We start from the raw sequence: 44,034 nt of genomic DNA, 5'->3' as shown, positions 1-44,034 counted from the left end.
CGGCACGGCGGCGGCCGCGCTGCTCGCCGAGGAACCGCCCTGCCTGCTGGTGGTGGAGCGCGGGCTGACGGAGATGGACGGCTTCGACGTCGTCGAGCAGATGTACGAGACGGCGGGTGCGGAGCAGCCCGTCATCCCGGTGCTCGTGCTGAGCGACCGCGGCTTCACGCCCGACGACGTACGCCGCGCGGAACCGCACCCCGGTCTGCTGCTGCTGGGCCGGGACATCCTCACCGACGAGGAGCTGACCGGGCTGCTGACCACCATGACGCAGCGCGCCGAACCGGCCTCCCACCGCTCGTACGCCCAGGTCAGAGCCGCTCTCGTACACATCGAGCAGCACTACCGCACGCCACTCACCCGCTGGCAGATCGCGCAGGCCGCCGGGGTCAGCGAGAACCACCTCGGCCGGCTCTTCCACCGCGAGCTGGGCCTGACCCTCTGGGACTACCTCACCCGGCTGCGGGTACAGCGCGCCAAGGAACGGCTGCGGCAGAGCGACGACAGCGTGCAGGCGGTCGCCCGGGCGGTCGGGTTCCACGACCGGGCCTACTTCAGCCGGGTGTTCCGCAAGGTCACGGGCGTGGCGCCGCACATCTACCGGGAGGCCTCCTGACGCCGCCCCGGGGGCTGCTGTCGGGGAGCGGCGGCAGGAGATATCTTGATGTCGAGACGATGTAGACGTGAAGCGGAGTAGCGGTGACTGACTCGACCATCATCTATACGCACACCGACGAGGCCCCGGCCCTGGCGACGTACTCCTTCCTGCCCGTGGTCCAGGCGTACGCCGCCACCGCGGGGGTCGGCGTCGAGCGCCGCGACATCTCCCTGGCCGGGCGGATCATCGCGAGCTTCCCGGAACGCCTGGAGGAGAGCCGGCGCATCGACGACGAGCTGGCCAAGCTCGGCGAGCTGGCCAAGCGGCCCGAGGCGAACATCATCAAGCTGCCCAACATCTCGGCCTCCGTGCCGCAGCTGAAGGCCGCGATCGCCGAGCTGCAGGAGCAGGGCTACGCGCTGCCGGACTACCCGGAGGACCCGAAGACCGACGAGGAGCGCGACATCCGCGCCCGCTACGACAAGGTCAAGGGCAGCGCCGTCAACCCGGTCCTGCGCGAGGGCAACTCCGACCGGCGCGCCCCCGCCTCGGTCAAGAACTACGCCAAGGCCCACCCGCACCGGATGGGCGCCTGGACGGCCGACTCGAAGACCAACGTCGCCACCATGGGCGCCGACGACTTCCGCTCCACCGAGCAGTCCGCGGTGATCACCGAGGACGGCTCGCTGCGCATCGAGCTGACCGCTGACGACGGCTCCACCACGGTGCTGCGCGAATCGGTGCCCGTGCTGGCCGGCGAGGTCGTGGACGCGGCCGTCATGCGGACCGCGGTGCTGCGCCAGTTCCTCACCGAGCAGATCGCGCGCGCCAAGTCGGAGGGCGTGCTGTTCTCGGTGCACCTCAAGGCCACGATGATGAAGGTCTCCGACCCGATCATCTTCGGCCACGTCGTGCGGGCCTTCTTCCCGAAGACCTTCGCGACCCACGGCAAGGCGCTCGCCGACGCCGGCCTGACCCCGAACGACGGGCTCGGCGGCATCCTCAAGGGCCTGGAGGGACTGCCCCAGGGCGACGAGATCAAGGCGTCCTTCGAGGCCGAGCTGGCCGAGGGCCCGGACCTGGCGATGGTCGACTCCGACCGGGGCATCACCAACCTGCACGTCCCGAGCGACGTCATCGTCGACGCCTCCATGCCGGCGATGATCCGTACCTCCGGCCACATGTGGGGCCCGGACGGCGACGAGCACGACACCCTCGCGGTCATTCCGGACAGCAGCTACGCGGGCGTCTACCAGCGGGTCATCGAGGACTGCCGGGCCAACGGCGCCTTCGACCCGGCCACCATGGGCTCGGTGCCGAACGTCGGCCTGATGGCGCAGAAGGCCGAGGAGTACGGCAGCCACGACAAGACCTTCGAGATCCCGGCGACCGGCACGGTACGGGTCCTCGACGCCGCCGGGAACACGGTGCTGGAGCAGGCCGTGAGCACCGGTGACATCTTCCGCATGTGCCAGACCAAGGACGCCCCGATCCGCAACTGGGTCGAGCTGGCCGTCTCCCGTGCCCGCGCCACCGGCGACCCGGCGGTGTTCTGGCTCGACGACACCCGGGCCCACGACCGGAACCTCATCGCCAAGGTCCGGCAGTACCTCCCGGAGCACGACACGGAGGGGCTGCGGATCGAGATCATGTCGCCGGAGGACGCGACCGCGTTCTCCCTGGAGCGCATCCGCCGCGGCGAGAACACCATCTCGGTCACCGGCAACGTGCTGCGCGACTACCTCACCGACCTGTTCCCGATCCTGGAGCTGGGCACCAGCGCCAAGATGCTGTCCGTCGTCCCGCTGATGAACGGCGGCGGCCTGTTCGAGACGGGCGCGGGCGGCTCCGCGCCGAAGCACGTCCAGCAGCTGGTCAAGGAGAACTACCTGCGCTGGGACAGCCTCGGTGAGTTCCTGGCGCTCGCGGTCAGCTTCGAGCACCTCGCGCAGAAGACGGGCAACGCGCGCGCCCAGATCCTCGCGGACACGCTCGACCGCGCGACGGCCACGTTCCTGGAGAACGACAAGTCGCCGAGCCGCCGCCTGGGCGGCATCGACAACCGCGGCAGCCACTTCTACCTGGCGCTGTACTGGGCGCAGGAGCTGGCGAAGCAGACCGAGGACGCGCAGCTCGCGGAGGCCTTCGCGAGCCTGGCGAAGACCCTCGCGGAGCAGGAGCAGACGATCGTCGACGAGCTGATCGCCGTCCAGGGCTCGCCGGCCGACATCGGCGGCTACTACGCCCCGGCCGACGACAAGGCCTCGGCGGTCATGCGCCCGTCGAAGACGCTGAACGACGCGCTCGGGACGCTCGGCTGACGACTGCCGGGTGACACGCACCGGGAGGCCCCGGGTCCGCTGGACGGACCCGGGGCCTTCCCCGTGCGCGGGTTTGTGCGGGTGGCGGGGTCGGTGCGGGGTGCGGTTGCGCGGTGCAGCGCGGGTGCGCGGAGCGGGTGCGTGGTGGTGCCGGGGCCGGGTCCTCCGGGAGGGGGGTCCTCCACCGCATATTTACGGCCGCCTGGACGGGGTCGGAGAGTTCGCCCGGTGGTGGCGGCCACAAATACACGTAAGCGTGGAGGACCCCCTCCCTGCGGACCCGTCCCCTCCCGTCGTCGCGCGGCTGCCGCTCTCGTCCGCCGGGGGATCGGGGTGTCCGCAGGCCGGGGACAGCCGTCCGGGCCGCGATGTGGCGGGCTGTGGGGAGCGGGGGTACTCGGGTGTCGTCAGCCGAGGATGCCGCGTTCGTACGCGACCGCCACCGCCGCGGCCCGGTCGTTGACGCCGAGCTTGGCGTAGAGGTGGGCGAGGTGGGTCTTCACCGTCGCCTCGCTGATGAACAGGGCGGCCGCGATCTCCCGGTTGGAGTTGCCCTTGGCGACCAGGGCCAGGACTTCCCGTTCGCGGGTGCTGAGGGGTTCGCGGCCGGGGGTCCGTACGCGGTCGACCAGCCGGGACGCCACCGCCGGTGACAGCACCGTACGGCCCTCGGCCGCTGCCCGGACGGCCGCGAACAGCTCGTCCCGGGGCGCGTCCTTGAGGAGATAGCCGGTCGCGCCGGCCTCGATGGCGGGCAGGGTGTCGGAGTCCGTGTCGTACGTGGTGAGGACCAGCACCCGGGACCGCAGTCCGCGCCGGCCGATCTCCTTGATCGCTTCCACTCCGCCGCCGCCCGGCATCCGCAGGTCCAGCAGTACGACGTCCGGGTCCAGCCGTTCGGCCAGCGCGACCCCCTGCACTCCGTCGCCCGCCTCGCCGAGCACCTCGAAGCCGTCGTGTGCCGCGAACATGCCGCGCAGGCCGTCCCGGACCACCGGGTGGTCGTCGACGATGACGAGGGTCACCGGGCGGCGGTCCGCGGCGGCGCGGGCGGGTTCGGGTTCAGTCATGGCGGATCAACGGTACGCGGGCGGACACCGCGGTGCCCTGGCCGGGAGCGGACTCGATCGCGACCGTGCCCGCCAGCCGCTCGGCCCGGGCCCGCATGCCGGTCAGCCCGAACCCGGACGTGCCGCCCGTGCGCCGGGACGCCACCGCGTCCGGGTCGAACCCGCGGCCGTCGTCCCGTATGTCCAGCGTCACCTCGTCGCCCATGTACGACAGCGTGACGCCGACCCGGGTCGCCGCGGCGTGCTTCGTGACATTGGCCAGGGCTTCCTGGGCGATGCGCAGCAGGGTGGCCTCCACTTCGTCGTGCAGTGGTTCCACGGTGCCGGTGACCACCAGTTGGGAGGTGGGGGCGCCGTCCCCGGGGGCCGCCGCCGTGCTCAGGGTCTCCTTCAGCGCCTCCGGCAGCGGCGCGTGCTCCAGCGCGCCCGGCCCGAGGTTCTGCACCGACCGGCGCGCCTCGCGCAGGCTCCGCCGCGCCAGCTCCGCGGCCCGCTCGGCGCGCTGCCGGGCGGCGTCGGGGTCCGGGCTGTCGAGCGCGGCCTGGAGCTGGGTGACGATCCCCGCCAGCCCCTGCGCGATGGTGTCGTGGATCTCCGCTGCGAGCCGTGCCCGCTCGTCGGCGATGCCCGCCTCCCGGGCCTGGACGAGAAGCTGGGCGTGCAGCCCGGCGTTCTCGGTGAGTGCTTGTTCCAGCCGGGCGTTGGCGCGTTCCAGCTTGTCGATGGTGTCGACGCGCTCCCGGTTGATCTGGGATTCCTTGTTCCCGATGTGCTCGAAGACCAGCACCAGGGAGATGTGCAGCGCGAACAGCGCACCGAAAGCGATCCAGTTGCCCGTGTGGGCGGGCGGCAGGCCGCCCGACTGCGAGCCCGCCATCGTCACCGCGGTGACGAACGCGCCCGCCCGCGCCCAGAACGGCGGCACGAGGCGGTCGGCGTCGAAGTAGGTCAGCAGGGCGTAGATGGCGCAGAACGGGTTGAGCCAGGTCATGGCGAACGCGAGCGCGAGCCGCCCGGCGAAGTGGACCGCCCCGGGCCAGGCCCGCCCCGGCCGCCCGGACCGCTGGAGCCGCAGGTCCCGGGCCGTCCACGCGCCGTGCCAGACCAGCGCCACCGCGAACAGCGCCAGCAGCACGGTGCCCTCACGGGGCGTGGTGATCTCCTCGGCGGTCAGCGCCGAGAGCGACCCGGAGATGCCCAGCAGGGCGTACGGCCCCCAGCGGTGGAACTGCTTCCACCGCTGCTCGGCACTCGTCACCGCGGTCACCGCCGACATGCCGCTCAGCTTCTCACCCGGGCACGGGGCGGGGCCGGGCCCGTCCCCCCGCACCGGGCCCGGCTCCTCGTTCCGCCCCGGAGCAGCGGTTTCCCCGGTACCGGGCTGTCCCGTACCGGATACTCCGCTACCCGGTTCTCCCGTACCGGGGCGTCCCGGCGGTCCGCGGCGGACGTCCGGGCCGCGTTCACTCCCACCGGAACCAGCGGGCCGCGACCGCGATCAGCAGCGCCGCCCACAGACCGGTGACCCCCAGGTGCGCCAGGTCCGGCCAGTTCCCGGACATCGCCTGGTCGAGGGACTGGGACGCCGCGCCCAGCGGGGAGAACTCCACGATCGTCTGCAGCGTCTCCGGCATGCTCTGCACCGGCAGCCAGACGCCGGCGGTGAACATGGCGGGGAAGAAGACGATCGAACCCAGCACGCTGGACATCTTCGTGGTGCTCGACAGCGCCGACACGACCGTCCCCAGCGCGAGCGCGCTGAGCGCCGCCAGCACGAAGGCCAGCGCGTAGCCGAAGGGCTGCTCCGGCAGCGGTACGTCGAACGCGATCCGCCCGACGGCCAGGGCCAGCACGGCGGCCACGGCGATGGCGGCGCCGTGCACGGTGATCTGCGCGAGCAGCAGGCTCACCGGGCGGGCCGGGGTGGTGGACAGCCGTCGCAGGATGCCGCGTTCGCGGTAGCCGGTGAGCACGGTCGGCATGCTCTGGATTCCGGCCGTGATCATCGACAGCAGCACGGCGATCGGTACGTACAGGTCGACCACCCGCAGCCCGCCGTGCTTCGGGTCCGGCTCCCGGAAGCCGGGAATCAGCCCGAGGATGCTGAGCAGCAGTGTCGGGAAGAGGACGACCCAGAAGATCGCCCCGGGTTCGCGGCACATCAGCCGGATCTCGGTACGGAGCACGGCGCCCGACAGCATCGGGACCCGGGCCCGGGCGGGCGTCGCGGACGCGGGGGTGTTCCCCGGCGGGGTCGTGGACGTGTGCGCGGTTGCGGGCATGGTCAGTGCACTCCCTCGGTCTCGGTCCGGGCGAGGCCCGAAGCGGGCGGCCCGTCCTGCTCGAACGCCTCGCGCCGCGCGTCCGGCCCGTCCGGCCCGCCCCGCCCCGTCAGGTCGAGGAAGGCGTCGTCCAGCGTCGCGTCCGCCACCCGCAGCTGCCGCGCGGTGACCCCGCGCCGGGCGAGCAGTGAGATCACGGCGTTCACGGTGTCGTCCGTGCCGTTGATGGTCAGCCGGGCGTTCTTCTCGGCGACCGAGGCGACGCCGGGCAGCTCCGCCAGGTCCCGCTCGTCGAGCGGCTTCGACGGTGTGAAGGTGATGACCGTGGAACTCGCGGCCTGCCGGACCAGCCCCTCCGGGGTGTCCAGCGCCACGACCCGGCCCGCGTCGATCACCGCGACCCGGTCGCACAGCCGCTGTGCCTCCTCCATGAAGTGGGTGACCAGCAGCACGGTCACACCGGAGTCCCGGATGTCCTCGATCAGCGCCCAGGTGTCGCGCCGGCCGCGCGGGTCGAGGCCCGTCGTCAGCTCGTCGAGCACCACCACCCGGGGGCTGCCGATCAGCGCGAGCGCGATGAACAGCCGCTGCTTCTGGCCGCCGGACAGCTTGCCGAACCGGGCGTCCAGCCGGTCCTCCAGCCCGAGGCGCCGGGCGAGTCCCAGGCCGTCCGCCGGTTTCCGGTAGAAGGACGCGTAGAGGTCCAGCGCCTCGCGTACGGTCAGTTTCTGCTGGAGTTCGCTCTGCTGGAGCTGCGCGCCGAGGATCTGGGTGACCTCGTGGTGGTCGGCGACCGGGTCGAGACCGGCCACGCGCACGGTTCCCGCGTCGGGCACCCGGAGCCCCTCGACGCACTCGACGGTCGTCGTCTTGCCGGCCCCGTTGGGCCCCAGGACGCCGAAGATCTCGCCCTCCTCGACGGAGAAGGACACTCCGTCGACGGCGAGTTTGCCCCCGTAGGCCTTGCGCACCCCGCTGACTTCGATGATTGCCATACCGGAGAGCGTGCCGTGCGGCGTCGGCCGTCACCATCCGCTGATGGGTCCGAAAGCATCATCCGATCGGAGGATGCCCACCCCCCGGACCGGACCGGTTCCGTCCGCGTCCGGGGCGGGGGAAAATGCCTGGTGAAGCCGGTGATCGGCGCTCCGGCCTGCGGGGATGGACGTCGGGATCACCACCCTGGCCGAGCGCCGGGAGCCGATGGTGCTGCCGGGGTCCGCCCGGCCGCCGCGCGGGGCCGAGGGGCCGCAGCCGCGCGGGGCCGCAGACCGGGGATGTGCGGTCACCGGGGATGTACGGGCACGGGGAGGTGCGGTCACCGGGGATGTACGGGCACGGGATGTACGGGCACGGGATGTACGGACACCGTGCGGACACCGGGGATGTGGGGACACCGGGGTGTACGGCCCCCGCCGCGGGCCCGTGGCGGGGCCCGCGGCGGACCGGAGCGGACGGGCCACGCGACGGACGTCCGGAGCGGACGGGCCCGTGCGAGGGGGCGGCAGCGGAGGGGGCCGGTCCGCGGGGCCGGCCGGCCGGGGCGGGCCGGCCCAAGACCGCTCAGACGGGCCTGCGGCCCATCAGCCGGCCGAACGCGTCCGGGTCCTCGTCGAACCCGCGGACGTCCTCACGGAATTCCCAGACCCCGGCCTCGTCGCGGCGGAACTCGGCGATGGTCGAGGCCGTCGCCCCTGCGACGTCCCCGAAGTCGTACGCCGCCAGTTCGTTGACCCCCTCGGAGATCCGGGCGGCGGTGTGCGGGACATGGCCGAACGTCCGCCGCTCCTCGCGCTGCTGGATCGCCACACCCACGACGACCCGGGCGTACTCCTCGGAGATCCGCTCGAACTCCAGGGTCATGGCCTCGTCGACGCCGAAGCCCTGCCCGGTGCGGCTGTCCCGGTTGAGGGTGATGGTGCCGTCCGGCGACCGGCTGTCGAAGTGCACGAGATAGACGGGGTCGCCGTACGGATCCGCCGCGCTGTACGTCCCGGCGATGATGTCGAGATCGATGTCCGGCTCACCGAGCGGACTGGGATCCCACTTGAGCGTCACCTCGACCTTGCCGAGCCCCTTGTTGAGACTGCTCACGGACTTCCCTTCCTCATGAACCGGGTGGTGTGCGGGACAGGTCCGTGCCCAACTCTATCGATCACGGCGCGGGTTGAGCACCGGGAGCCGCGCATCCCACCCGTCCGGGGACTGCGGGACCACAAACCGTCTCCGCCGTCTCCCCGGGCCGGATCACGGTCACGGTGTCCCCGCACCGATCGGCGAGGACAACGTCGCCGTCCGCGTGACCAACATGTACGGCACCTCGCCGGCCGCCGGCGGGCAGTCCTCCCACACGTGACCCGCGACTGCCGTTACCCGCGACTGCGCGTGCCCCGGGACCGCACGTGTCCCGGGACCGCACGTGTCCCGGGACCGCACGTGTCCCGGGACCGCACGTGTCCCGGGACCGCACGTGCCCCGCGACTGCGCGTGGGCCGGGGAGTACGCGTGGCCCGGGACCGCACGTGCCCCGCGGCGGCCGGCGGCTCTCAGGCGCTGCGCTCCACCGCGCTCTCCGTCCCCCGCCGCGCCGCCGGCGTCCCGGACCCCGACGCGACGTGGGACGGCGGGCGCAGGATCTGCGCGGTGAAGACCGCGGTCACGCAGAACGCCACCGGCAGGAAGAAGGTCAGGTTGAGCGGCATCAGATGGGTCATCGGGCCGATGATCGCGGGGCCCGCCAGCATGCCCATGTAGCCGAGGCCCGCGACCCGGGAGACGTTCGCGCCCGAGGCGTCCCGGTCGACGTGGCCGGCCGCGCTGAAGAACTGCGGTGCGCAGCCGGACAGCCCGATGCCGAAGACCGTCCAGCCCACCAGGGCCAGCGGGATGAACGGAGCCAGGGCGACCACGGTCAGGCCGACCGCGGCGGTGCCGGCGCCGTAGCGGACGACGAACACCGGGCCGAACCGGGCGGCGATCCGGTCGGTGGTGAAGCGTCCGACGGTCATCGCGGTGGCGAAGCAGCCGTACGCGAGGGCGGCGGTCGCGGCGGGGGCGTCGAGGACCTCCTGGACGTGCAGGACGCTCCAGTCGTACGCCACGCCCTCGCTGAGCATCAGGATCAGCGCGAGCAGCGCCATGCCCCACACCCGCCGCGGCGTGCGCGGCTTCGCCGGGCGCGGCGCGGGCTGCCGGGCGGCGGGCTTCCCGGCGGTGTCCGCGGCCGCGTGGTCCCGGTCCGCGGAGCCCGGGGCGGCGGCGTCGTCCGGCGTCACGGAGCCCGGCTCGCCGCGTCCGGGCTCCGGCGGGAGCAGCAACGGTGCGGCGGCGAGGGCCGTGAGCGCGCCCAGGACGCCCACGCTGCCGAGGGTGAGCGGGACGCTCCAGCCCCAGCTGATGGTGCGGGCACCGACGAGCGCGGCGGCCACACCGCCGACCGAGAAGACGGCGTGGAAGGCGGACATGACCGGGCGCCCGTAACCGCGTTCGACCTGCACGGCGTGGGTGTTCATGCTGACGTCCATGCAGCCGTTGGCGAAGCCGAGGACCACCATGGCCGCGGTGAGCGCCGTCATGTCCCCGGCCAGCCCGGGCAGGACCAGGGTGCCGGCGCACAGCAACCCGGCGGCCGGCACGGTGCGCCGCGCCCCGAACCGGTCGCTGAGCGGCCCGCAGAGCTGGAGCCCGGCGAAGGCCCCGGCGCCCATGAGCAGCAGCAGCCAGCCGAGCACGGCGTGCGAGACACCGGCCCGGTCCTCGACGGCCGGGATGTGGACGACCCACACCCCCATGACGAAGCCGTTGAGCCCGAAGAAGGCGAACGTGGCCAGCCGCGCGCGGCGCAGCAGGCGATCGGGGGAGGCGACCGGAGTGGTGTGGTCCTTTTCCATTGCCCCGCACACTAACCAACGGCACGGGCCGTGGGAACCGGGCGCCAGAACCCGTAGAACCGCAGTTCACAAGCGCTGCGCGGGCGGCGCGGAATGCCGCGCGGAGGGTGCTGGGCGTGTCGGTGAGGGGTGTGTGGGCGCGTCCGCGCCGGTGTGTGCGGGGCCCGTGCGGAGGGCGTCGGCATGCGTCCGTACGGGTTCGGCGCGCGGGTCCGTGAGAGGTGTTCCGCGCGCGGCGCTGCCCGCGAATCCGTGCGTGCTGTCCGTGCGTGCTGTCCGACGATGGTGTCCGTGCGTGGTCCGTACGAGGTGTCCCTGCGCGGTGTCCGTACGAGGTGCCGTGCGGGTGCCGTGCGGGTGCCGTGCGCGGGGCCGTCCCGGACGCCGGGTGGTCCTGTGGCCCGCGACCGTCCCCTCCTCCCGCGCTCCGACGTCCCTCCGATCCCTCCGGTGTCCCTCCGACACCCCTCTGACGGCGCTTGCCGACGGGCGCTTGTCCGTGGTCGGTGTCAGGCTCTTCCCATCGGTTCCTCGCCGCAGCCCGCGAAGGGAAACAGTCCATGCTCATCACTGACAACGCCCCCGGCACCATCTGCTGGGTCGACCTCGGGGCCCCCGACACCGCGGCGGCGGTGGCCTTCTACGGCTCGGTGTTCGGCTGGGATTATCAGGACCTCGGCCCGGAGGGCGGGGGATACGGCCTGTTCCAGCGGGACGGCAGGACGGTCGCCGGGCTCGGCCCGCTGACCGAGGAGGGCGCCCGCTCGGCCTGGACGGTCTATTTCACGACCGAGGACGTCGACGCCACCGCCGACTCCGCGCGGCGGCTCGGCGGCTCGGTGCGGGCCGAGCCCTTCGACATCGGCCCGGGCGGCCGGATCGCGCAGCTGTCGGACCCGCAGGGCGGCCGGTTCGCGGTCTGCAAGCCGGGTCCCATGGGCTCCCTGGAGGCGGTCGAGGGACACGGCGGGCTGACCTGGGTCGAGCTGATGACCCCGGACTCGGCCGCCGGACTCGACTTCTACCGCTCGCTCTTCGGCTGGCAGACCCAGGACATGGCGATGCCGGGCGGTGAGGGCACCTACACGCTGCTCACCCCCGAAGGGCTGCCGGAGGAGCGGATGCAGGGCGGCGCCGTGCAGCTGTCCGCAGAGTATCTGCAGGCGACCGGCGGAGACGCGTACTGGCATCCGGTGTTCGGCGTGGACGACTGCGACGCGGCGGTCGCCGCGATCCGGGAGCACGGCGGCGCGGTGCACATGGGCCCGGAGGACGCCGAGGGCGTGGGCCGGCTGGCCGTCGGCACGGATGTCGCCGGGGCCGAGTTCGTGGTGCTGAAGGGAGAGTCGGGCGGCTGATCTCCGGCCGGTCTCGGCCGCCGATCGCCGATCGCCCGACGTCGATTGCCCGACGCCGGTTTCCGACGGCCGGGTGCCGTGGGGCCGCTGACCGCGGCCTTCTACGATCCCGGCATGGAGACGATCGCGCGGTGGCCGCGCCGGGACGGCGCCCTCGTGGTCGAGCGCGCGGCCCGGCGCGAGGACGGTGCCTGCCGCCATCTGCTGGTGTGGCGGGCCGGACCGGGATGGCGGATGCTCAGCAGCGGGGTGCTGGGCGGCGGACTCGGTGAGCGGCAGTGGGTCGTGAATGCCGAGGTCCGCGCCGGTTACGGCCGGACGGATCCCGACCGGCACCTGGCGGGGCTCGCCTCGGCGGCCGGCCTCTCCGGGCCCGGGGTGGGACTGATGACCGCGGCACCGGTGGACGAGGTGACCCGGGCCGAGGACGGCGGTGTCACGGCCGTGGTGACGACCGGCCTGGGCGTCCCGACCTGGGCTGCGGCGGACGAACCACCGGCCGACGGACCGCGGGCCGGCGAACCGCGGGCCGGCGAACGGGCGGCGGACGGACCGCAGACCGGTCAGCCACCGGCCGACGGACGGGCGGCGGACGGACCGCGGGCCGACGAACGACCGGTCGACGGACCGCCGGCCGGCGGGCCGCGGGGCGACCAGCGGGCGGGCGGACTCCGGGACGGGCGGCGGGCGGCCACACCTCCGGACACACCTCCCGCCACACCTCCCGACACACCTCCGGGCGTACGGCCGGCGTCCGGGCGGTCCTCCGCGGCGGCCGCCGCCCACGTACCCGGCACGGTGAACATTCTCGTGGTGGTGCCCGCCGAAGTGTCCGACGCGGGCCTGGTCAACCTCGCCACGACCGCGACCGAGGCCAAGGTGCAGGCGCTGCTCGACACCGGTCACGACTGCTCCGGTACGGCCTCCGACGCCGTCTGTGTCGCCGTCCGCAGCCCCGTGCCCGGCCGCGCCCCCGAGCCGTTCGGCGGGCCGAGGTCCCTCTGGGGCTCCCGGCTGGCCCGGGCCGTGTACCGGGCCGTGCGGGAGGGAGCGGAGCTGGACCGTGCCCGCCGGGAGCACGGACCCGCGGCCGGGCATCCGGCTCCGGTTCCGGGCTGCCGGCACCCCGACGTGTTGGCACGTGAGGGCACCGTCGCATAGCGGCGGGGCAGGATCACCGTGTCGGTGCGGGACAGGTTCACCGTGTCGGCGCGGTGCGGTGCCTGAGGAGTGGCACGGTGCGGTTGCATGCGGTGCGGTGCGGTGCGGGTGGGGCCGGGCGGCGCGGGGGACGAACGGTGCCGGCGCGGGCCGAGTGGCGCGGGTGGTGCGGACGGTGCCGGGTGGTGCGGCCCGGGCGGTCCGCTGGCCGGATCCGGGCGTTGACGCGCGCGCCGCCACAAGGGTGGATGAACACAGCGTCCGCGCGCGGACGCCGCTCCGGGCGGACCGCCGTACGGCATGCCGGGGAGCGGCGGCCGCCCGCCCGCACCCGGCAGCGCACGCGAACGCCGCGACTAGGGAGAATCCATGGCCGAGGGGCTGAGGTTCACGGTTCTGGGGCCCGTCCGTGCCTGGCGCGGGGCGGAGGAGGTGCCGCTGGGCACTCCGCAGCAGCGCGCGGTGCTGGCCGTCCTGCTGGTGCGGCAGGGCTCGCAGGTCCCGGTGGAGGAGCTGGTCGACGCGGTCTGGGGGGAGGAAATCCCGTCATCGGCGACGAGTTCCGTACGCACCTATGTGCACCGTTTGCGGCGCATGCTGGAGCAGGCCACCGCCGCCGACCCGGTGATCCGTTCGGTCGGCAGCGGCTACATGATGCACACCGCCCCGGACCGGCTCGACCTGGCTTCATTCCGGGAGCGGCTGGCCGACGCGGAACGGGCCCGTCGGGACGACGACCCGAAGCGCGCCGCGGAACTGCTGCGCGAGGCGCTGGAGTTGTGGCACGGCAGCGCCCTGGCGGGCATACCGGGGCCCTGGGCGGAGGCGCAGCGCAACCATCTGGCCCGGTTACGGCTGTCGGCCGTCGAGGCGCGGCTCACGGTCGAACTCGACCTCGGCGGCCACCAGGAAGCCGCCGCGGAGCTGACCTCGCTGGTCGCCGAACATCCCCTGGACGAGCGGTTCCGGGAGATGCTGATGCTCGCCCTCTACCGGTCCGGGCGGCAGGCATCGGCCCTGGAGGTCTACCGCGACTCCCGGACCCTGCTGGCCGAGGAGCTGGGCGTCGAGCCCGGCCCTGCCCTCCGCGCGCTGCACGAACGGATCCTGCGCGCCGACGACACGCTGCTGCACCCGCCCCGCGCGGCCGCACGGCCCGCCCCGGCGCCCGGCGCCCCCGCACCGCGGCACGGCGGACACCGTGACGCGCCACCGGACGTACGGCAGGACGCTCCGCGGGGCGCCGGGCAGGACGTACCGTCGGCCGCGAACCAAGACGTGAGCCATGACGTGAGCCAAGACCTGAGCCATGACGGGGGCCATGACGCTGGGCATGACGGGGGGCACGACGCGGGCCATGGCGCGGGGTTCGGCGACGCACGCAGGAACGCACGCCGGAACGCGCCGCCGGACCGTCGGCAGGACCCGGACGACCGCCCGGACCGGCAGGACCCCGGACAACGGCAGGGCCCCGGCCGGCGGCAGGCTCCGCACCGCCACCAGCGGGACGGGGACCCGTGGCCGGACCCGGCCCCGGAGCCGCGGCCCGGGCTGGTGCCCGCCGTCCCGGACCGGCGCTCCGCCGCGCCGGCGGTCCCTGCCGCCCCGGCCCCTCCGGCCGCCACCGCCCCGGCCGGAGTCCCCGCCCGGATCCCGGTGCCCCGGGAGGCGCCCGAGGCCGCCGTACCGCTCGCCGTGCCCGCCCAACTCCCGCACGGCCTCGCCGCCTTCACCGGCCGCGAGGCCGAGACGGCCCGGCTGGAGGCCCGGTTCCCGGTGGCGGACGAGCCCCGTACCGCCGGGGTGATCTGCACCGTCACGGGCACCGCCGGGGTCGGCAAGACGGCCTTCGCCGTGCACTGCGCGCACCGCGTCGCGCCCCGCTTCCCGGACGGGCAGGTCTATCTCAACCTGCGCGGTTTCGACTCGCCCGGCCCGCCCGTCTCCACGACCCGCGCCCTGGGCTCCGCGCTGGAGGCGCTCGGCGTACCGGCCGAGAAGCAGCCGCGGGACGTCGACGCGCAGGCTGCCCTCTACCGCAGCCTGCTCGCCGGGCGCCGGGTGCTCCTGCTGCTCGACAACGCCCGCGACAGCGACCAGGTGCGGCCGCTGCTGCCCGGCGCGCCCGGCTGCGGGGTGATCGTCACCAGCCGTAACCAGCTGTCCGGGCTCATCGTCAAGGACGGTGCCCATCACCTGCGGCTGGAGGTGCTGACGGCCGGGGAGGCGCGCGACGTCCTGGCGCGGCGGATCGGCGCCGCGCGGGTCGCGGCCGAACCGGAGGCCGCGGAGGAGATCGTCGAGCGCAGTGCCCGGCTGCCGCTGGCCCTGGCGCTGGTCGCGGCGCGCGCGGCGACCCGGGCGGACTTCCCGCTCGCCGCCGTGGCCGACGAACTGCGGGATCTGCCCGGCCGGCTGGACGCGCTGAGCGACACCGACGGCACGCTCGACGTGCGGTCCGTCTTCTCCTGGTCGTATCACGCGCTGTCCGACGGGGCCGCCCGTCTGTTCCGGCTGTTCGCCGCCCACCCCGGACCCGACCTGACGCTGCCCGCCGCCGCGAGCCTGCTGGGCCTGCCCGCCGCCCGGGCCCGCCGGCTGCTCGCCGAACTCGCCGGCGCCCACCTCGTCGACGAACACGTCCTCGGCCGTTACGCCCCGCACGACCTGCTGCGCGTCTACGCCGCCGAACTGCTCGCGGAGGACGAGCCGGAGGAGGAGTGCCGCGCCGCGACCCACCGCATGCTGAGCTACTACCTGCACTCCGCGGCCGCGGGCGCCCGGCTGCTCACCCCGCAACTCTCGGAGATCGCGCTCGTCCCGGCCCCGCCCGGCAGCCTCGCCGAGCGCTTCGACCGGTCGGAGGAGTCCTGGGAGGAGCGGACCCGGGCCTGGTTCACCGCCGAGTTGGTGGTGCTGCTCGGCGCCGTCGGGCACGCCGCCCGGACCGGTTTCGAAACCCACGCCTGGCAGCTCGCCTGGGCGCTGATGGAGCTGCTCCAGCGGTACGGACGCTGGGACGACAACGCCGCGATCCAGCGCACGGCGCTGGAAGCCGCCCGCCGGTCCGGGGACCGCACCGGCCAGTCCCACGCGCAGCGCAACCTCGCCCTGGCACGCATCACGCAGGGTCGTTACGAGGAGGCCGAGCCCCATCTCGAACAGGCGCTGGCGCTGTGCGAGGAGCTGGGCGATCTGGACGGCCAGGGCCGGGTGCACAACTACATCGCGTCGGTCAGCCTCCGGCAGGGCGACAACCGGCGGGGGCTCAGGCACACCCGGACCGCGCTGGACCTGTTCCGGGCCTCCGGCGACCGCTACACGGTCGCCATGGCGGCGAACAACGTGGGCTGGGCGTACGCCATGCTCGGCGAGTACGAGCCCGCACTCGAGCACTGCTGGGAGTCGCTCACCATGCTGCGGGGCCTGGGCGACCGTACGGCCGAGGCCGCCGCCTGGGACAGCCTCGGCTACATCCGGCACCACCTCGGGCAGTACGACGAGGCGATCGACGCGTACGGCCGCGCGCTCGCCCTGGACCGGGAGATCGACGATCGCTTCAACGAGTCCGACACCCTGAGCCACCTCGGCGACACCCACCTCGCGACCGGCGACCGCGACGCCGCGCGGCTGGCCTGGCGGGCCGCGCTGGCCGGTTTCACGGAGCTGGACCCGGAGGCCGCGGAACGGGTCCGGGGCAAGCTGCGGGACCTGGACGTACCCCCGGACCGGGACGGCGGCCCGGAGGGCCCCCGGGGCTGAGGCCCCCGGGCCGCCCTCCGGGCCTTCTGCCGACCGCCCCCCCTCCGGCCGGTCGTCATCAGGCGGCGCCCGCGCCCGCGGGCGCCGCGCCCTGTGCCTCCAGGACCCGCCGCAGCGACCGAAGGGCGTGGCTGCTGCGGGACTTGACGGTGCCCTCGGCGATGTTGAGGACCGCCGCGGTCCGCTGGACGCTCCGGTCCAGGTAGTAGCGGTGCAGCAGCACCTCCCGGTGCTGGTCGGTGAGTTCGGCCAGCGCCCCCCTCATCACCCGGCTGTCGAGCGTGCTGTCGGCCGGGTCCGGCACGGCGACGCGTTCGAGCACGTCCGGGCCGGACTCGGCGGGCCTCGACTGCCGGGCCCGGTGGCTGTCGACGGCCAGCCGCCGGACCACGGTGAACAGCCACGGCCGCACCATCTCCGGTGTCTCGCGCAGCTTCTCCACATGCCGCCAGGCGCGGAGCATCGCCTCCTGGACGATGTCCTCGGCGCGCTGCTCGTCACCGGAGGTGAAGGTCTTCGCGTACTGGAGGAGGTGCCGTCCCTGGGTGGCGTGGACGACCCGCAGGAACTCCTCCGGGCCGGCTGTTTTCCGTGCCGACGGCCGAGATGCCGTCGGGGCCGACGGCTGTGACGCCGTCGGGGCGACGGGCCGTGGCGCCGTCGGTGCCACCCGCCGTGACGCGGTCCGCGGCGCCGGGAGGTCCGCCGGTGCGCCGGTCGGCGGGGTTGTTGTACGGGGTCCACCTGTCCCGTCCGCCGTACCCGTCGCGTCCGCTGCGCCCGTCGCGTCCGCCGCACCCGTCGTGCCCGCTGTACCCGTAGCGCCCGCCGCTTCCGCGGCTTCCGCCGTTTCCGCCGTCTCCCAAGTACGAGCGGCGGTGCGTGCGCCCGTGAACCGGTCGCCCGGCTGCACCGTCACCGTCTTCGGCCTCGGCCTGCCCGCCGTCCGGAGCGGCCGGAGGCCCGGGAGGCCGGCTGCGCACCCGCGGGCGGCGGACGAAGCGGGTGCCGGGCCCTCTTTGGTTCCGTTCACGAGATGACTCCCCGTACGCGTCGGTGCGCACCGTGGCGGAGGTCCGCCGGTGCGGGACTTGGAGCCGGGCACCGCCGCGGAGCGTGCGGCCCACCGGTGGTCGGTCGGTGGTGCTGCCGGTGCTTCGTTCGCGGCGTCCGGCTGCGGACGTCCCGATGCTCGCGGCCCCCGATGGAAAGCTGTTCGACGTTCAATAGTTGTCCGGTATACGTCGCACCGCGCCGCCCGTATACGTCGCACCGTGCGGCCCTGTGCACGTCGCACCGCGCCGCCCGTATACGTCGCACCGCGCGGCCTCGTATACGGCTCGCCGTCAGGCCCGCTGTACGGCCCGGGCAGGGGGCCGACCCACGCTTCCGCGGGCTCCCCGGCGGCCCGGCCGGTGAGCGGGCCGCCCGGACCCCGGGCACCGGCCGAGCCGCCCGGTGCCCCTCCCCGCCGATGTACCGGTCTCTCCCTCGAGTCGGTCTCCCGTACGACCGGTCCCCGCGCGTGAGAACCGATCGAACCGGACCAGCGTGCGGGAGGCCGACCTGCCGACCGGTCCCCGGCGCGGTGAGAACCGATCCGGCCGCGCGGACGTAGGTGGTGGCGCGGCACCCCGCCCGCCGCCGCTCCGCCCCCGTACCACCGGCCCTCCCGAACGGAGTTCCCACGTGCGCATGAGGCTGACCGTGGTCGACAGCACAGGAGAGGCCGTGACCGTGTATCTCGACACCGGCCCGGAGTCCGCGGTCACCGGCCCGGGCGGCTCCGCGGCCCCGGCGGAACTGCGGATCGTCGGAGGACCGGGCGCGGGGGCGGTGCACCGGCTGGCCCCCGGCGACCACCGGCTCGGCACCGCGGCCGACGGCAGCCCACGGGTCGGCGCTCCCCGCCCGGCGGTCCCGGCGGCCCTGCTGCGGGTGGCCGCCGACGGGCGGTGCGCCCTGCTGCCGGAGCCGGACGGCACGCCCCTCGGGCTGGACCGTGCTCCGGTCACCGGGGAGACCCCGTGGCCGCCGGGAGCGCAGCTCACCATGGCCGGGTCGCTGCTCGAACTCGCCGCCCCCCAGCGCCCCGACGCCGCCGTCCGGCCGAGCGCGGACGGCATGGGGCTCGACTACCACCGGCCGCCGCGGCTGCCGCCGGCCGAGCCGGAGACCTGGTTCCGGCTGCCCGTGCCACCGGCCGAACCGGCGAAGCGGCCGCTGCCGTACGTCGCCGCGCTGCTGCCGTTGGCGGTCGCCCTGACGGGCGTGTTCGTTCTCGGCACGCCGTACGCGCTGCTGCTGGGGCTGCCCGTCCCGCCGGCCGTCCTCCGGCATCACCTGGCCGTACGGAGGCAACGGGCCGCGCACGCCGCCGCGTCGGCGGCTCACGTGGAAGCGCGGGGCGCCGTCGAGCGGGCTGCCGAGAACGCGCGGGCCGCCCGGCGCACGGCCCGGCTCGCGCGTTTCCCGGATCCGGCCGCCGTGCTGCTGACGGCCGTCGGCCCTCGCCGCGCGCTGTGGGAACGCCGTTCCGGCGACGCCGACTTCCTGACCCTGCGCGTCGGCACCGCCGACCAGCCGTCCGGCGTCGTCGTCGAGGACCCGGCGGAACCGGGCCACCACGCTGCCGCGGGCCCGGACGCGTACGACATGCCGGTCACGGTGGAGTTGCGCCGGCACAAGGTCCTCGGTCTGGCGGGTACGGCGCGGCACGCGCGGGCCGTCGCCCACTGGGCCGTCGGGCAGGCGGCGGTGCTGCACAGCCCGCGCGATCTGCGCATCCACGTCCTGGCCGCCTCGGGCGGCACGGCGGCCGCGGACTGGGCCTGGACGCGCACGCTGCCGCACGCCCATCCGCGCGGGCGGGCCAGCCCCGGGGCGCACCCCGATCCGTACGCGCCGCCTCCGCACGCGTCACTCCCGAACCCGCACCCGCACCCGAACCCGCACCCGAACCCGCACCTGCTCCCGTGGTCCGACGCCCCCGCGCCCCCGCGCCCCGACCCGTCGGGGCCCGCGTCCGCGCACCTCGACCCGTCCGCGCCTCCGCAGCACGACCCCTCCACGTATCCGCGGCACGACCCGTACGTGTCCCGGGATCGCGATCCGTACGCGCCACCGGGTCCGGAGCCGTACGTGTCCCGGGACCGTGATCCGTACGCGCCACCGGGTCCGGAGCCGTACGTGTCCCGGGACCGTGATCCGTACGCGTCACCGGGTCCGGAGCCGTACGTGTCCCGGGATCGCGATCCGTACGCGTCACCGGGCCCGGATTCCGACGCGTGTCCGGACCGCGATCCGTACACGTTCCCCGGCCATGTCCCGCCCGCCGGCACCGCGTCCGAACCCGGCCACGACGACCCGTACGCCGGTCACTCCTCCGGCGCGGGGCCGGGCCACCGGGATCCGTACCGCGGCCGCCCCCCTTCGGACCCGGACCCGTATCCCGGCCGGCCGGCCCCGCACCCGGGCCGACCCGGCCCGTACCCGCCCCCCGGCCCGTACCCCGGCCACCCCGGCACGAGCCCGCGCCCCGGTCCCGGTCCCGGCAGCCCGGACGCGGACCCGGGGCCGTATCCCGGCCGGCCCGGTTCGCAGCTCAGCCCGTACGGGCGCGCGCCCTCGGACCCGGGCCTCCGTGCGGCCGGTGCTCGCGACGCCGGTCCGGGCGCCGGAGACCCCGTGGCCGCGGACGCCGACTCCTGGGCCCGCAGGCTCGCGGAACTCGCCGTGCTGATCACCGCCCGCCGTACCGCCGCCGACCGGGGAGCGCGCGACGGACGCCGCCACCGGGGCCCGGACGTGCTCGTCGTCCTCGACGGGGCCCGGCGGTTGCGCGCTCTCCCGGGCGCGGGGCGGGTGCTCCGCGAGGGGCCCGCCGTCGGCGTGCACACCCTGTGTCTCGAAGCCGACGAGCGGCTGCTGCCGGACGAGTGCCTGGCGCTGGTGGTCGCCGAGCCCGGGGGAACCCTGCGGGTCGCCCGGTCGGGCTCCGCCACGCTCACCGGTGTCCGCCCGGACGCCGTCACGGCCGACTGGTGCGGTTCGGTGGGCCGCGCGCTCGGCCCGCTGCGCGACGCGGGTGAGGAGAGGGCCGGGGACTCCGGCTGATCCGGTCGTCCGGTTCCGGTCAGGGCCGATGCGCGAACGGCGGGTGGCTGCCGTTGAGATAGTGGTCGCCGATGTCCCGCAGCCGGTGCGCCGGGGAACTCTGCGCCGTCAGCACCCGGGCGTTGCGCCAGAACCGGTCGAGCGCCGCACCGCTCCCGGCCCGGTCCGTGATCCCGGGCGGGCCGGAGCGGTCGGTGAGTTCGAGGACCCGCGCGGTGATGTGCGCGGTGGCCCGGCCGGTGACGGCTTCGGCCGCCGCGACGAGCACGGAGATGTCCGCGCAGGTCTCCATGGACACGTTCCGCCCCGCGGACAGCCCGCGCGCCATGGCGTCCGTCGCCCGATCGACGACGGCGGCCGCGGTGTGCGCGTCGATCGCCAACTCCCCGTAGGCCGACAGGAGATACGGATCCGTCCCGGAGCGGGCCGCGGGCGCGGCCGCGCCCCGTTCGGCGGCGGACGGTGCGGCCCGGCTGATGTCGCGGGCCTCGGCCAGTGCCTCCTGCGCGATGCCGAGCGAAACATGGGCGAGGGCCAGCCGGAGCGCGAGTGGCGCGAGGGCGGCGGCGGGGCTCACGGCGTGCTCGTCGCGGGCGGCGGCGCCGATCACCTGGGCGCGCTCGACGCGTACGTCGTCGAAGTCGACCGTGCCCGCCGCGGCCAGCCGCTGCCCGAGCCGGTCCCGCACCGGAACCGTCAGAACACCGGGACGGCCCGGGTCGACCAGGACGATCAGGATCTCCCCGGACTCCGTGGACGGGGCGCCGACCACGAACCGGTCGGCGACGCCGACGCCGGCGGCGAAGTTCCTGCGGCCGCGGAGGACATATCCGCCGGGGGCGGGGGTGAGGGTCGCGCCCGCCACCGCGGCGTCCGGTTCCCCGACGCCGGTGTCGCCGCCCAGCAGCCATGACCGGAACGGATCGTGCCGCTGGTTCGCCCTGCCGCTGCCGCTGTTCCCGTTCCCGCTGTTGCTGCCCCCGCTGTTCCCGTTCCCGCTGTTGCTGCTGTTCCGGCTGCCCTTCCCGCTGCTGTTGCCGTTGCTGTTGCCGCTCGCGTCGTCGTCCGCGCCGCCGCCCGTGCCGTTGCCCGCCGTGCCGTTGCCCGCCGTGCCCGTCGCCGCCTCGTCCGCCGAACCGAAGAAGCGGCCGCTCCAGGACAGCACGTAGTGCCGTGCGACGAGTTCGCCGATGGAGCTGTCGGCGGCGGAGATCTCCCGGATGACGGCGCAGGCGGTGCGCCAGTCCGTGCCGTGCCGCGCGGGACCGGGGGCGGTCAGCAGTGCGGGGAGCCCGGCCTCGCGGAGCCGCGCGACCTCGTCGTACGGGGGGCCGGCCGCCCGGTCGCGGGCCACGGCGTCCGCCGCGAGGTCGTCCGCGAGTTCGCGGGTGACGCGCGGCCAGAGGGGATCGGGGGCGGGCCGCGGCACGCCTGTGGCCGGGCGGCTCCCACGGCGCACCGGCTGCCGGTCCGGACTCGTCCTCAGCACGTCGCCGCGCACCGCCCTCCGTCAGTCCGGGCGCCGGCCCGCGGGATCGCTGTCCGCACAGCCACCTCCATGAACCCTATAAATCCTACTGGGTTACTAGGAACCATGCCACGCGGTGGGCCGGACCAGAAGGACCGTTCGCATGATGGACGCGAATCGAGCGGCGGCGGGCAGGGCACGGCGAAGCCCCGGACCGCCGTTCGGCCCGGTCCGGGGACACCGGACCGGGCCGAAGCGACGGACGACGGACAGCGGCGCGGGCCGCCGTCCGGTCAGTCGCGCTGTGCGCCCTCGGGGAGCTTTCGCAGCTTCATCGTGGACGCGGTGTTGCTGCCGAACGCGTAGTCCAGCAGCTTCGCCGCGTCGGTGTAGCGGTTGGCGTCGTTCAGGATGACGCCGATGATGTTCCTGCCGTCGCGGGTCGCCGTGAAGACGAGGCAGGGCCCGGACGGTGTCGTCGTACCGGTCTTGACGCCGTGGGCACCGGAGTAGGAGCCCAGGAGCTGGTTGGTGTTGTACCAGGTGTAGGTGCGCGTGCCGCCGTTGCTCGTGGGCACGGACTTCACCAGCGACTGCTTGGCGGCGGCGTTGGCGAAGGTGCCGTACTTCATCGCGCTGCGGGTGACCTTCACCAGGTCGCGCGGGGTGCTGTAGTTCTCGCCGGTCGCCGAGACCCCGTCGAACGAGTCGAACTTGGTGTTCGTCATGCCGAGCGCGTCGGCGGTGCTGTTCATCTTGCCGATGAACGACGCCACCCGGGCGGCACGGGTGCTGCCGTCGCCGAAGGTGTCGGCGAGGGCGTACGCGGCGTCGCAGCCCGAGGGCAGCATCATCGCGTAGAGCAGCTGGCGGACCGTCAGCTTGTCGCCGGTCCGGAGATCGGCGGTGCTCGCGCCCTTCTGGGCGACGTAGTCGCGGTAGGCCTGCTGGACGGTGACACGGCGGTCGAGGTCGAGATCCGGGTCGCCGAGGACCACCCGGGCCGTCATGATCTTCGTCGTGCTGGCGATCGGCCGCTTGCCCTCGGTGTCCTTGCCGTACAGCTTCACACCGGCGCTGTTGTCGTGCAGGAAGACGCCCTTGGCGGTCACCGACGGGGCGTCCGCCGCCTGGGCGGGCGCGGCCATGGGGGAGAGGGTCAGCACGACCCCGGCGGACACCGCGACGGCCGCGCCCCTGCGCAGCCGCTTCGCCGTTCCGCCGGCGGTGCCGTTACGGCCCGGTTTTTCCCTGACAAGAGTTATCAAATCGAATACCCCGGTTCACCTTGAATTGGTGGAAAAGCCTTGTCGGTGGTGCAAGCGATCACACCGCCCGCACACATGACGCACGAGCGGCGGCAATGGATGTACGGGACGGAGCGGCTGTTCCCGTCGATCTGTGTGATTCGACACGGTGCGGCCGGCCGCGGAAAGGAATGGCGGCCCCGCCCGTGCAGTTGCAGGCAGGTGGACCCCGCCGCCCCCGCGGTGCGGTCCGCCGACCGGATCACCCCTCAGCGAAGGTGAATGCCTTGACGACCAGCAGCGCGGCCGAGCGTGCCGCAGAAATCCTGTCGCGCCCCTTCTCCCTGGGAAGCCTCGATGTCCGGAACCGGATCGCGATGGCGCCGATGACCCGCGAGTTCTCCCCCGGCGGCGTCCCCGGCCCGGATGTAGCGGAGTACTACGCGCGGCGCGCGGCGAACGGTGTCGGGCTGATCGTCACCGAGGGCACGTACGTCGATCACGCCTCGGCCGGGACGAGCGACCGCGTCCCCCGTTTCCACGGCGAGGACGCCCTCAGCGGCTGGGCCGCCGTGGTCAACGCGGTGCACAGCGCGGGCGGGAAGATCGTCCCGCAGCTGTGGCACGTGGGCATGGTCCGCACGCCCGGCGCACCGCCGTTCCCGGACGCCCCGCCGGTCGGACCCTCCGGCCTGCCGATGGGTCACAAGGAGCCGGGCCGGACGATGGACAAGGCCGACATCGACGACGTGATCGCCGCCTTCGCGGCCGGGGCCGCCGCGGCCGAGGCGCGGGGCTTCGACGGCATCGAGCTGCACGGCGCGCACGGCTACCTGATCGACCAGTTCCTCTGGGCCGGCACCAACCGGCGCACCGACGCCTACGGTGGCGACATCCCCTCCCGGACCCGGTTCGCGGCCGAGATCGCGGCCGCCTGCCGCGCCGCCGTCTCCCCGGACTTCCCGATCATCTTCCGGATGTCCCAGTGGAAGATGTCGGACTACAAGGCCGGGCTCGCGAAGTCGCCGGAGGAGTTGGAGGCCGTCCTCACCCCGCTGGCGGAGGCGGGCGTCGACGCCTTCCACTGCTCCACCCGACGCTACTGGGAGCCGGAGTTCGACGGCTCCGACCTGAACCTCGCGGGCTGGGCGAAGAAGATCTCCGGCAAGCCCACGATAGGCGTCGGCTCGGTCGGCCTCGACACCGAGTTCACCAAGGCGTTCCAGGGCGAACGGGGCGGGGTGGCCGGCATCGACGGCCTGCTGGACCGGCTGGAGCGGGACGAGTTCGACCTCGTCGCGGTCGGCCGGGCGCTGCTGTCCGACCCCGCGTGGGCCGAGAAGATCCTGCACGGGCGCACCGACGAACTCTCGGCCTTCGAGGCGTCCGCGCTCGCGACGCTGCACTGACCCGCCCGGCGGGCCGGGGCGGTCCGCCCCCGCGCCGCCGCCCGCGTACCGACGACCGTGCGGCCCCTCACCCTCGGCCGTCCGCGGCTGTCCCGCGGACGGCACCGTCGGGCACGCGCTGTCGGGCACGCGCTGTCGGGCACGCGCTGCCGGGCGCGTGCTGTCGGGCGCGGGTTGCCGGGCGCGCGCCGTCGGGGCGCGTGCTGTGGGGGGTGCGCACCGTCGCTTACGTGCTGTCGGGCCCCGCCGTCCGTTACGCGCTGTCAGGAACGCGGCGTCCGTCCGTTACGTGCTGTTGGGAACGCGGCGTCCGTTACGCGCTGTCGGGAACGCGGCGTCGGGCACCTGCCGCCGGGTGCGGGGCCCCGGGACACCTGCCCCGGGGCGTCAGGCATCCCGGGGCCCGGCCCCCGGCTCGTCAGCCCGCGTCCTCGAAACACGCGTCGAGGACCGCGTCCAGCTCGGCCGTCCACGTCTTGCGGAGGCCCATGCGCGAGGCCAGGACCTCACCGTTGTACGAACGGCCGTTGGTGGTGTGCACCGTGACGCGGAACCAGCGGCTCAGCCGGGGGGTGTCGATCGCGACCGCGCCGACCTCGTCCCAGCCGAACTCGGCCTCCTCCTGGTCCAGCCGGAGGACGATGCCCGAGGGACCGGCCGTGATCTTGGCACGGTAGTCGGACGCCTCGAAGACGGGACCGTCCGGCACGGCGGACTCGTCACCGGTGGGTTCGTCACCCGCGGGTTCGTCACCGGCCGACTCGCCGGTGCCGGGATCGTCGTCGGCGGGCTTCCCGGTCGGCTTCCCGGTCGGCGCGGCCTCCTCGCCCTGCTGCTCCGCGGACACGTCGTCCGCGGACACGTCGTCGGAGGACGCTTCCTTCGCGGCCGCGTCGTCCTCGGACGCCGCCTCGCCGGTGTCCTGCCCCGGTTCCTGCTCGGCGGCCCGATCCGGGGCGTCCTCCTCCGCTTGATCGGGGCGCGCGGGCGTGACGCCGGGGACGTACGCCGGATCGGTCCCGGCGGGGATGATCGAATCTATGCGCTGCTCCACAGCGGGCAGTATGGCCGATAAACCTGTGCCGGGAACAGGCGGTGCCGGGCCGTGCCGTATCCCGCCACCGCCCGTGGCCGTGTCGTGCCCCGCAGTGCCGTTCCGGCGCCGCCCCCGCGCCGGCTCCCGCGACCCCCCGTCGCCGTGCCGTGCGGGCGCCCCCGGCGGGGCCCCGGAAGCGGCCGGTCCCGGGGAGCGGCCGGGCGCGGTCCCGGCCGTCCTGCCGCCCGGTGTGCGTCCGGCTGCCGGGTGTCCGTCCGGCCCTCCGGTGCTCGTACGCCCGCCCGGCTGGTACGCCCGCCCGGTGCCCGTACCCCTGCCCGGCGCCCGTACCCCCGCCCGGTCGCTCGGTGCCCGTCCGGCCGCCCGCGGCGCGGTCCGGTGCGCTCACGCCCCGCCGCCCGCGGCGCGGTCCGGTGCGCTCACGCCCCGCCGGCCGTGCGGTCCAGATGCGGCAGGTGGTGTCCGAAACGCTCCCGCTTCGTGCGCAGATACGAGATGTTCTCCTCACGCGGCGGGATCAGCAGCGGGACCTGCTCGCCGACCTCGATGCCGTGCTCCACCAGCGCGGCACGCTTGAGCGGGTTGTTCGACATCAGCCGGACGGAGCACACCCCGAGGTCGTGCAGGATCTCCGCCGCCACCCGGTAGTCCCGGGCGTCGGCGGGCAGGCCGAGTGCGAGGTTCGCCTCGACGGTGTCCATCCCCTCCGCCTGGAGCTGCATCGCCTGGAGCTTGGCGAGCAGCCCGATGCCGCGCCCCTCGTGTCCCCGGAGGTAGACGAGCACACCGCGCCCCGCGGCCACGATGGCGCGCAGCGCGGCGGACAGCTGGTCGCCGCATTCGCAGTGGTTCGAGCCGAAGGAGTCCCCGGTGAGGCATTCCGAGTGCAGCCGGGTCAGCGCCCCGTCACCCTCGACGTCCCCGTACACCAGGGCGATTTGTTCGTCCCCGCGGTCCCGGTCCAGATAGCCGACGGCGAGGAATTCGCCGTAGCCGGTGGACAACCGGACCTGGGCGACGCGTTCGGCGCCCGCGCGAGGGGTGGTGGCGGAGAGGGCGTCCTCGCCGTCTGTCATGACTTCAATCATTTCGGGCAACCTCCGGCGCTCGTTCCAGATCGGTGGGTGCGGCAACGGGTCTGCGTGATGGTGGCGTTCGGCCGGTGGCCGCGGAAGGGGCCGCGTAGCATGTGCGTCCGTCTCCGGGCCGCGCGGCGGACGGCATCGCCGGGCGCGTCGGCGGAACGGGACAGGGCGAGAGAGAACGAAAGAGCACGGAAAAGCACGAGAGAGCGCGAGAGAGCACGAGAGAGCACGAGAGAAGAGGCCGCACGGCATGGCGGATTCCGACATACGACGTCCGGCGCCCGCGGTGCTGCCGGCCGACACCACGGAGGACGTGCGCGCCGCCGGGGCCCGGATCGCCGTCCTCCCGGTCGGCAGCCTGGAGCAGCACGGCCCGTACCTGCCGCTGGTCACCGACACGCTGATCGCCTGTTCCGTGGCGCGCGGGCTCGCCGCCGCGTATCCCGTCCAGCTGCTGCCGCCGCTCACCGTCTCCTGCTCGCACGAGCACGAGGACTGGCCCGGCACCGTCAGCATCTCGGCCGCCACGCTGCACGCCGTCGTCGGTGACATCGCCGCCTCGCTGCGCCGCTCCGGCGTCCGCGGCCTGGTCCTGGTCAATGGGCACGGCGGAAACTACGTGCTGCGCAACGTCGTTCAGGAATCCGCCGGAACCGGCACCCGCACGGCTCTCTTCCCGGGACCGGGGGACTGGGACGCGGCGCGGAAGCGGGCCGGTGTGCTGACCCCGTCGTACCGCGACATGCACGCGGGCGAAGTCGAGACCTCGATCCTTCTGCACGACCATCCGGAACTTGTCCTCCCCGGTTATGAGGCCTCGGACTGGATCGCCGACGACCGGAAACATCTGCTCACTCTCGGTATGCGCGGCTACACCGACTCCGGTGTGATCGGCTGCCCTTCGGCGGCGTCGGCGGACAAGGGAAGGGAATTGCTCGCCGGTCTCACGGAATGCTTCGCCGCGTATGTGGAACTGCTGGACGCGGACACCGGCCGGGCGGCACCGGACACCGGCCGGGCGGCACCGGACACCGGCCGGGCGGCACGGTGACCGGTACCGGCCGCGCCGCGGGCTCCGGTGGCGGGGCGCTCGACGCGCCGGCCGCCTGGGAGCGGCTGCGCGGCGTCCGTACGGAGGCGGACGCCCGGGCCGCCGGACTGGAGCGGGGTGACGACGGCCGGTACCGGTGGCGGCAGGACGCCTCCGCCGGGGCCCGGGACCTCGCGGACCGCTACCTGCCGCTGTGCCTGGCCGGGCCGCGCGTCGCCGTGGCCCAGCTGGGGCAGAGCGTGGACGGCTTCATCGCGACCCGCACGGGCGATTCCGACTACGTGACGGGCGAGGAGGACCGCGATCATCTGCACCGTCTGCGCGCGCTGTGCGATGCGGTGCTGGTCGGCGCCGGGACCGCCGTCGCCGACGATCCCCGGCTGACGGTCCGTGCCTGTACGGGCGCCGACCCGGTGCGCGTCGTCCTCGATCCGCACCGCAGGGTCCCGCCGGGGCACCGGCTGTTCACGGACGGCGCCGCCCACACCCTGTGGATGGTGGGCCCCGGCGACGGCGGGGGCGGGCCGGCCGTGTCCGGTGAGGGGCAGGGGGCCGAGGACGCCGGCCGCGAGCCCGGGTCCGGGTCCGGGTCCGGGTTCGGCGGTGGGGTGCCCTTCTCCGGCGGTGAGGTGATCAGCTCGGGTTCCGGCGGTGAGGTGTTCGGCTCCGGTTCCGGCGGTGAGGTGCCGGGTTCCGGTGTCGGCAGCGGACCGTCCGTCCCCGGCGGCGAAGGTGGCGGCCGCGTCGAGGTGCTGGTGCTGCCGGACGTACGGGCGTTCGCCCCGCACCGGCTGCTCGGCGAGCTGGCGCGGCGCGGCCTGGGCCGGGTCCTGGTCGAGGGCGGCGGCGTCACCGTCTCCCGGTTCCTGCACGCGGGCGCGCTGGACCGGCTGTACGTCACGGTGGCGCCCCTCGTCGTCGGCGACGGCGTGCCGGGGATCCGCTTCCCCGGCCCCGACGTGCTGCGCGACGCGCTCCGTCCGCCGGTGCGGCGCACCGTCCTCGGCGAGGACACCCTCTTCGAGTTCGACCTCTCCGGGCACCGTGCCGCCGCTGCGGGCGGGTCGGCGCCGTAGCCCGGCGAGCCACTGCCCGGTGAGGACGCCGGCGCCCGGCAGGCTGGCGGCGAACGCCAGCAGCCCGTAGACGACGGCGACGGTCAGCCCCTGCGCGGCGCCCAGGCCCGCGGCGCCGAACGCCCAGGCCGTGACGCCCTCCCGGGGTCCCCAGCCCGCGACGTTCAGCGGCAGCGCCATGGCCAGCAGCGCCAGCACCATCAGCGGCAGCAGTTCGGCCGCCGGTGCCGTCGCCCCGGCGGCCCGGGCGGCCAGCAGGAACATGCCCAGATGCCCGGCCAGCACCACGACGGAGGACAGCAGCACCCCGGGCCAACTGCCGCGCGCGAACAGGGCCCGCCGAGCCTCGGACAGCGTGGCGCGCACCGCGCGGCGCCCCCGGGAGCCGCCGGGGGCGCGGCGCAGCCTCACGGCGGCCGCCGCGGTGAGCACGGCGGCCGCGACGAGGACGGTGACGGCTCCCGGTGTCGTGGCGATCCGCCCCGCGGCGCGCCCGGCCTCGGCCAGCGCCGGGGTCGGCCGCGCGATCAGCAGGGCCGTACCCGCGGCGAGCAGCACTCCCTGCCCCGCGCACCGTTCCAGCACGACGGCTCGGACACCGAGTCCCACGTCACCGGTGCTCCTCCCGTGCCGTACGGCACGGTGCACGTCGCCGAGGACACCGCCGGGCAGGGCCGCGTTCAGGAACAGCGAGCGGTAGTAGTCGGCGACGGCCCGGCCCAGCGGCAGCCGGACGCTCAGCGCCCGGGCCACCAGGCGCCAGCGCCAGGCGCTGAACACCGTGGTGAGCAGCCCGATCCCGAGCGCCGTCAGCAGCGTGGGACCGTCGATCCCGCGCAGCCCGTCGAGGAACGCGCCGGTGCCCTGCCACCACAGCAGCCCCGCCAGCACGGCCGCGCCCGCGAGCACACCGAGGCGGCCCCGCACCGCCCGCACGATCACGAGACGCCGCCGGCGGAACCGCCCCGGGCGCCGGCCGCGGCGCCGCGAGCCGCCCGGTCCCCCGACCGAGCCGCACCGCCCGGCACCGGCACCGGCAGCGCCAGTACGTCGCTGTGGTGCACCACCACCCGCAACGTGCCCGCCTCGCACTGCGCGAGCCGGTTCCGCAGATACGCCTCCGCCCGGTCCGCCAGCTCGGGCCGCTGTTCGGCGGCCGCGCCGACCCAGCCTCGCAGCCACTCCGCGGCAAGCTCCAGCCCGTCGCTCCCCGGTCCTTCGCTCCCCGGTCCTTCGCTCCCCGGTCCGTCGCTCCCCGGGCCGTTGCCTTCCGGCCCGTGCCTTCCCGGGCCGTTGCCTTCCGGCCCGTGGCTCTCCGGCGCGTTGCCTTCCAGCCCGTCGCTCTCCGGCCCGTCCGGTCCATCTGGTCCATCCGGGTTGTCCGGGCTGACCGGTCCGTCGTCGTCCGGGCCCAGCCGCCAGGGGCTGGCGTGAGCCGTGACGATCATGCCGTGCCGGGCGAAGGCCACCGAGGCCGCGCCCACGGCGTCCGGGCCGAGCAGCTGCCGGCCGTTCTCGATGCGGCGCTGGTGCGCGTTGAACGCCGCGGCGATCTCCGCGTCCATCGGGTCGGCGGGACCCAGTTCGACACGGCCCGTCACCGACAGCGCCAGCAGCGCCGGACAGCCCGCCCCGGCGCAGGCCGCGGCGAGGGTGTCCAGTTCCTCGCGGGTGAGCAGGTCCAGCAGGGCGGAGGCGGTCACCAGTGAGGTGCCGGCGAGCGCGTCCGCCGTCAGCCGCCCGACGTCACCGCGTTCGGTGGCGACCGTGACGCGGCTGCCGTCCTCCGCCGCGCACGGGATCCCGGCGACGGCCCGCAGCAGCAGCCCGGGGTCGTGGTCGTGCAGCACCCAGTGCTGCGGCCCGGGCAGCCGGGGGGCGAGCCAGCGGCCCATGGAACCGGTACCGCAACCCAGGTCGCGGATCACCAGCACCATGTCTTCCTGCGCCGGACCCGCCGCCCCGGCCGTCAGTTGGCGCCGCAGCGGCTCCAGGAGCGCGCCGGCGCGTGCGGTGGCGTCGGCGCCCTCGCGCAGCGCCAGCCACTCGGGGGCGTACCGGGTTCGTTCGGTCGTCGTCACGCGGTCCTCCGGGGAACTCGCAGCAGGTGGTCGAGCGCCCCGGCCAGCTCCCGCGCGGTGGTGTCCCACCCGGCCAGCACGGTGCGCCGGGCCCTGGCCGCCGCCCGCGTGCGGTCGCGCAGGCAGGGATCGGTGAGCCAGCGGCGCAGCGCCCCGGTCAGCGCCGCCTGATCACCGGGCGGTACGAGCAGACCGGGTACGGTGCCGTCGGGCGCGCGGCCGACGGCCTCCGGAACGCCGCCGACCGCGGTCGCCAGCACGGGAACGCCGCGCGCGAGTGCTTCGGTGACCGCCATGCCGTACGTCTCGGCGGACGAGGCGAGCAGCAGCAGGTCCGCGCCGGCGTAGCGGGCGTCGAGGTCCGCACCCACCAGCGGTCCGGTGAGCCGGAACCGGTCGCCCAGCCCGCGCTCCGCGATCAGCCTGCGGACCCGGGCGACGTAACCCGGGTTCTGGCCGAGCCCGCCCGCGCAGTCACAGCGCCACTTGGTGTCCGTCGGTTCCGTCAATCCCGCCAGGCCTGCTGATTCCGCGGATTCCGCCAGTTCCGCAGGTTGTGCCGGTCCTGCCGGTCGTGCCGGTCGTGCCGGTCGTGCCGGTCCTGCCGGTCCTGTCAGTTCCGCCAGCGCCTCGACCAGCCGGTGCTGGCCCTTGCGCGGGGTGACCGACGCGACGCACAGCAGCCGGGGCCCGGCACCGGGCGCGCTGCCGGTCGCGAGGGGCGCGGGGTCGACCCCGGGAGCCGCGGTGTGGACCCGGTACGGCGCGAGCCCGTGGTGCTCCACGAGCCGCCGCGCCGCCCACTCCCCGGTGGCGACGACGGCGTCCACGGCCCGCAGGGTCCGCCGTTCCCGTACGTCGAGCACCGCCGCGGTGTCCGGGGCGAGCCCCGTCTCGTCGGCCAGGGGCAGATGCACCAGCACCGCGATACGCAGCCGACCGGCCTCGGGGACCACGATGTCGGGCACGCCGCAGGCGACGAGCCCGTCCAGCAGGACGACCGAGCCGTCCGCCGAGGCCGCGAGGATCCGGGCCAGTTCGGCACGCGCGTCGCCGCCGGGGTGCGGCCAGTCGCCGTCGACGGCGTGCTCCTCGACCTGCCAGCCGGCCCGCAGCAGCTCGCGGCAGACCCTGCGGTCGTAGGTGTTGCCACCGCTGGGCGCGGCCGTGTCGCCGACGCCGCCGGGCATCACGACGCGCACCGAGCGGGCACGCACCGGGCCGGCGCTCACGGGGCGTTCGCGAGGGGATCGTTCGGGCGCCGGTCGCTCGTGTACGGGCCTTTCGGGCACGGGCCTCACGGACACGGGCCTTTCGGGCGCCGGTCGTTCGGGCGCCGGGTGGGCGCCCACCGGTCGTTCGTGTGCGGGGCGTTCGTGTGCCGGTCGTGCTTGTTTCGGGGGTTCGGGCAACGGACGGTCGCGTTCGGGGCGGTCGCGCTCCGGACGGTCGTCTGCCGGACGGTTCCGCTCCGGGCGGTCGCCTGCCGGGCGGTCGCGCTCCGGGCGGTCGTGTGCCGGGTGCTCGTGCGTCGCGCCGTCCTGCCGGGAGCCTCCGGGCGTCGCGCCGTCGTGCGGGAAGTCTCCGGGCGTCGCGGCCACGGCGTCCGGTACGCCGCGCCCGGCGCGTCGTCCGCGCACCGCCCCGGAGTCATGGCCGTTCACAGCGTCCGCTCGTAACTCGCCCAGGCGATGTGCGACTCGTGCAGGGTGACGGTGATGCCGGCCAGGCCGCGCGCCCCCTCGCCGAGCGCCCCGGATTCCACCCGGTCGGCCAGCCGGTCGGCGATGACCCTGGCCAGATACTCCGTCGAGGTGTTGACGCCCTCGAACTCGGCCTCGTCGTCGAGGTTCCGGTAGTTGAACCGCGACACCACGGCGTTGAGTTCACGGGTGGCCAGCCCGATGTCGACGACGATGTTGTCGGAGTCCAGCTCGGGCCTGCGGAAGGTGGCGTCCACGAGGAACGTCGCCCCGTGCAGGCGCTGGGCGGGCCCGAAGACCTCGCCGCGGAAGCTGTGCGCGATCATGAGGTGCTCGCGGACGGTGACGCTGAACAACTGATGGCCTCCTGGTTCGCAGCAGATCCGACGCGGCCCCGAGCCGGAGCCCGCGCCCCGGTCCCGAGCCGGAGCCCGGGCCGAGCCCGCGCCCCGGTCCCGAGCCGGAGCCCGGGCCGAGCCCGCGCCCCGGTCCCGGGCCGGAGCCGCAACGGACCCGAGGCCGCAATGGACCCGGAGCCGCAACGGACTCGATCCGGACCGGACCCGGACCCGGACCCGAGCCGGGGTCCCGCTCGGTCCGGCATGGCGTTCGATACCGGATCCGGCGTGGACTTCGGCGTGGATTCCGACCTGGACTTCGACCTGGACTTGGCGTGGACTTCGACCTGGTTCCGACGCGGTTCCGACGTGTGGGGATCGTGGTTCCCGTCGACGGCGTTGAGTACGGCCGGTGCGCCCCCGGCGTTCACCGCGGAGCGCCGGGCGCCTGCTCCCGAGCCTACGGAGCGGCGTCGTACCGGACGCGGTGACACAGCCCGGGCAGATCCCCGGAGGCTATCCGGGGCAGCACGGACGGCAGTTCCTCGAACGCGCACTCGCCGGTGACCAGGGCGTCGAAGGCCGGGTCCGCGAGCAGGTCGAGGGAGAGCGCGAGCCGGTCGGCGTAGGAACGGCGGGCGGCGCGGGCCGGGGACACCGTGCCGACCTGGCTGCCGCGCAGCACCAGCCGCCGGGAGTGGAAGACCTCGCCGAGCGGTACAGCCACCCGCCGGTCGCCGTACCAGCTCAGTTCCAGCACCGTGCCCTCCGGGGCGAGGAGTTCCAGCGCACGGGTGAGCCCGGCCTCGGAGGCGCTGGCGTGCACGACGAGGTCGCAGCCGTCGAGCGCGTCCCCGGGGAGCGTGAAGTCCACGCCGAGCGCCGCGGCGACCCGGGCACGCGCCGGATCGGAGTCGACGAGTTGCAGGCGTACCCCCGGAAAGCGGGCGAGCAGCGCGGCCACGGACGCGCCGACCATGCCGCCGCCGACGACCGCGATCCGGTCCCCGACCAGCGGCGCGGCGTCCCACAGCGCGTTCACCGCGGTCTCCACCGTCCCGGCCAGCACGGCCCGCCCGGCGGGCACGGAGTCCGGCACCGGGGTCACGGCAGCCGCCGGGACGACGTACCGGCTCTGGTGCGGATACAGGCAGAACACGGTGCGGCCGGCGAGCCGCGCGGGGCCCTCCTCGACCACGCCGACGCTCAGATAGCCGTACTTCACCGGCGCCGGGAAGTCGCCCTCCTGGAACGGCGCCCGCATCAGCCCGTGCTGACTGCGCGGCACCGCGCCGCGGAACACCAGGCTCTCCGTGCCCCGGCTCACCCCGGAGCACAGCGCGCGCACCACGACGTCGTCCGCGCCGGGCTCCGGCAGCGTCACGTCACGGATCTCGGCGCAACCGGGTGAACGGAGCCAGAGAGCGCGTGCGACACGCTCCATCGAGCCCTCCTGCTGAACGCTGGGGTGACGGATCACGTTCTGATGGTCACGAGGCCGCGCACAGTACGCGGTGCCGACCGACTCTGCCACACAGCCGGAGGACGCACGGTGGCCCTGAGCGACATTTGTGAACCGGGACTGCTCCGCCGGGAGCCGGCAGCGGGGGCGGGCGGGCAGATCGTCCTGCTGCTGCTCCTCGGCACGGCGACCGGGCTCGGGCCCGCGGGATGGCTGGCGGGCCTGGTGTTCGCGGCCGCCGGCTGGGCCGTGCTCGGCCGGGCGCTGGCGCGATCCGGACGGCCGCACAGACCGTTCGGCCCGGCCAACGCGGTCACCCTGGCCCGCGCGACGCTCGTCGGAGGCGTGACCGCGCTGGTCGCGGAGTCCCTCCTGGGTGACCGGCCGCCGCTCGCGGTGCTGGCCGCGCTCGGTGCGGTGGCGCTGGTGCTGGACGCGGTGGACGGCAAGGTCGCCCGCCGCACCGGGACGGCGTCACCGCTCGGCGCGCGCTTCGACATGGAGGTGGACGCCTTCCTGATCCTGGTGCTGAGCGTCCAGGTCGCGCTGTCGCTGGGGCCGTGGGTGCTGCTGATCGGCGCGATGCGGTACGCCTTCGTCGCGGCGGCCCGGCCGATGCCGTGGCTGAACGGCCCGCTGGCGCCGAGCACGGCCCGCAAGACGGTGGCCGCGCTCCAGGGCATCGTGCTGCTGGCGGCGGCGACCGTGCCCCTGCCCCCGGCGGTCGTGTACGGCCTGGTGCTCGGGGCTCTGTGCTCGCTCGTCTGGTCCTTCGCGCGGGACATCCGGTGGCTGTGGCGGGTCCGGGGAGGGGCGCGGACGCGGGCGCGGACACCGGAGAACGCCTGACAGCCGACGACATGCTCGGGCGGGCTGTCGTCGCACGGACGAGGGCGCACGGGTGGTGTGCGGTCTGCGAAATGCGCGCCTGTGCGCCTCTGGTTACCGACATCCTGTCGGTAACCAATTCCGGGCATGACGACATTCGCAGAACGGCCCGTCGCCCCTCGGGGGCCGGACGGTGTGAATCCCCTGCGGGCGCGCGCGGCGGTGCGTGGCAGCAGACGGCGGCCGAGCGGATGTTCCTGCACGTGCTGCAAGGGCACTGCAACAGCCCGATCGCCGCCTCGGTGCCGATCCGGGCCCCTTCCGGGAGCCCGTCGAGGGTGAGCCCGCCGGGGTGGATCACGGCGTCCCGGACGTCGTCCCGTTCCATATACGCGGCGAATGTCGTGCCGGTCGGCAGCGGCCTGTCCGCCGGGTCACGTCGACGGGTCCAGCAGGCCCGCCTCTTCCCGTGCGTCCAGGACCCGCTTGCCGTCAGGGGAGAACACCCGCCCACGCAACACCAGCCCCTCCGGGCCGGTTTCGGCTTCAGTGCGGGATGGAGTCGATCAGCTCGCGCGGCCCTGTCGCAGCAGGGAGACGGCGACCGACATGCCCAGCGACGTCGGGGCGTGCCCGAGCCCGGAGACCGCGTCGATCACGTCCGTGTCGTCCTCCCGGCACTGCAAGCCCCTGGCCAAGCTGGGCGGCAAGGGCGCGTTCACACGGGAGGTCGACGCGGCGCTGCTCGCAGGCGTCGCCGACCTCGCGGTCCACTGCGTGAAGGACATCCCGGAACAGTCGTCCTCTCCCGCTCACGCAGGCGCAGGGGAGCGACCCGTTTCGGTTGCGTCGAGACACGGACAGGACGTGGGCGGAGCCGAGGACGTCGGGGCGGTTCGTGCCGCAGGCGGTGGCGCACCGCAGGGGCGGGCTGCTGTGGGGGGTCGTCAGCGGCCCGCGCACGGATCTCCGTACTGTTCGGACCCCAAGCCGTCAGGGCGGCCCGTACGCCGTCAGGGCCCGTACGCCGTCAGGAAGCGGTCGCGGAAGCTGTCCATCCGCCAGACCGGGGCGTCCGGTGCGGGTTTGAGGCCGTCCTGCCACTGCCAGTCGGCGATCCGCTCCATGACCTCCGGGTCCTTGGCGATGACGGAGACCGGCACGTCCCGGCCGAGTGCACCGCGGGTGACGGTCGGGACGGGCTGGTGGTCGCCGAGGAGGACGACGACGGTGTCCTCGTCGCCGTACCGCTCCAGATAGGACACGACGCTGTTCATCGAGTACGCAATAGCCCGCCGGTACTCGGTGCGGACCTGTTCGGAGTCCTGCCAGACCTCCTTGGGGTCCTTCCCGGCGGCCTTGAGCCCGTGGTAGACGGAGCCGTCCCCGACCTCGTCCCAGCCGATCACCTCGGGGATGGGCGACCAGGGGTTGTGGCTGGAGGCGAGGATGATCTCCGCCATGATCGGCTCACGGTCCCTCCTGCCGTGCTCCAGGCGCTCGAAGGCGGCGAGGCTGTACTGGTCGGGCACGGGGGTCCAGCTGAACTTGGGGCCGCGGTAGCCCATGTCGCGCGAGTCGTAGACATGGTCGAGGCCGTAGAACTTCCCCTCCGGCCAGGCCTTGGTGACGCCCGGCATGATGCCGACCGTGCGCCAGGCACCGGTGCCCCGGAAGGCGCCGGTGAGGGTCATCCGGTCGCTGGACGTCAGGTTGCGGTAGCGCTGCTCGTTCTTTATCCACAGCCCGGACAGGAAGGTGGCGTGCGCCAGCCAGCTGCCGGCGCCCGTGACGGGCGAGGTGAGGAACGCGCTCCGCGTCGAGAAACCGGCCCGCTCCAGCCGGTCGGTCCCGTCCGCGAGCACGGAGGCAGTCCCGGCGGCCATGGCGGGGTCCTCGAGCGCCGTACGGCCGTAGCTCTCGATGAAGGTGAACAGGACGTCCTTGCCGCGCAGCCGGGTCAGCAGCTGGTCGGGCGGGGTGTCCCGGAAGGCGTCGATCCGGGCCTCCCGGGCGAACGCCTCCTTGTCCTGGACGCCCGCGCGCACCTGGTGGGCCCGGTTGTGGAGGAGGGTGCTGGTGGACGTCGAGGCGACCCGGACACCGGCGAGCTGCACGCCGAGGGCCGCGCAGGTCACCCACACGGTGCCCAGCACCAGCAGGCTGCGGGTCGCCGTGGCGCTGTGCCGGGCCATCACCCGGCTCACGCGGAGCACCGCCAGCGGCATCAGTACGAGCACGGCGAGGACCAGGAGCACGGCCAGGGCGACGGCACCGACGGCCCCCGCCGTACCGGCCGAGGCCCGGAGGAACGCCTGCGCGTCGTCCAGCAGGATCCAGTCCAGCACCAGGTCGAAGGGCCGGTCCAGGGTCGAGTAGAAGCCCATGTCGAGGGACTTCAGCACGACCAGCAGCCCGAGCCCGACCCCGAGCCCCACGGCGGCCGCGCGCCGCGCGGCCGGCCGGAGCACCAGCAGCAGGGCGGCGCAGCACAGCCCCTCCACCGGGATCCGGGTGAACGCGAACGGGGTGAGCCGGTTGAGCCCGTTCGGCATGAGCAGGGCGCCGAGGACGAGTACCCCGGCCGCCCAGCTGACGGCCGGTCGGGCGAACCGGGCGGCGCCCGCGAACCGGACCCGCCGACCACGAACGCCCTCGGCCCCCGCTTCTTCGGCCTCTGCTTCCTCGGGTCCTGCTTCTTCGGCCCTTGCTTCTTCGGATTCTGCTTCTTCGGCTGCTGCCTCTTCGGTCCCCGCTTCTTCGGTCCCCGCCTTTCCGGTCCCCGCCTTTCCGGTCCCTGCCTCTCCGGTACAGGCTTCTCCGGTTCCGGGCTGCCCGGCACCGGGTTCCCCGGGGGCGGCCGTTCGGGCATCGGGAGCACCGGGATCGGCCGCTCCGGCACCGGGAACCTCGGGATCCGCCGTTCCGGAGTCAGCTTCTGGTGCGCCGGGCTCCGTGGGGTCGGCTTCTGCTGCACTGGGCACCCCGGAGCCGGCTTCTGCTGCGCCGGGGAGCCGCGAGAGGGCTTCTCCTGCTTCGGCTTCTCCGGCATCGGACCCCGCACCGGCCTCCCCGCCGGCCGTCCCCGACGCTGGGCGCTCCGGGGTGCCGGCACCGTCCGGTGGCGGATCCTCCGCACCGTCCGGTCCGGCACGGCCCGACTGCGGCTGTGACTGCGGCTGTGACTGCGGCTGCGGCTGCGGCTGCTCCTGCGAACGCGTCCAGACTGACACCCGAAGATCCTTCCGTACGAAGCCCGGTGCGGCACGGCGGACCGGGCCCAGCAGGTCGGGCCGCCGTTATCTGTACGGCGGCCGGGTGGCCGGAGTTCAAGGGCCCTGCGGTGTCGTCCGTCGTCCGCTGTCCGCTGTCCGCTGTCCGCTGTCCGCCGTCCGCCGGGCGCACCGCGCGCCCGCGCCCGCGCCCGGAGTCTCCCGCCGCCCCGCAGCGCCACCCCACCCCGCCACGCCCGTGACATGAGCCACCCCGCCCCATTACTGACCGATCGGACAGTTATGGTGGCGGCATGGCACGTCCCGCCTCCGCCCTGCGCGGACTCATCCTGGAATCCGCGGCCCAGCTGTTCGCGGCCCACGGCTATGAAGGAACGTCACTGCACGACATCGCCTCCGCCGTGGGCTGTTCGAAGGCGTCCCTGCTGTACCACTTCGCCAGCAAGGAGACGATCCTCACCGAACTGCTGACCCCGGCCGGGGCGGAGCTGGCCGAGCTGGACGCCGCGCTCGCGGGTCTGGACGGGGACGAGGCCGCGGAGGCGGCCGTACCCGGCTACGTCGATCTCGCCCTGCGCTTCCGGCGGGAGACCAAGATCCTCCTCGCGGACATCCCCGGCATGACCTGCCACCCGGCGCTCGGCAGCATCCCCGACATCGTCGACCGGCTGTTGGACGCGCTCGCCGGCCGGTCGGCGGACACGGCGGACGTGGTCGCCGCCCACATGGTGCTGGGAGCCGTCTTCGTGACGTGCGCCAGCGATCTGGAACTTCCCGACCAGGACCTGCGCCCCGAGCTGATCCGCAGTGCGCTGCGGACCCTCGGCCGCGAGCCCGGCTGAACCTCGAGGAGAGACACCTACCGTCATGGCTTCCCTGCTCTACCGGCTCGGCCGGTCGTCCTTCCGCCGACGGGGGCGCGTCGTCGCCGTATGGCTGCTGCTGCTCGCCGTACTGGGCGGTGCCGCCGCCACCCTGATGGGCCCCACCAGCGACAAATTCACCATGCCCGGCACCGAGTCGCAACGCGCGCTGGACTCCCTCCAGAAGGAGTTCCCGGAGGCCAGCGGCACGACCGGGACCATCGTCATAGCCGCGCCGGAGGGCGCGAAACTCGACCCGGAGTCCGTCGCCCCGGTGGTGCGCGAGGCCAACGCCGTGCCGGGCGTACTCGGCGCGATGGACCCCTTCAAGGCCGGCTCGGTGTCCCGGGACGGCCGCTACGCCCTGGTCCAGGTGCAGTTCGAGGAGACCGTCGACAAGGTCACCGACGAGCAGAAGGACGCGTACGAGGACGCCGGGTCCGGCGTGGACGGCCTGCGGGTCGAACACGGCGGCGAGGTACTCAGCGCCGAGGTCGAGGTCGGCTCCACCGAGGCGATCGGGGTCCTGATCGCCGCGGCCGTGCTCGTCATCACCTTCGGCTCGCTGGTCGCCGCCGGCATGACGCTGCTGAACGCCCTGGTCGGCGTCGGGGCCGGGATGGCCGGACTGTTCGCGCTGAGCAGCGTGATCGACCTGACCAGCACCGCGCCGATCCTCGCCCTGATGCTGGGGCTGGCCGTCGGCATCGACTACTCGCTGTTCATCACCTCCCGCTACCGCCAGTACCTCACCGACGGAACCGAGGCCGAGGAGGCCGCCGGCCGTGCCGTCGGCACCGCCGGTTCGGCCGTGGTGTTCGCCGGCGCCACCGTCGTCATCGCGCTGGCCGGGCTGTCGGTCGTCAACATCCCGTTCCTGACCGTGATGGGCCTGGCCGCGGCGGGCACCGTCGCCGTCGCCGTGCTGGTCGCCCTCACCCTGCTGCCCGCGCTCCTCGGATTCGCCGGCCTGCGGGTCCTCCCCCGCAAGCGGCGCGACGGCGGAGCGGAGAACGGGCCGGCCCGCGAGGGCTTCGGCTTCCGCTGGGGCCGTATCGTCACCAAGCTGCGCATCCCGGTGCTCCTCCTCGGCATGCTGGGCCTGAGCGCGCTGACCGTGCCGGCCTCCGACATGCGCCTGGCCCTGCCCGACGCGGGCACCGCCGCCGAGGGTTCGCCGACCCGTGAGGCGTACGACCTGACCGCCGAGGGCTTCGGCCCCGGGTTCAACGGCCGGCTGATAGCCGTCGTCAGCGGTGACGACGCCGCGGCCACCGGCAGCGCCGCGCAACAGGCCGCGAAGCTCATCCAGGGCACCGACGGCGTGCTCGCCGTCACCCCGCCGCAGCTGAACGCGGACAAGACCACCGCGCTGCTGACCGTCATCCCCGAGACCGGGCCCACGGACCCGAAGACCGAGCGGGCCGTCCAGGAGATCCGCGACCGGGTCGGCGGCGTGGAGGGTGCCGAGGTCGCCCTGTCCGGCGCCACCGCCGTCGGCATCGACGTCTCCGAGAAGATCGAGGAGGCCATGCTCGTCTATCTGCTGCTGGTGGTCGGCCTGTCGGTGCTGCTGCTGATGCTGGTCTTCCGCTCCGTCCTGGTCCCGGTCAAGGCGGCGCTGGGCTTCCTCCTCACCATCGGGGCCACGTTCGGCATCACCGTGGCGATCTTCCAGCAGGGCCATCTCGCCGAGTGGCTGGGCGTCGACACGCCGGGACCGCTGGTGAGCTTCCTGCCGATCCTGCTCATCGGCATCCTGTTCGGCCTGGCCATGGACTACGAGGTCTTCCTCGTCTCCCGGATGCGGGAGGACTTCGTCCACGGTGCCGAGGCCCAGCAGGCCACGGTCGGCGGCCTGGGGCACAACGCCCGGGTGGTCACCGCCGCGGCACTGATCATGACCGCGGTGTTCGGCGGGTTCGTCTTCATGCCCGACCCGATCATCAAGTCCATGGGCTTCGCCCTGGGCGTCGGGGTGCTGGTCGACGCGTTCATCGTCCGCATGGCGCTGGTCCCGGCGACGATGTCGCTGCTCGGCCGCGCCGCGTGGTGGCTGCCGCGGTGGGCCGACCGGATCCTGCCCGACCTGGACATCGAGGGCGAGAAGCTGCAGCGGAAGCTGGTTCCCGGGCAGCGGGAGTCGGACGATACGGGGAGGACCGTGCGGGTCTGATCCGCAAGGCCCGCGGCGCGGGTACGTCCGTACGCACGGCAGCGGCCACGCCTCGGCGTGGCCGCTGCCGCGTCGCGTGGCGGCGGTGGTGCGTTCCGGCCCTCCTCGCCCCCGCCCCCGGCATCCCGTTGCCGTCACCCCGCCCGCGTCATTCCGTTACCTCAGCTCGTCCGCGTCCGCGTCGGCTCGTCCGCGTCACCCCGTCCGCGTCCGCGTCCGTGCCCGGGGCATGGCACGGACCGGCGGCCGTCGGGGCCGTCGGGGCTGTTCCGGGCCGTCCGGGCCGTCCGGGCGTACGGCTGCGGCTCGGCTACGCAAAGCGTCGACGCGGGCCCGGAGAACGTCGGCCGAATGACGCAGACGGACCCGGAGGGACCCGGACGGGCCGGCCGGATCCGATTCCGTGCCGTGGGCTCGCGTCGCTGGTGGGCGCGGTTCTCCCGGCGCCGCGGCCGTCCGGCCGGGTGCGGGCGGCCCGGTGCGCCCGGGGGTGGACGCGTTTTTCCGGGCCGTTCACCATGCAACCATCACAACTCTTCGCAGGTCCTTCACATGCACCACAGTTCAGTGGACTTCGGAGGGGATCTCTCTTGCTCAAGCGTCACATCACAGCCGCGGCCGCCACCGTCACCGTCGGCGCACTGGCCTTCGTCGTCGCCGCCCCGGCTCAGGCCACCGAGTACACCTCGGCGCTGAAGGTCCGCGGCATCCAGTACAACGCCCCCGGCACGGACCGCAACAGCTGCTCCTCCGGAAACACCCACCAGGAATACCTGACGATCAAGAACTATTCGAAGACCAAGACCGTCAACCTCAAGGGCTACCTGGTCAAGGACGCCGCGGGGAACCGCTTCACGTTCACCGCGAACCACTACCTCCAGCCGAACGACTACGTGAAGCTCCGCGGGGGCAACGGCGCCGACTCGGACGCCGGCAATGTCGTCCACCGCGACAACTGCAACTTCATGTGGAACAACGACCGGGACACGATCTACCTGGTCAAGCCGACCGGTTACCGCGCGGACGCCCACGCGTACACGAAGAGCGGATCGGACCGCGACGGCAACGGCTACATCACGTACCACAGCTGATCCGCACGGCCGCCGCCGTGCGCGGACGGGTCCCGCCTCCTGGCTGGAGGCGGGACCCGTCACCTGTGGTTGTCGTTCCTCCGGTGACCAGGGGCGAGGTCAGGCGGTGGAACAGGTGGTGCCGCTCAGGGTGAAGGCGGCGGGCTTGCCCGTGTCGCCCGTGTGACTCGCCTGGAATCCGATCCGAATGCTCGCTCCCGGGGCGATGGTGGAGTTGTAGTCCAGGCCCTTGGCGGTCACGGCTCCGCTGCCGGGGCTGTAACCGGCGCCCCAGCCGGACGTGATGGTCTGGCCCGGGGGCAGGGTGAAGGCCAGCGACCAGTCGGTGGCCGGTGCGGTGCCGGTGTTGGTGACGGTGATCGTCGCGGTGAGGCCGGTGTTCCAGGAGTTGGTCGTCCAGCTCACACGGCAGGCACCGGGCTGCGGCTCGGGGTCGGGATCGGGATCCGGGTCCGGCCCGGGCTGTGTGCCGTCCAGGCCGAAGAACGTGACGGCCCGGGCCGCCATGCCGCTCTGCGGCAGGTTGTGGCCGGCGCCCTGGATGCTGATGGCTTCGACGGGTGTCTGGTCGCCGGTGCCGCCGTAGCGGGTGCGGGTCCAGCCGGACTGCGGGGTGTCGGTGGAGTCGGGGGTCCGGCTCAGTCCGTGGACGTTGGTCCACTGGTCGATCTGCTCGGTGAAGTTCGGGTAGCGCAGGGTGTCGTCGTTGGTGCCGTGCCAGATCTGCATGCGGGGCCGTTCGCCGCTGTATCCGGGGTACGCGGCGCGCGCCAGGTCGCCCCACTGCTGCGGTGTCCGGTCGACGGTGCCGCCTGCGCAGGCGCTGTTCCAGCCGGAGCCGTCGTTGTTGGCGAAGCAGCTGTGGGGTACGCCGGCGAAGGCGGCGCCGGCTTGGAAGACGTCGGGGTAGTTGCCGAGGAGGACGTTGGTCATCATGGCGCCGGAGGAGGCGCCGGTGGCGTAGATCCGGTCGGGGTCGGCGTTGTGGTGTTGTTCGACGTGGCGGACCATGGAGCGGATGCCGACGGGGTCGCTGCCGCCGTCGCGTTCGAGGGCCTGGGCGGAGGAGACGTCGAAGCACTGGCCGCTGCGGGTGGCGGAGGGGTAGACGACGATGAATCCGTGGCGGTCGGCGAGGGAGGCGAACTCGGTGCCGGAGAAGAAGCCGGGTCCGGTGCCGGTGCAGTAGTGCACGGCGACGAGGACGGCCGGGTTCTCGGGGACGTTGTCCGGTACGTACAGGTGCATGCGCAGGTTGCTGGGGTTGTCGCCGAAGTTGGTGACCTCGGTCAGCTGCGCGGCCGGAGC

General features: G+C 74.2%; 29 protein-coding genes and 5 pseudogenes. 15 read left to right on the top strand and 19 right to left on the bottom strand.

What is annotated here, in order from left to right:
- Nucleotides 1-616, top strand: a 616-nt coding sequence (locus tag GCU69_RS15955) for a helix-turn-helix domain-containing protein (RefSeq protein WP_170315860.1), incomplete at its 5' end; no start/stop codon positions are given.
- An 83-nt stretch (nt 617-699) separates the two neighbouring features.
- Complete coding sequence (locus GCU69_RS15950) at nt 700-2,919, top strand: NADP-dependent isocitrate dehydrogenase (RefSeq protein WP_098754603.1); 2,220 nt, start codon at nt 700-702, stop codon at nt 2,917-2,919.
- A 407-nt stretch (nt 2,920-3,326) separates the two neighbouring features.
- On the opposite strand, the gene GCU69_RS15945 is transcribed toward GCU69_RS15950, so the two are convergent.
- From GCU69_RS15945 to GCU69_RS15920, 6 genes are all read right to left on the bottom strand, one after another.
- Nucleotides 3,327-3,989, bottom strand: coding sequence for a response regulator (locus GCU69_RS15945; protein WP_156206416.1), 663 nt, complete (start codon nt 3,987-3,989; stop codon nt 3,327-3,329).
- Nucleotides 3,982-5,265 (bottom strand): sensor histidine kinase, encoded by a 1,284-nt coding sequence (locus GCU69_RS15940; RefSeq protein ID WP_156206415.1) that lies wholly within the window; start codon nt 5,263-5,265, stop codon nt 3,982-3,984. The genes GCU69_RS15945 and GCU69_RS15940 overlap by 8 nt, the downstream gene beginning before the upstream one ends.
- A gap of 187 nt (nt 5,266-5,452) precedes the next feature.
- Nucleotides 5,453-6,271 (bottom strand): ABC transporter permease, encoded by an 819-nt coding sequence (locus tag GCU69_RS15935; RefSeq protein WP_408055814.1) that lies wholly within the window; start codon nt 6,269-6,271, stop codon nt 5,453-5,455.
- Between the two features lie 2 nt (nt 6,272-6,273).
- Nucleotides 6,274-7,266, bottom strand: coding sequence for an ABC transporter ATP-binding protein (locus GCU69_RS15930; RefSeq protein ID WP_156206414.1), 993 nt, complete (start codon nt 7,264-7,266; stop codon nt 6,274-6,276).
- A 568-nt stretch (nt 7,267-7,834) separates the two neighbouring features.
- Nucleotides 7,835-8,365 carry a TerD family protein gene (locus GCU69_RS15925; RefSeq protein ID WP_156206413.1) on the bottom strand — a complete coding sequence of 177 codons (531 nt, stop codon included), beginning with the start codon at nt 8,363-8,365 and terminating at the stop codon, nt 7,835-7,837.
- A 452-nt stretch (nt 8,366-8,817) separates the two neighbouring features.
- Nucleotides 8,818-10,161, bottom strand: coding sequence for an MFS transporter (locus tag GCU69_RS15920; protein WP_156206412.1), 1,344 nt, complete (start codon nt 10,159-10,161; stop codon nt 8,818-8,820).
- Nucleotides 10,162-10,721: 560 nt separating this feature from the next.
- On the opposite strand from GCU69_RS15920, the gene GCU69_RS15915 reads away from it, so the two are divergent.
- From GCU69_RS15915 to GCU69_RS15905, 4 genes and pseudogenes are all read left to right on the top strand, one after another.
- Nucleotides 10,722-11,519: a VOC family protein gene (locus tag GCU69_RS15915; protein ID WP_098754598.1), complete on the top strand. Its 798-nt coding sequence runs from the start codon at nt 10,722-10,724 to the stop codon at nt 11,517-11,519.
- A 114-nt stretch (nt 11,520-11,633) separates the two neighbouring features.
- A pseudogene (locus tag GCU69_RS34755) lies at nt 11,634-12,008 on the top strand (adenosylcobinamide amidohydrolase); the annotation flags it as partial.
- A 294-nt stretch (nt 12,009-12,302) separates the two neighbouring features.
- A pseudogene (locus GCU69_RS34750) lies at nt 12,303-12,680 on the top strand (adenosylcobinamide amidohydrolase); the annotation flags it as partial.
- A 369-nt stretch (nt 12,681-13,049) separates the two neighbouring features.
- Nucleotides 13,050-16,442: an AfsR/SARP family transcriptional regulator gene (locus GCU69_RS15905; RefSeq protein WP_156206410.1), complete on the top strand. Its 3,393-nt coding sequence runs from the start codon at nt 13,050-13,052 to the stop codon at nt 16,440-16,442.
- A 58-nt stretch (nt 16,443-16,500) separates the two neighbouring features.
- On the opposite strand, the gene GCU69_RS15900 is transcribed toward GCU69_RS15905, so the two are convergent.
- Complete coding sequence (locus GCU69_RS15900; protein WP_156206409.1) at nt 16,501-17,112, bottom strand: sigma-70 family RNA polymerase sigma factor; 612 nt, start codon at nt 17,110-17,112, stop codon at nt 16,501-16,503.
- A 1,019-nt stretch (nt 17,113-18,131) separates the two neighbouring features.
- Here GCU69_RS15900 and GCU69_RS33040 point away from each other — a divergent pair.
- Nucleotides 18,132-20,558 carry a hypothetical protein gene (locus GCU69_RS33040; RefSeq protein WP_218037935.1) on the top strand — a complete coding sequence of 809 codons (2,427 nt, stop codon included), beginning with the start codon at nt 18,132-18,134 and terminating at the stop codon, nt 20,556-20,558.
- A 19-nt stretch (nt 20,559-20,577) separates the two neighbouring features.
- On the opposite strand, the gene GCU69_RS33760 is transcribed toward GCU69_RS33040, so the two are convergent.
- Both GCU69_RS33760 and GCU69_RS15885 read right to left on the bottom strand, forming a co-directional pair.
- On the bottom strand, nt 20,578-22,047 hold the full coding sequence (locus GCU69_RS33760) for an acyl-CoA dehydrogenase family protein (protein ID WP_408055813.1): 1,470 nt from the start codon (nt 22,045-22,047) through the stop codon (nt 20,578-20,580).
- A gap of 272 nt (nt 22,048-22,319) precedes the next feature.
- Nucleotides 22,320-23,174 (bottom strand): D-alanyl-D-alanine carboxypeptidase family protein, encoded by an 855-nt coding sequence (locus tag GCU69_RS15885; protein ID WP_098754604.1) that lies wholly within the window; start codon nt 23,172-23,174, stop codon nt 22,320-22,322.
- Nucleotides 23,175-23,560: 386 nt separating this feature from the next.
- Between GCU69_RS15885 and GCU69_RS15880 the strand changes: the two genes are divergently transcribed.
- Nucleotides 23,561-24,682 carry an NADH:flavin oxidoreductase gene (locus GCU69_RS15880; RefSeq protein WP_235978507.1) on the top strand — a complete coding sequence of 374 codons (1,122 nt, stop codon included), beginning with the start codon at nt 23,561-23,563 and terminating at the stop codon, nt 24,680-24,682.
- 418 nt (nt 24,683-25,100) lie between these two features.
- Here the strand turns inward: GCU69_RS15880 and GCU69_RS15875 are convergent, their stop codons facing one another.
- On the bottom strand, nt 25,101-25,736 hold the full coding sequence (locus GCU69_RS15875) for a hypothetical protein (RefSeq protein ID WP_156206407.1): 636 nt from the start codon (nt 25,734-25,736) through the stop codon (nt 25,101-25,103).
- Between the two features lie 422 nt (nt 25,737-26,158).
- Nucleotides 26,159-26,815 (bottom strand): GTP cyclohydrolase II, encoded by a 657-nt coding sequence (ribA, locus tag GCU69_RS15870; protein ID WP_098754592.1) that lies wholly within the window; start codon nt 26,813-26,815, stop codon nt 26,159-26,161.
- A gap of 259 nt (nt 26,816-27,074) precedes the next feature.
- Between ribA and GCU69_RS15865 the strand changes: the two genes are divergently transcribed.
- The gene (locus GCU69_RS15865) at nt 27,075-27,875 is read left to right on the top strand and encodes a creatininase family protein (RefSeq protein WP_156206406.1); all 801 of its coding nucleotides are present in this window, start codon (nt 27,075-27,077) and stop codon (nt 27,873-27,875) included.
- Nucleotides 27,776-28,951: a RibD family protein gene (locus tag GCU69_RS33755; RefSeq protein WP_235978508.1), complete on the top strand. Its 1,176-nt coding sequence runs from the start codon at nt 27,776-27,778 to the stop codon at nt 28,949-28,951. Before GCU69_RS15865 ends, GCU69_RS33755 begins: the two co-directional genes overlap by 100 nt.
- Here GCU69_RS33755 and GCU69_RS33030 read toward each other — a convergent pair.
- The 5 genes and pseudogenes from GCU69_RS33030 to GCU69_RS15840 form a co-directional block, all read right to left on the bottom strand.
- A pseudogene (locus tag GCU69_RS33030) lies at nt 28,910-29,884 on the bottom strand (lysylphosphatidylglycerol synthase transmembrane domain-containing protein); the annotation flags it as partial. The gene GCU69_RS33755 and the pseudogene GCU69_RS33030 overlap by 42 nt on opposite strands.
- A 5-nt stretch (nt 29,885-29,889) precedes the next feature.
- The gene (locus tag GCU69_RS33750) at nt 29,890-31,032 is read right to left on the bottom strand and encodes a class I SAM-dependent methyltransferase (protein ID WP_235978506.1); all 1,143 of its coding nucleotides are present in this window, start codon (nt 31,030-31,032) and stop codon (nt 29,890-29,892) included.
- Nucleotides 31,029-32,222: a glycosyltransferase family 4 protein gene (locus tag GCU69_RS15850; RefSeq protein ID WP_156206422.1), complete on the bottom strand. Its 1,194-nt coding sequence runs from the start codon at nt 32,220-32,222 to the stop codon at nt 31,029-31,031. Before GCU69_RS15850 ends, GCU69_RS33750 begins: the two co-directional genes overlap by 4 nt.
- 470 nt (nt 32,223-32,692) lie before the next feature.
- Nucleotides 32,693-33,091 carry a 6-pyruvoyl trahydropterin synthase family protein gene (locus GCU69_RS15845; protein ID WP_098754464.1) on the bottom strand — a complete coding sequence of 133 codons (399 nt, stop codon included), beginning with the start codon at nt 33,089-33,091 and terminating at the stop codon, nt 32,693-32,695.
- Nucleotides 33,092-33,533: 442 nt separating this feature from the next.
- On the bottom strand, nt 33,534-34,517 hold the full coding sequence (locus tag GCU69_RS15840; RefSeq protein WP_156206405.1) for a zinc-dependent alcohol dehydrogenase: 984 nt from the start codon (nt 34,515-34,517) through the stop codon (nt 33,534-33,536).
- A gap of 108 nt (nt 34,518-34,625) precedes the next feature.
- On the opposite strand from GCU69_RS15840, the gene GCU69_RS15835 reads away from it, so the two are divergent.
- On the top strand, nt 34,626-35,384 hold the full coding sequence (locus tag GCU69_RS15835) for a CDP-alcohol phosphatidyltransferase family protein (protein WP_235978505.1): 759 nt from the start codon (nt 34,626-34,628) through the stop codon (nt 35,382-35,384).
- A gap of 274 nt (nt 35,385-35,658) precedes the next feature.
- Here the strand turns inward: GCU69_RS15835 and GCU69_RS15830 are convergent.
- Nucleotides 35,659-35,799 (bottom strand): annotated as a pseudogene (locus tag GCU69_RS15830) (hydroxymethylbilane synthase); the annotation flags it as partial.
- Nucleotides 35,800-36,053: 254 nt separating this feature from the next.
- Between GCU69_RS15830 and GCU69_RS15825 the strand changes: the two are divergent.
- Nucleotides 36,054-36,176: pseudogene (locus GCU69_RS15825) on the top strand (hydroxymethylbilane synthase); the annotation flags it as partial.
- Nucleotides 36,177-36,376: 200 nt separating this feature from the next.
- Here the strand turns inward: GCU69_RS15825 and GCU69_RS15820 are convergent.
- Nucleotides 36,377-37,918, bottom strand: coding sequence for an alkaline phosphatase family protein (locus tag GCU69_RS15820; protein ID WP_235978504.1), 1,542 nt, complete (start codon nt 37,916-37,918; stop codon nt 36,377-36,379).
- A 971-nt stretch (nt 37,919-38,889) separates the two neighbouring features.
- On the opposite strand from GCU69_RS15820, the gene GCU69_RS15815 reads away from it, so the two are divergent.
- The 3 genes from GCU69_RS15815 (at nt 38,890) to GCU69_RS15805 (ending at nt 42,726) form a co-directional block, all read left to right on the top strand.
- Complete coding sequence (locus GCU69_RS15815) at nt 38,890-39,438, top strand: TetR/AcrR family transcriptional regulator (protein ID WP_098754062.1); 549 nt, start codon at nt 38,890-38,892, stop codon at nt 39,436-39,438.
- Between the two features lie 25 nt (nt 39,439-39,463).
- Nucleotides 39,464-41,635, top strand: a complete 2,172-nt coding sequence (locus tag GCU69_RS15810) for an MMPL family transporter (protein ID WP_156206402.1) — start codon at nt 39,464-39,466, stop codon at nt 41,633-41,635.
- A gap of 590 nt (nt 41,636-42,225) precedes the next feature.
- Nucleotides 42,226-42,726, top strand: a complete 501-nt coding sequence (locus GCU69_RS15805) for a lamin tail domain-containing protein (protein WP_235978503.1) — start codon at nt 42,226-42,228, stop codon at nt 42,724-42,726.
- Nucleotides 42,727-42,825: 99 nt separating this feature from the next.
- Here the strand turns inward: GCU69_RS15805 and GCU69_RS15800 are convergent.
- Nucleotides 42,826-44,034, bottom strand: a 1,209-nt coding sequence (locus GCU69_RS15800) for an extracellular catalytic domain type 1 short-chain-length polyhydroxyalkanoate depolymerase (RefSeq protein WP_156206400.1), incomplete at its 5' end; no start/stop codon positions are given.

Origin of the sequence: Streptomyces lycii (genome assembly GCF_009735685.1) — a bacterium.
Lineage (GTDB): Bacteria > Actinomycetota > Actinomycetes > Streptomycetales > Streptomycetaceae > Streptomyces > Streptomyces lycii.
Note: the sequence above shows the minus strand (reverse complement) of the source record. Positions and strands in the feature narration are given on the sequence as shown.

What these genes read in the sequence shown, in the direction of transcription:
- GCU69_RS15945 (WP_156206416.1), bottom strand. Translation starts at nt 3,989, where the DNA reads ATGACTGAACCCGAACCCGCCCGCGCCGCCGCGGACCGCCGCCCGGTG.
- GCU69_RS15940 (WP_156206415.1), bottom strand. Translation starts at nt 5,265, where the DNA reads ATGTCGGCGGTGACCGCGGTGACGAGTGCCGAGCAGCGGTGGAAGCAG.
- GCU69_RS15935 (WP_408055814.1), bottom strand. Translation starts at nt 6,271, where the DNA reads ATGCCCGCAACCGCGCACACGTCCACGACCCCGCCGGGGAACACCCCC.
- GCU69_RS15930 (WP_156206414.1), bottom strand. Translation starts at nt 7,266, where the DNA reads ATGGCAATCATCGAAGTCAGCGGGGTGCGCAAGGCCTACGGGGGCAAA.
- GCU69_RS15920 (WP_156206412.1), bottom strand. Translation starts at nt 10,161, where the DNA reads ATGGAAAAGGACCACACCACTCCGGTCGCCTCCCCCGATCGCCTGCTG.
- GCU69_RS15915 (WP_098754598.1), top strand. Translation starts at nt 10,722, where the DNA reads ATGCTCATCACTGACAACGCCCCCGGCACCATCTGCTGGGTCGACCTC.
- GCU69_RS15905 (WP_156206410.1), top strand. Translation starts at nt 13,050, where the DNA reads ATGGCCGAGGGGCTGAGGTTCACGGTTCTGGGGCCCGTCCGTGCCTGG.
- GCU69_RS15885 (WP_098754604.1), bottom strand. Translation starts at nt 23,174, where the DNA reads ATGGCCGCGCCCGCCCAGGCGGCGGACGCCCCGTCGGTGACCGCCAAG.
- ribA (WP_098754592.1), bottom strand. Translation starts at nt 26,815, where the DNA reads ATGACAGACGGCGAGGACGCCCTCTCCGCCACCACCCCTCGCGCGGGC.
- GCU69_RS15865 (WP_156206406.1), top strand. Translation starts at nt 27,075, where the DNA reads ATGGCGGATTCCGACATACGACGTCCGGCGCCCGCGGTGCTGCCGGCC.
- GCU69_RS33755 (WP_235978508.1), top strand. Translation starts at nt 27,776, where the DNA reads ATGCTTCGCCGCGTATGTGGAACTGCTGGACGCGGACACCGGCCGGGC.
- GCU69_RS15850 (WP_156206422.1), bottom strand. Translation starts at nt 32,222, where the DNA reads ATGCCCGGCGGCGTCGGCGACACGGCCGCGCCCAGCGGTGGCAACACC.
- GCU69_RS15840 (WP_156206405.1), bottom strand. Translation starts at nt 34,517, where the DNA reads ATGGAGCGTGTCGCACGCGCTCTCTGGCTCCGTTCACCCGGTTGCGCC.
- GCU69_RS15820 (WP_235978504.1), bottom strand. Translation starts at nt 37,918, where the DNA reads ATGCCGAACGGGCTCAACCGGCTCACCCCGTTCGCGTTCACCCGGATC.
- GCU69_RS15815 (WP_098754062.1), top strand. Translation starts at nt 38,890, where the DNA reads ATGGCACGTCCCGCCTCCGCCCTGCGCGGACTCATCCTGGAATCCGCG.
- GCU69_RS15810 (WP_156206402.1), top strand. Translation starts at nt 39,464, where the DNA reads ATGGCTTCCCTGCTCTACCGGCTCGGCCGGTCGTCCTTCCGCCGACGG.